Genomic DNA, 52,609 nt, shown 5'->3' with positions numbered 1-52,609 from the left:
CAGGGACATTGGATGCACATTGTACATTCACCGCTGCCGGGTTACTGGCCGTTGGGGACGTAGTATCACCTATGGTGATGGTCTGGGTGACATCCGTGCTGTTCCCAGCTTCGTCGGTTACCCTATAAGTCCGTGTAATAGTTTCCGGGTTGCTTTTACCATCACTTACATCGCTGACAAAGGTGACCGTTGGGTTTACGGTACAGTTGTCAGCCGCATCGGTTACCACCGAAATGTCAACAGCAGGGATATCTGATGTACATTGTACGCCTACCGCCGTTGGATTACTGGCTGTTGGAGCCGTAGTATCGCCTATGGTGATGGTCTGGGTGACATCGGTACTGTTCCCGGCTTCGTCAGTTACCCTATAGGTCCGGATTACGGTTCCAGGGTTGCTGGTGTTGTCTCCCACATAGGTAACCGTCGGAGTTACCGTACAGTTATCCGACTCATCAGTCACTACGGTGATGTCCACAGCAGGGACATCGGATGAACATTGTACGCTTACCGCTGTTGGACTACTGGCCGTTGGGGCCGTGGTATCCTCTACGGTGATGGTCTGGGTCACATCGGTACTGTTGCCGGCTTCGTCAGTTACCCTATAGGTCCGGATTACGGTTCCAGGGTTGCTGGTGTTGTCTCCCACATAGGTAACCGTCGGAGTTACCGTACAGTTATCCGACTCATCAGTCACTACGGAGATGTCCACAACAGGGACATCGGATGTACATTGTACGCTCACTGTTGTTGGGTTACTGGCCGTTGGGGCCGTGGTATCCTCTACGGTGATGGTCTGGGTGACATCGGTACTGTTGCCGGCTTCGTCAGTTACCCTATAGGTCCGGATTACGGTTCCAGGGTTGCTGGTGTTGTCTCCCACATAGGTAACCGTCGGAGTTACCGTACAGTTATCCGACTCATCGGTCACCACAGTGATGTCCACAACAGGGACATCGGATGTACATTGTACACTCACTGCTACCGGGTTGCTGGCCGTAGGGGCCGTGGTATCGTTTACTGTGATGGTTTGAGTGACATCCGTACTGTTCCCTGCCCCATCGGTTACCCTATAGGTCCGGGTAATGGTTTCCGGATTGCTATTGCCATCACTGACATCACTTACAAAGGTCACTGTTGGATTTGCGGTACAATTATCGGCCTCATCGGTAACCACGGTGATGTCTGATGCCGGAGCGCTACATTGTACGCTGATGGCTACAGGATTGCTAGCCGTCGGAGCGGTAGTATCCTCTACCGTGATGGTCTGGGTGACATCTGTGCTGTTCCCAGCTTCGTCGGTCACCCTGTAGGTCCGGATTATGGTTCCCGGGTTGCTAGAGTCGTCTCCCACATGGGTAACCGTTGGAGTCACCGTACAATTATCGGCCTCATCGGTCACCACGGTAATGTCCACAGCGGGGATATTGGAAGAGCATTGTACACTCACTGCTGCCGGATTACTAGCTGTTGGAGCGGTGGTATCCTCTATGGTGATGGTCTGGGTGACATCGGTGCTGTTTCCTGCTCCATCAGTTACCCTATAAGTTCTGGTAATGGTTCCCGGGTTGCTGGTGTCGTCTCCCATATGGGTAACCGTCGGATTTGCGGTACAGTTGTCCGCCTCATCGGTCACTACGGTAATGTCCACGGCTGGGACGTTAGACGCACACTGTACGCTCACCGCAGCCGGGTTACTGGCCGTTGGAGCGGAGGTATCTTCTACGGTGATGGTCTGGGTAACATCGGTGCCGTTCCCTGCCCCATCGGTTACCCTATAGGTGCGGGTAATGGTTTCCGGGTTGCTGTTGCCATCACTGACATCGCTTACAAAGGTCACAGTTGGTGTGCCACAGTTATCCGCTGCATCGGTCACTACGGTGATATCTGATGCCGGAGCACTGCACTGGGCAGTTATGGCTGCCGGATTACTGGCCGTTGGGGCCGTAGTATCCTCTACGGTGATAGTCTGGGTAACATCGGTGCTGTTCCCTGCATCGTCCGTTACCCTATAGGTCCGGGTGATGGTTTCGGGATTGCTGTTGCCATCACTCACATCACTGACAAAAGTAACTGTTGGATCTGCGGTACAATTATCAGCCTCATCGGTCACTACGGTGATGTCTACCGCAGGAATATTGGATACACATTGTACACTCACTGCTGCGGGATTGCTGGCCGTAGGAGCCGTGGTATCGTCTACAGTGATGGTCTGAGTAACATCGGTACTGTTCCCGGCCTCATCAGTTACCCTATAGGTCCGGATGACTGTTCCCGGGTTGCTGGTGTCGTCTTCCACATAGGTAACCGTCGGAGTCACCGTACAGTTATCCGCTTCGTCAGTTACCACCGAAATATCTGCAGCAGGGACACACTGAGCACTGATGGCAGCCGGATTGCTGGCCGTTGGGGCCGTAGTATCCTCTATTGTGATGGTCTGGGTGACATCGGTGCTGTTCCCGGATTCATCGGTTATCCTGTAGGTCCTTGTAATTATCTCAGGGTTGCTGTTGCCATCACTAACATCACTGACAAAGGTCACTGTGGGTGTGCCGCAGTTATCTGCTTCGTCGGTCACTATGGTAATGTCCACGGCGGGGACATTGGAAGAGCATTGTACACTCACCGCTGCCGGGTTGCTAGCTGTAGGAGCAGTGGTATCCTCTACAGTAATAGTCTGGGTGACATCTGTACTGTTTCCGGCTCCATCGGTTACCCTATAGGTCCGCGTAATAGTTTCCGGGTTGCTATTGCCATCGCTCACATCACTTACAAAAGTGACTGTTGGGTTCGCGGTACAATTGTCCGCTGCATCGGTCACTACGGTGATATCTGATGCCGGGGCGCTGCATTGTACGCTGATAGATGCCGGATTACTGGCCGTCGGAGCGGTGGTATCCTCTACGGTAATGGTCTGGGTAACATCCGTACTGTTCCCTGCCCCATCGGTTACCCTATAGGTCCGGGTAATAGTTTCCGGGTTGCTATTACCATCACTCACATCACTGACAAAGGTGACCGTTGGGTTCGCGGTACAATTGTCTGCTGCATCGGTCACTACGGTGATATCTGATGCCGGAGCGCTACACTGGGCGCTAATGGCTGCTGGGTTGCTGGCCGTTGGAGCGGTGGTATCCTCTACGGTGATGGTCTGGGCGACATCGGTGCTGTTTCCGGCCCCATCCGTTACCCTATAGGTTCGGGTGATGGTTTCAGGATTGCTGTTGCCATCACTCACATCGCTGACAAAAGTAACTGTGGGTGTGCCACAGTTGTCAGCTTCGTCGGTAACTACGGCAATATCCGCAGCAGGGACATTGGAAGAGCATTGTACACTCACCGCTGCCGGGTTGCTGGCTGTAGGGGCCGTAGTATCATTTATCGTAATAGTTTGGGTAACATCGGTGCTGTTCCCTGCCCCATCGGTTACCCTATAAGTGCGGGTAATGGTTTCCGGATTGCTGTTTCCATCGCTCACATCGCTGACAAAAGTGACTGTTGGGTTTGCGGTACAGTTATCCGCCTCATCGGTCACTACGGTGATGTCTGATGCCGGAGCGCTACATTGTACGCTGATGGCTGCGGGATTACTCGCCGTTGGGGCCGTGGTATCATTTATCGTAATAGTTTGGGTAACATCGGTACTGTTTCCGGCACCATCGGTTATCCTGTAAGTCCTTGTGATTACTTCAGGATTGCTGTTGCCATCGCTCACATCGCTAACAAAGGTGACTGTTGGGTTCGCGGTACAGTTGTCCGCCTCATCGGTCACTACAGTGATGTCCGATGCCGGGGCACTACACTGGGCACTGATTGCTGTAGGATTACTGGCCGTAGGAGCGGTAGTATCGTCCACCGTGATGGTTTGGGTGACATCGGTGCTGTTCCCGGCTCCATCCGTTACCCTATAGGTCCGGGTAATGGTTTCTGGATTGCTGTTGCCATCACTGACATCACTGACAAAAGTGACTGTAAGGTTCGCGGTACAGTTGTCCGCCGCATCGGTCACTACAGTAATATCCGATGCAGGAGCGCTACATTGTACGCTGATGGCTGCCGGGTTACTGGCCGTTGGGGACGTGGTATCGTTTACCGTGATCGTCTGGGTAACATCGGTACTGTTCCCGGCCCCATCGGTAACCCTATAGGTCCGGGTAATGGTTTCCGGATTGCTCTTCCCATCACTCACATCGCTTACAAAGGTGACTGTTGGATTTGCGGTACAGTTGTCCGCCTCATCGGTCACTACAGTGATGTCTGATGCCGGGGCGCTACACTGGGCGCTGATGGCTGCTGGGTTGCTGGCTGTAGGAGCGGTGGTATCGTTTATGGTGATGCTTTGGGTGACATCGGTGCTGTTCCCGGCTCCGTCAGTCACCCTGTAGGTCCGGGTGATGGTTTCAGGATTGCTCTTCCCATCACTGACATCATTTACAAAGGTGACTGTTGGGTTTGCGGTACAGTTGTCCGCCTCATCGGTCACTACGCTGATATCTGATGCCGGGGCGCTACATTGTACGCTGATGGCTGCGGGATTACTGGCCGTTGGGGCCGTGGTATCGTCCACCGTGATGGTCTGGGTGACATCTTTGATGTTCCCCGCAGTGTCCGTTACCCTATAGGTTCGGGTAATGGTTTCCGGGTTGCTTTTACCATCACTAACATCACTGACAAAAGTGACTGTAGGTATGCCACAGTTGTCCGCCTCATCGGTCACTACGGTAATGTCTGATGCCGGGATATTGGAGGAGCATTGTACACTTACCGCTGTGGGGCTACTGGCCGTAGGGGCTATCTTATCCTCCACCGTTACCGTGGCAGTGCAACTGTCAGTGTTATTACTGCCATCGCTTACCGTAAGGGTTACCGTATTCGCCCCTGCATCCAAACAGTCAAAACTCGTTTGGTCCAGAGACAGCGATACAGTACCTCCACTGTTGTCGGACGAGCCGTCGTCGATGTCCGATGTGCTGATCGTTGCGCTGCCCGATGCGTTCAGCTGTACAGTAATGTCCTTGCAGACAGGTGTGGGGACCGTATTGTCCACCACGGTCACGTCTTCCGAACAGCTAGCCTCGTTCCCGTTGGGGTCAGTTACTGTTAGAGTAACTGTGTTTGTCCCAAGATCATCGGCCGTAAAGCTGGTCTTGGATAGACCCAAGGTTACACTTCCACATGCATCGCTGGAGCCATCGTTTATAAGGTCCGTCGTAAGGCTGGCCTTGCCATCAGTGCCAAGGTAAATTGTTGTCGATGTCTTACACTTTGCCGTCGGCTTGATAGTTTCCACGGCATCGCCGGTAATACCTAGGGTCAGCGCGGCGCGTTCGACTGCAGCTATGCAGTAAACGAGTCCGGAAGCGCCAATGGTAACGGTGTTCGTAAAGCCCTGGCCATGCCAGCCAATAATGGTGGCGTCCCAATTCTCCATGGAAAGCCCACTATTGCTAAGCATATCGATACCATTGGCCAACACCCCCAGGTCCCAATCTCCGAGGTCCTGATCAAAGGTAGTTGCATTCTGGAACATCCACTGTTTATTCGTAACGCTGCCTGTATCCCAGAAACCAATGTCCTGATTAAAGACGCTTGCGCTCCGGAACATTGAAAACATATTAGTGACCTTGCTTGTGTTCCAGGAACTAATGTCCTTGTCAAAAGCACTTGCAAACCGAAACATCGAATTCATATTGCTGACCTTGCTTGTATTCCAGGAACCGACGTCCGCATTAAATAGTGTTGCACCATTGAACACAGACCCCATATCAGTCACACCGGACGTATTCCAATCAGAAAAGCTCGAATTGCCCTTAAGTGTCGTACACCCCTGAAACATGGACTTAATATTGGTTACTTTACTCAGGTCGGGAGCGTCTGTAGCTTTAACATCCAGATTGGTACAGCCAAGAAATGCTGATGCCATTGTACTCCAGGCGATATCACTGCCCCATTGGTCTACAGAGAGTAGCTTTTTATTATCTCCCAGCCCCATCATGAATGGATCGAAACTTATCCCATTTAAGGTCCCGTTCCCGGAAGCGGCATTACGAAGAGCTATCTGTATCTCCCCGGCGGTATGGCCATAGGTAGTAATATTTATAGTAATTTTCCCGGTTTGATCCAGAAGTTCGTAGGTACCGTCATTGCCCAGATCCACATCATAAGTCCCAGTTACAGGGATAATGAAGGAGTTGCCATTGGAAGTACCAGGCCTGGTAGTGTCCCAGGTAGTCACAAACACACTTTTGGGGTCCGTAAATACCGGTACTGTGACTGTGGTCGTACAGGTTTTCGTGCTGCTACCATCGCTCACCGTTAGGGTCACTGTATTATCACCAATGTGGTTGGTCGTAAAGTCTGTTTGGGACAGACTCAGTGATATCCCGCAGCCATCGCTTCCGTCATCAACAAGATCGGATGTCAGGCTGGCCGTACCGCTGGCTCCTAGTCGGAGGGTTACCGTCTGTTGACACTTGGCAGTAGGCTGGGTAGTTGCCTTGCTATCCCCGGTAAAGGTAAAGGTCGTCATCGCGGCACGCTGGGTGCGGGCCCTGCAGTAGACAAGGCCCAGGGCGCCAACAGTCACCGTGTTGCTAAAGCCCTGGCTGTGCCAGCCGATCAGCGTGGCGTCCCAGTTATCATTAGAGAGCCCAGTACCATTGAGCATATTGGTACCATCGGTCAACTTCCCAAGGTCCCAGTCTTCCAAGTTCTGGTCAAAGGCGCTCGCGTTTTGAAACATGTTGCTCATACTGGTCACATCGCTGGTATCCCAGGAACCGAGGTCCTGGTTGAAGGCAGTCGCGCCATTGAACATGTTGCCCATATCGGTCACACTGCCAGTGTTCCAGGAACTGATATCCTGGTCAAAGACGCTCGCATCAGAAAACAGGTAGCGCATATTGGTTACCTTAGCGGTGTTCCAGGAACTTATGTCCTGATCAAAGGCGCTTGCACCATAAAACATTCCGTCCAGCTTAGTCACACTGCTGGTGTCCCAGGAACCAATGTCCTGATTAAAGGCACTTGCACCAGAGAACATGGAGTTCATATCGGTTACACTGCTGGTGTTCCAGGAACTTATGTCCTGGTTAAAGGCGGTTGCATTGGTAAACACACCACTCATATCAGTTACGCCGCTGGTATTCCAGGAACCTATGTCCGCATTAAAGTTGCTTGCATTCCAAAACATATAAGACATACTGGTCACCTTATCCAGGTCGGGGGAGTCACTCGCCGTTACATCCAGGTTAGTACAGCCAGAAAATGCCCTGTTCATTGTGCTCCAGGCTATGCTGCTACCCCATTGATCGACAGATAGCAGTTTATTCCGGTCACCCATACCGTTGAAATGTATCCTGGTCAGGTCACCGCTGCCGGAGACTGCATTCCTTAGACTAACTTGTATCTCCCCGGCGGTATGATTGTAAGTGGTCACATCAACAGTAATGGTCCCGGTTTGATCCAGCAGTTCGTAGGTACCGTCATTGCCCAGGTCCACGTCATAGGTTCCTGTGGCAGGTATGGTGATAGAATTGCTATTGGAAGTTCCAGATTTGCTCGTGTCCCAGGTGGTCACAAATAGGCTTGCTGTATCCTCCACGGTCACTGTTGTCGTACAGGTTTTCGTATTGCTGCCGTCGGTCACCGTTAGGGTCACTGTATTATCACCAAGTTGGGCAGTCGTAAAGCTGGTTCGGGACAGGCTCAGGGAAATCCCACAACCGTCGCTACCGTTGTCTACAAGGTCGGATGTCAGGGTAGCCGTACCATTGGTACCCAGTCGGAGTGTTGCCGCCTTGCACCGAGCCGTCGGCTGAGTAGTACCCTTGCTGTCCCCGACAAAACTGAAGTTTGTCATCGCGGCACGTTCGAGAGCAGCCCTGCAATAGACCAGGCCAGAGGCCCCAATGGTCACCGTGTTGGTGAATCCTTGTTCATGCCAACCAATTAATGTAGCATCCCAGTTAGCTACCGAAAGGCTACTGTTATTGAGCATTTTATCTCCATCCGTTATTTGCCCAATATCCCATTCACCCAGATCCTGGTCAAAGTCGAATGCACTCCAGAACATCTCGCGCATATTGGTCACCTTGCTGGTATTCCAATCACCGATGTCCTGGTTAAAGGCCCATGCGGCGGTGAACATATTGCGCATACTTTGAACCTGACTTGTGTCCCAGGAACCGATGTTAGCATTAAAGTCGTTCGCGTTATTGAACATGTCGTCCATATGGGTGACACTACTGGTGTTCCATGAACTGATGTCCTTGTCGAAATCCTGAGCATGATAGAACATGCTGTTCATATTGGTAACATTGCTCACATCCCAGGCACTGATGTCCTGATTGAAGTATTCGGCAAAGTAGAACATAGCATTCATATTGGTCACCCCGCTGGTGTTCCAACCGCTAAGGTCCTTATCAAAACGCCAGGCGTTGGAAAACATTTCACTCATGTCTGTGACACTGCCCACGTCCCAACCGCCAATACCCTTGTTGAAGGATTCGGCATCCTGAAACATGCTGTTCATATTAGTAACCTTGCTTACATTCCAACTGCCAATTTCCTGGTTAAAAGCTTCGGCCCCTTCAAACATACCCTCCATATTAGTTACGCTGCTGGTATTCCAACCGTTAAGGTTCCGGTTAAAGGAGAATGCAACGAAAAACATCCACTTCATATTGACTACTTTTCCAGTGTCCCAGGAACCTATGTCCTGGTCAAAGGTAGCGGCCGACCGAAACATTGAGTACATATCAGTCACGCTGCTGGTGTTCCAATCGTCAAGTTCCTGGTTAAAGTTGCCTGCATTCCGGAACATGGAGTTCATATTGGAAACCTTGCCGGTGTCCCAGGAACCTATGTCCCCATTAAAGGCTCCTGCACCAGAAAACATGGAGGCCATATTGGTCACCTGACTTGTGTTCCAGGAACCGATGTCCCCGTTAAAGGCTCCCGCACCAGAAAACATATTGCTCATATCGGTCACACTGCTCAGGTCAGGAGCGTCTGTCGCCAGCACATCCATATTGGTGCAGCCATGAAATGCCCCCGCCATGGTACTCCAGGGGATATCGCTGCCCCATTGATCCACGGAAAGCAGCTTCTGTCTATCGCCTCCATTGTTGAAATGTATCCGGGTCAGGTTCCCATTATCAGACGCGGCATTTCGTAGGGCCACCTCTATTTCCCCTGCCGTATGGCTATAATTGGTCACATTTATGGTAATGGTCCCGGTCTGGTCCAGTAACTCGTAGGTGCCATCACTACCCAGATCCACATCGTAGGTCCCTGTGGCAGGAATAGTAATGGAGTTGCTGTCGGAGGTTCCGGGTTTGGTAGTGTCCCAGGTGGTCACAAATAAACTTGAGTCATACTCAATGATCACCGTGGCCGTACAGGTGTCTGTGTTTCCATTAGGGTCTGTTACTGTGAGGGTCACAGTATTCTCCCCAAGATGCGAGCTCGTAAAGTTACTCATGGACAGGGCGAGGGAGACCTTGCCACAGGTATCACTGGAACTGTTGTCGATAAGGGAGGCGTCCAGGGTTACCTTGCCAGTTGGGTCCAGTTGGAGTGTGGTCGCCTTGCACTGAGCATCTGGTTTGGTGGTTTCAGCGCTGTCGCCCGTGAAGCTATAAGTCGTCATCGCAGTACGTTCGGCTTTGGCCTTGCAGTACACCAATCCGGAGGCGCCAATGGTAACTGTGTTTGTAAAGCCCTGGCCATGCCAGCCAATGAGAGTGGCATCCCAGTTGGTAATTGAGAGCCCGCTATTGTCAAGCATTCCGATACCATCACTCAGCTTTCCAAGGTCCCAATCCCCCAGATCCTGGTCAAAGGCGCTTGCACCGGATAAAATGTAGCCCATATCGGTCACACTGCTAGTGTTCCAGGAGCCGATGTCCTGGTTAAAGGCAGTTGCACCACTGAACATGCTGCTCATATCGGTCACCTTGCTGGTGTTCCAGGAACCGATATCCTGGTCTAAGGCCTTGGCATCGGTGAACATACTGCCCATAATGGATACTCTGGAGGTGTTCCAGGCACTAATGTCCGCATTGAAGGCAGTTGCGCCTTTGAACATGGTTTGCATATTAGTGACACTAGATACATCCCATGAACTGATGTCACCGTTAAAGGCGGAGGCTTGCCAAAACATGGCCTGCATACTGGTCACGTTGCTGGTGTTCCAGGTGTTGAAATAGTCTGTCCCCGTAAGCGCTGTACACGCGGCGAACATTTGGAACATATTGGTCAACTTGCTCAGGTTCGGGGCATCGGTGGCCTTAACCTGCAGATTGTTACAGACGGCAAATGCACTCTCCATGGTGCTCCAGTAGATGGAGCTGCCCCATTGGTCCACCGAGAGCAACTTCTGCCTGTCGCTCGTCTGGTATAGTGGGAAATTTATCCGGGTGAGGTCTCCGTTACCGGAGACTGCATCACGAAGACCTAGCTGAATCTCACCAGAGGTATAATTACTACTGGTATCAGGGTTGGTATAGGCAGTCACGTCTACAGTAATAGTCCCCGTCTGGTCGAACAGGTCATAGGTGCCGTCGTTACCTACATCTACATCGTAGGTCCCTGTGACCGGTATGGTGATGGAGTTGCTGCTGGAGGAACCAGATTTGGTCGTATCCCAGGTGGTCACGAAAACGTTCTTAGGATCTAGCTCCACGGTCACTGTGGCATCGCAGGTATCTGTATTCCCATTGGGGTCGGTTACCGTAAGGGTCACTGTATTCGCACCGATATCGTCGATGGTGTAGCTGGTTTGTGGAATGCTCAGGGAGACGGACCCGCAGGCATCGTAGGAACCGTTGTCCACAAGGCCCGCTGTAAGGTCAGCCCCCAGGGCAAGAGTCACCGCCTTGCATTGTGCTGTCGGACTGCCGGTTTCCGCACTGTCACCGGTGATTTTGAGGCTATTACTTATCAAATCGGCACGTTCTGTACCGGCCTTGCAGTATTCCAGTCCGGAGGCTCCGACAGTAGGGGTGTTTGTGAATTCCTGCTCATGCCAACCGATCAGTGTGGCATCCCAGTTGTCCATGGAGAGCCCACTATTGTTAAGCATACCGGTGCCATTGGTCACCTTTCCCATGTCCCAATCCCCCAAATCCTGATCAAAGGAACTTGCGCCATTAAACATGTAGCTTATATTGATCACATTGCTGGTACTCCAGGAACCGATGTCCCGGTCAAAGGCGATTGCCTCGTAAAACATGCCGTCCATCCGGGTAACGCTAACCACGTTCCACGAACCGATTTCCTGGTCAAAGGCACTTGCGCCATAGAACATACCCCGCATATTATTTACACTACTGGTGTTCCAGGAGCTGATAGCCTGGTCAAAAGCCGTGGCGTTCCAGAACATGAATTCCATATCTGTTACTTTGGACACATTCCAGGAACCGATGTTAGCATTAAAGGCGCTTGCTCCATTGAACATATTGCTCATAACGGTTACGTTGCTGGTGTCCCAGGTACTGATATTCTGGTCAAAAGCCGTTGCAAAGGCAAACATATAGCTCATATCGGTCACGCCAGAGGTGTTCCAGGAGCTTATGTCCTGATCAAAGAGGCTTGCCCGGGCAAACATGCCTAACATATCTGTAACACCGCTTGTGTTCCAGTTGGAGAAGTTGTTGGTCGTGGTCCCTTTAAGTGCTGCGCACTCGTAAAACATCTGGCTCAAATCAGTCACATTGCTCAGGTCGGGAACATCGGTTGCCAGCACATCCAGATTGGAACATCCGGCAAAAGCCTCCTCCATGGTAGTCCAGGAGATGCTGCCACCCCATTGGTCCACTGAAAGCAGCTTCAGCTTATCGTCTGTACCGTTAATCAAGAAACGTATTCCAGTCAGGTCTCCCGAATCGGAGGCGGCATTCCTGAGGGCCACTTGTATTTCTCCGGCGGTATGGCTATAACTGGTAACATCTACGGTTATGGTTCCGGTCTGGTCCAGCAGTTCATAGGAGCCGTCATTGCCAAGGTCCACATCATATGTCCCCAGGGCGGGAAGGGTGATAGAGTTTCCGTTAGAGGAGCCGGATTTGCTCGTGTCCCAGGTCGTTACAAATACACTTGCGGGATCGTCCAGCATTATATTCACCTTGCTCTGACATGTACTTGTATTGCCCTGGCCATCAGCCACTGTAAGGGTGACCGTATTCGCACCCAGGTCGGAGGTGGTGAAACTGCTTTGTGACAGGCTCAGAGAGGCGATTCCGCAGGCATCTTCAGGACCGTTGTATACGAGGTCGGTAGTCAGGGTGGCCGTACCATCCGTGCCCAGTTGTAAGGTGACCTCTTGCTCGCACAGGGCTATCGGCAGAGGAGTTCCCGCACGGTCACCGCTTATGTCGAATGTCAGCGCAGCACGCTCGGTACCGGACTTGCAATAGGTTAAGCCTGAGGCCCCGACAGGAGGGGTATTGGTAAAGCCCTGATTGTGCCAACCTTTGAGTGTGGCATCCCAATTGTCTGTGGAGAGTCCGCTATTCCCTAGCATGGCGGTGCCATCGGTTAACTGCCCGAGGCCCCAATCGCCCAAGTCCTGGTCAAAGGCAGTTGCATTCTGAAACATGCCCCCCATATTGGTCACACTGCTGGTGTTCCACGAACCGATGTCTCCATTAAAGGCGCTTGCCTGAAAGAACATGCCGGCCATAGTGGTAACATTACTTGTATTCCACGAACCAATGTCCCCGTCAAAGGCACCTGCCAGATAAAACATGCCCGAAATATCCATGACACTGCCCATATCCCAGGAATCGAGGTCCTGATTAAAGGCGGTCGTACCGGCAAACATATAGCTCATATTGGTCACTTTGCTCGTGTTCCAGGAACCGAGGTCCTGGTCAAATGCAGCTGTGCTGGCGAACATATAAACCATGTTTGTCACGTTTTCTGTGTTCCAGGATCCGAGGTCCTGGTCAAATACGGTTGCACCGCTGAACATACCGCTCATATTGGTTGCGCTGCTGGTATTCCAGGAACTGATGTCCTGGTCAAAGGAGGACGCGTTCCGGAACATGTCTCCCATAAGGGTCACCTTGTCTACATTCCAGGAACCGATATCCTGGTTAAAGGTGCTTGCACCAGAAAACAAGGAGCCCATATTGGTCACAGTGCTGGTGTTCCAAGCAGAGAAGTTGTTTGTTGCCGTTCCTTTGAGTGAAGTGCAGCCAAAAAACATATAAACCATATTGGTTACGTTGCTCAGGTCCGGGACATCGGATGCCAGTACATCCAGATTGGTACACTGGCTAAATGCATTACTCATGGAACTCCAGGAGATACTGCTACCCCATTGGTCCACCGAGAGCAGCTTCTCCCGGTCGTCTGTTTGATTTAGAGGGAAACGTATCGCGGTCAGGTCCCCGTTCCCGGAGATGGCATTACGGACGGCCACTTGTATCTCCCCGGCGGTATAGTTATATTCAGTGACATCCACGCTAAGGGTACCGTTCTGATCCAGCAGTTCATAGCTGCCATCATTACCCAGATCCACATCGTAGGTCCCTGACAAAGGAATATTGAGGGAGTTGCCATTGGATACACCGGATTTGGTGGTGTCCCAGGTCGTCACAAATGTGCTTGCGGCATCCTCTACGGTTACCGTTGCCGTGCAGGTATTGGTCTTATTATTGCCACCGGTCACCGTCAGGGTGACTGTGTTCGTCCCGAGGTTGCCAGTCGTGAAGTTGCTCTTGGACAAGCTTAGCGCGGTGCCCCCGCAACCCACGCTACCGTCGTCCACAAGAGCGGGGTCCAGGGTGGCTGTACCGTCGGAGCCCAATCGGAGCGTCACTGCTTCCTTACATGTCGCTTCTGGATCGGCATCTGACAGGACGTCACCGGAAATGTTGAGGGTCAGCGCGTCACGTTCTGCGTGGGCCTTGCAGTAGATCAGCCCTAAAGTGTTAATGGTGGGTGTGTTGGTGAAGCCCTGGCTGTGCCAGCCGATCAGCGTTTTGTCCCAGTTCTCCACTGAGAGCCCACTGTTGTTGAGCATGCCAATACCTCTGGTTAGCTGCCCCAGGTCCCATGCCCCCAGGTTCTGGTCAAAGGCGGCGGTGCCCACAAGCATGCCGGACATATCGGTAACGCTGCTCGTATTCCAGGAACTGATGTCCCCATTAAAGGCGATCGCACTGCCAAACAGGCTGGTCATATCGGTCACCCTGGATGTGTTCCAGGTGGAGAAGCCCGTCTCAGCCCTGAGTGCCATACATCCAGCAAACATTAAGGACATACTGGTCACACTGCTTAGGTCGGGGGCATCAGTCGCCAGCACATCCAGATTGGTACAGCCGAAAAATGCATCCTCCATGGTGCTCCAGGGGATATTGCCCCATTGGTCCACGGAGAGGAGCTTCTCCCGGTCACCCAAATTGTTGAAATGTATTCTGGTCAGGTTTCCGGAACTGGTATTGCGAAGAGCCACCTGTATCTCCCCTGCCACGTAGTTGTTACCGTCGGGATCACTATAGTTGGTGATATTCACAGTAGTTTCATCGGTCTGATCGAACAGATCATAGATACCATCATTGCCCACGTCCACATCGTAGGTCCCCGTGGCGGGGATGGTGATGGAGTTGCCGTTGGATGAGCGGGCACTGGTTTTGGACGTATCCCAGGTGGTGATGAAGGTGGAGGAAGCATAACTCTCCACGGTCAAGGTGGTGGTACAGGTATCCGTATTCCCGTTGGGGTCTGTTGCAGTAAGGGTCACCGTTTTTGTGCCGAGGTCCGCGGTCGTGAAATTGCTCTGGGACAGGCTCAGCGAAACAGGTCCGCAGGCAGTCTTGTTCGAACCATTGTCCACTAGGTCGGTCGTCAGGGTGGCGGTGGCGCTGGCGTCCAGGTCCAGTTGCAGTGTCAGTTGCGGATGGCACTCGGCATTTGGCTGGATTTCCGGGCTGTCCTTGATAAAGTTGAAGGGCAGCGCGGCACGCTCGGCATAGGCCCCGCAGTAGACCAGTCCTTCGGCACCGATGCTGGGCGTGTTGGTAAAGCCCTGCTTGTGCCAGCCTTTTAGCGTGGCATCCCAGTTGGCGACCGAGAGCCCACTACCATCAAGCATACGAAGGCCTTCGACCAATGCCCCCAGGTTCCAATCCCCCAGGCTCTGATCAAAGGCGGTCGCGTAATTCAATATGTTGGCCATCTTGGTCACCTTGGTCACATTCCAGGAACCGATGTCCTGGTTAAAGCCGGTCGCGGTGGAAAACATGCCGGTCATGTCAGTTACGCTTTCTGTGTTCCAGGAACTAATGTCCTGGTTAAAAGCCTTTGTGCCATTAAACATCCACCTCATACTGGTCACCTTGCTCACATCCCAGGAACTGATGTCCCGGTCAAAGACTGTTGCGCCATTGAACATGCCAGCCATATTAGTCACCTTACCGGTGTCCCAGTTGGAAAAGTCCGTTGCTGTTCCAGTAAATGCGCTACAGCCGGCGAACATATGGCTCATATTGGTCACATTGCTGGTGTCCCAGTTGGAGAGGCTCGCCTTTGTCAGGTTCGCATTCCCGATAAATGAGGTACACCCGCGGAACATGCTTTCCATACTGGTCACATTGCTAAGGTCCGGGGCATCCGTGGCCTTGACCACCATATTGGTACAGCCATGAAATGCTGTCTCCATGGAGGTCCAGGCAATACTACTGCCCCATTGGTCCACGGAGAGGAGCTTATTCTTGTCGTCTGTATTGTTGAAATGTATCGCGGTCAGGGTTTTCCCGGAAGTGGTATTGCGGAGGGCCACCTGTATTTCCCCAGGGGTATATTTATTACCAGTAGCAGGGTTGGTATATTTGGTAATATCTACGGTTATAGGTTTGCCACCTCCAATGGTTCCGGTCTGGTCCAGTAGCTCAAAGGTACCATCATTGCCCAGGTCAACATGGAAGGTCCCAATGGCGGAGATGGTGATGGAGTTGCTGTCGGACGAGCCGTCGCTGGTTTTGGTGGTGTCCCAGGTGGTGACAAATACGCTTTTGGGATCATCGAACATTACATTTACGGTGGCCCGGCAGGTATCCGTGTGGCCGGAGGCAGATCTCACCGTAAGGGTCACGGTATTTGGGCCGAGGTCGGAGGTCGTAAAGATATTTGGAGACACCGAATAGGACAAGGACTCAACCCCACAGGGAGTGCTGGATCCGTTATCCACAAGTAAGGGTGCCAGTGTGACCGTGCCATTGGTACCCAGTTGGATTGATGCCTTCTTGCAATACGCTACCGGTCGGGAAACCTTTGGGGTGTCGCCGATAAAGTTGAAGTCAGACCCTAATTCTTGACGTTGTCCATATGAAATGCAATAAACTAGTCCGAGGGCGCCGATATTAACTTTATTGGTCTTGCTCAAGTTCTGGCTGCGCCAACCGATCAGCGTGGCGTCCCAGTTGTCAAAAGAAAGTGCCGTATTATCTAGCATATTAGCGCCATAGGTCAACCCTTTCAGGCTCCAATTGCCCAGGCTTTGGTCAAAGGCGCTTGCACCATTGAACGCGGAAACCATATTGGTCACCCTGGCCGTGTTCCAGGAACCGATGTCCTGGTTAAAGCTGGTTGCACCGCTAAACATTCCACCCATATGATATAAGCTGGATGTGTTCCAGGAACCAAGGTCCTGGTCAAAGGCGGTCGCGCCATTGAACATAGAACTCATGGTTTCCACCTTGCCCGTATCCCAGGAACCGATGTCCTGGTTAAAGCTGGTTGCATCTTTGAACATATTGCCCATACTCGTCACGCTACCCACATTCCAGGAACCTATGTCCTGGTTAAAGGCGCTCGCACCATTAAACATGTTACGCATATTGGTTACATTACTGGTGTCCCAGTTGGAGAAGCTCGCATTCCCCTTAAGTGAGGTGCAGCCGTCAAACATGCTTGATATACTGGTCACGCTACCCAGGTCGGGTGTGTCAGTTGCTTTAATATCCAAATTGGAACAGTCGCTAAACGCAGTTCTCATGGTGCTCCAGTTAATACTACTACCCCATTGGTCCACGGAAAGTATCTTATCCCTGTCGGCCTCGTAATTATAGGTCCAAAAGCTTATCCTCTCCAGGGTCCCGTTACCGGAGGTTGCGTTGCGGAGGGCCACCTGTATTTCCCCGGCGGGGTACCCATAGGTAGTGACATTTATCTCGGTTATGTCGGTCTGGTCCAGCAGTTCAAAGGAGCCATCATTGCCTAAGTCCACATCATAGGTCCCGGTGGCGGGGATGGTGATGGAGTTATCGTCTGACCTGCCAAAGTTTGTCGTATTCCAGGTTGTTACAAATACGCTTGATGGATCATCCGCCATTACGTTAACCGTGGCCTGGCAGGTGTTTGTGTTACCATTACCATCGGTAACAGTAAGAGTAACTGCATTAGGGCCGAGGTCGGAGGTAGTAAAACTACTTGGGGAAACGCCCAGTGAGACACTTGCACAAGTGTCGCTGGAACCGTCATCCAAAAGGGAAGCGTCCAGGGTAGCCGAGCCATTGGTACCCAGTGCGAGTGCCACTACTGACTTACATCGGGCCGTTGGATCGGTGTCCTCCGGGCTGTCGTCGGTGATGTTGAAGGTCAGTGCGTCCCGCTCGGTGTAGGCTTTGCAGTAGACCAGTCCGGAAGCCCCAATAGTAGGTGTGTTAGTGAAAGTCTGCCCATGCCAACCGATGAGGGTGTTGTCCCAGTTGTCCACAGAGAGCGCAGTACCATTGAGCATAGAGGCGCCAAGGCTTAGTTGCCCCAGGTTCCAGCCCCCAAGGTTCTGGTCAAAGGCGCTTGCGCCATCGAGCATGGAAACCATATTGGTTGCGCTGGCCACATTCCAGGAACCAATGTTCTGGTTGAAGGCGGTTGCGCCCTGAAACATATAGCTCATATTTTCCACCTTGGCTGTATTCCAGGAACTGATGTCATGGTTAAATTTAATTGCGCCATTAAGCATAAAGTTCATCGCAGTCACCTTCGCAACATTCCAGGACCCAATGTTTTGGTCAAAGGCAGTCGCGCGATAAAACATATGGCCCATATTGGCTACGTTGGCCACATCCCAGGAACTGATATTCTGATCAAAGGCGCTTGCCTCCCGGAACATGGAGCCCATATGGGTCACCTTGGCTACGTTCCACAAACCGATGTCCGCATTAAAAGCAGTTGCCTTATAGAACATCTGATCCATGGTGGTCACATTTGTGGTGTTCCAGGAACCGATGTTCTTGTCAAAGACAGTTGCTTCCCTAAACATCCCCGACATATTGGTCACGCTGGCCGTGTTCCAGGAACCGATGTCCTGGTCAAACGTTCTTGCATTAAAGAACACATAGGACATATCTGTCACACTGCCGGTCTTCCACGAACCGATATCCTGGTTGAAGGCAGTTGCACCATTGAACATATAGGACATATCGATCACTTTGGCCACATTCCAGGCACCGATGTCCTGGTTAAATTTGCCTGCACTCAGAAACATACCGGCCATATCGGTCACCTCGCTTGTGTTCCAGGAACCAATGTCCTGGTCAAAGGCGTTTGCGACAGCAAACATATGGCCCATATCAGTCACCTTGCTTGTGTTCCACGAACCGATGTTCCCATCAAAGGCGATTGCGCTGGCAAACATACCTGACATAGTGGTCACACCGCCGGTGTTCCAGGTGGAGAGGCCCGTGGTCCCTATAAGTGTTATACAACCGGCAAACATCTCGCTCATATCGGTTACACTGCCCAGATTAGGGGCATCAAGTGCCCTGACCTTCAGATTGGAACAGCCATGGAATGCTGCTTCCATGGTACTCCAGGCTATTGCACTGCCCCATTGGTCCACGGAGAGCAGCTTCCGTTTGTCTCCGGTGTTGTTGAACCAGATCCTGGTCAGGTTTCCGGAGCCTGAAGCAGCATTGTTAAGGGCCAGCTGTATTTTTCCGGGCGTGTAGTCATAAGCGGTAACATCCACAGTAATGGTTCCTGTCTGATTTAAAAGTTCATAGCTACCATCATTGCCCAGGTCAACATCATAGGTCCCACTGGCGGGAATGGTGATAGAATTTCCGTTTGAGGTGCCGGGTTTGGTGGTGTCCCAGGTGGTGACAAACAGATTTGTAGGAAGGGCCTCCACAATCACTGTGGACTGGCAGGTATCCGTGTTTCCGCTGATATCAGTTACTGTAAGGGTCACGGTGTTATTACCAATATTTGTGGAATTGAAGCTGGTCTTGGACAGTTCCATTGAAATCCCGCATCCATCGCTACCGTTGTCTACAAGGGAGGGATCCAGACTGGCCGTACGGTTGATGTCCAGTCGAATTGCCGTCGTCGTCTGGCACTCCGCCGTTGGCTGGGTGTTTGCCAGGCTGTCGTCGGATATTTTGAGGCTATTTTGTATCAAATCGGCACGCTCTATAGCGGCCCTACAGTAGACCAGCCCTTCAGCGCCAACGTTAGGGGTATTGGTAAAGCCCTGGTCGTACCAACCGATCAGGGTGTTATCCCAATTATCCGTGGAGAGCCCACTGCGGTCGAGCATATCGGTGCCATTGCTTAACTTCCCGAGGTTCCATTTGCCAAGATCCTGATCGAAGGCAGTTGCGTCCGCAAACATGCCGGTCATATCGGTCACGCTACTTGTGTTCCAGGCACCAATATTCTGGTTAAAGGCACTTGCCTGCCGGAACATCGCGCGCATACTGGTCACGCTACCCACATCCCAGGAGCCGATGTCCTGGTTAAAGGCGCTTGCCCTCCAAAACATGCCGGCCATATTGGTCACCTTGCCCGTGCTCCAAGAACTGATGTCCTGGTCAAAGGCGCTTGCATCGACAAACATGTCGGCCATATCGATTACGCTGGCCGTGTTCCAGGAACTGATGTCCCCGTTGAAGGCGCTTGCTTTCTGGAACATGAGGCCCATATCGGTCACGCTACCAGTGTTCCAATCAAGATCCTGATCGAAGGTACTTGCCCTGAAGAACATCCGCTCCATAGTGGTCACCTTGCCCGTGTTCCAGGAACCGATATCAGCGTTAAAACTACTTGCTCCGGAGAACATGTAACTCATATTGGTCACTTTGTCCGTATTCCAGGAACCTACATCACCGTTGAATTTGATTGCCCCGGAGAACATATAGCTCATATTGGTCACATTGCTGGTGTTCCAGTTGGAGAAGCCCGTGTTCCCCGTAAGTGAACCACATCCGTCGAACATCGACCTCATATTGGTCACACCACTCATGTCAGGAAGGTCTGTAGCTTTGATTTCCAGGTTGCTACAACCATGGAATGCGCTAGCCATGGCATTCCAGGGGACACCGCTGCCCCATTGGTCCAAAGAGAGTAACTTCTGCCTGTCACCCGTATTGTTAAACCGTATCCCGGTCAGGTTCCCGGTAAGGGCATTGCGGAGGGCCACCTGTATTTCCCCGGCGGTATGGCCGTGAGTGGTAACATCTATTGTAATGGTTCCGGTCTGGTTGCGTAGTTCATAGGCACCGTCGTTGCCCAGGTCCACATCATAAGTCCCTGAGGCGGGGATGGTAATGGAGTTCCCATTGGAAGTCCCGGGGTTAGTTGTATTCCAGGTCGTAATGAAAGTGTTCGTGGTTTTCTCCTCTACGGTCACTGTGGCCTGGCAAGTGTCTTTATTGCCATTGGAGTCGGTTACTGTGAGGGTGACCGTGTTCGTGCCAATATCGTCAGTAGTAAAGATTCTCTCAGCAACAGTAATTCCACTGGCATCGGACACGCCCAAGGAAGAAATCCCACAGGCATCACTTGAATCGTCATCCACAAGGTCAGGTGTCAGGGTGGCCTTACCAGTAGGATCCAGCTGGATTGTTGCAGCCTTGCAACGGGCTTCCGGAAGGGTGGTTTCCGCACTGTCATCGACAATGTTAAGAGTTATTGCAGCACGCTCGGCGAAGGCGGTGCAGTAGACGAGGCCATCAGCGCCAATAGTGACATTGTTGCTAAATTCCTGCTCGTGCCATCCCTTGATCGTGGCGTCCCAGCTGTCCAGGGAGAGCCCACTGTTATCGAGCATATCAATACCATCAGTCAATTGCTCCAGGTCCCACGAGCCAAGGTCCTGATCAAAGGTAGTTGCATTATAGAACATCTCACCCATATCGGTCACCTTACTTGTATTCCAGGAACTGATGTTCCTATTAAAAGCGCTGGCTTCCCGGAACATGAAGCCCATATTGGTCACCTCGCCTACATCCCACAAACTGATGTCCCCATCAAAGGCGGTCGCGACCTGGAACATGCGGGTCATAGTGGTCACTTTGCTCGTGTTCCACGAACTAATGTCGCCATTAAAGGCCACTGTTCCACCGAACATCCCTGACATATCAGTCACACTGCCGGTATCCCAGGAATTCAAATCCTGGTCAAAAGCGCTTGCATTCAAAAACATCCACTTCATAGTGGTCACGCTGCTGGTATTCCAGGAACCGATGTCCTGGTCAAAAATGCTGGCACTTTCAAACATGTTTTGCATATTGGTTACCTTACCCACATCCCAGGATCCGATGTCCTGATTGAAGGTCAAAGTACCTTTGAACATGTTGCCCATATCTGTTACGCTGCTTGTGTTCCAGTTTGTGAAGCTCGAAGTCCCCTCGAGTGACGTACACCAGGCAAACATTGAATTCATAGCAGTTACATTGCTCAGGTCAGGAAGGTCGGTTGCCAGAACGTTCAGATTGGTACAGCCAAAAAATGCCTGTTCCATGGAGGTCCAGGAGATACTGCTACCCCACTGGTCCACGGAGAGCAGCTTCCGCCGGTCACCCCCATTATTGAAATGTATCCTTGCCAGGGTCCCGTTCCCGGAGATGGCATTGCGGAGGGCCACTTGTATCTCCCCGGCTTGATAGCCATAGGCGGTGACATCCATCTCAACGGTCTGGGTCTGGTCCAGCAGTTCATATGTACCGTCATTGCCCAGATCTACATCATAGGTTCCAGATGCCGGGATAGTGATGGAGTTCCCATTGGACGAGCCAGATTTAGTCGTGTCCCAGGTGGTGATAAAGAGGTTTGTGGGAGGATTCTCCACCGTTACTGTGCTTGTGCAGGTATCCGTCTTGTTGTTGCCACCTTCCACCGTCAGGGTTACTGTGTGCACGCCGATGTCTGAAGTGGTGAAGTTGCTCTTGGACAAGCTTAGGGTGGCGCCCCCACAGCCCACGCTTCCGCCGTCCACACGGTTGGCATCCAGCGTTGCCGTACCGTCCAGGCCCAATCGGAGTGTCACTGCCGTCTTGCATGTAGCCTCTGTGACTTCTGACAGGTTATCGCCGGAAATGTTGAAAGTCAGCGCCTCTCGCTCTGCATAAGCCTCGCAGTAGATCAGCCCTAAAGTGTTAATGGTGGGCGTATTGGTGAAACCCTGACTGTGCCAACCGATCAATGTGTTGTCCCAGTTCTCCACTGAGAGCCCGCTGTTGTTAAGCATGCCGATACCTCTGGTTAGCTGCCCCAGGTCCCATGCCCCCAGGTTCTGGTCAAAGGCGGCGGTGCCCAAAAGCATGCCGGACATATCGGTAACGCTGCTCGTATTCCAGGAACTGATGTCCCCGTTAAAGGCGATCGCACTGCCAAACATGCTGGTCATATCGGTCACCCTGGATGTGTTCCAGGTGGAGAAGCCCGTCTCAGCCCTGAGTACCAGACATCCAGCAAACATTAAGGACATACTGGTCACACTGCTTAGATCAGGGGCATCGGTCGCCAGCACATCCAGATTGGTACAGCCGAAAAATGCATCCTCCATGGTACTCCAGGGGATATTGCCCCATTGGTCCACGGAGAGGAGCTTCTCCCGGTCACCCAAATTGTTGAAATGTATTCTGGTCAGGTTTCCGGAACTGGTATTGCGAAGAGCCACCTGTATCTCACCTGCCGTGTAGTTGTTACCGTCGGGATCACTATAGTTGGTGATATTCACAGTAGTTTCATCGGTCTGATCGAACAGGTCATAGATACCATCATTGCCCACGTCCACATCGTAGGTCCCCGTGGCGGGGATGGTGATGGAGTTACTGCTTGACGAACCGGTACGGGTTTTGGCCGTGTCCCAGGTGGTGACGAACAGGTTTGTGGGAAAGGGTAGCACGTTCACTGTGGCCTGGCAGGTGTCCGTGTTCCCGCTGACGTCAGTCACCGTAAGGGTAACCACATTCGCACCAATATCGTCGGTCGTAAAGCTACTCTTGGACAGGTTTAGAGAGGCAATCCCGCAACCATCGCTATCGTTGTCCACCAGGGAGAGGTCCAGGGTAACCGAGCCGTCGAAGTTCAGTTGGATTGTCGCCTCCCGGCACTGCGCCTTAGGAAGTGTATTTGCCAGGTTGTCTCCGGTAATATTGAGGGTCAGCGCTGTACGCTCTGTTACTGCCCTGCAATAGACCAGTCCCTGTGCGCCAATGTTGGCCGTGTTGGTAAGGCCCTGGTCGTGCCAACCAAACAGTGTGGCATCCCAGTTGTCCACAGAAAGTCCACTGTTCTTGAGCATGACGTCACCATCGGACAATTGTCCCAGGTCCCAGCCCCCAAGGTCCTGGTCAAAGGCACTTGCACCAGAGAACATGGATTGCATAGTGGTCACTTTGGCTACATTCCAGGAACCAATGTCCTGATTAAAAGTGCCTGCATTCATGAACATGTAATCCATATCGGTCACACTGCTCGTGTTCCAATTGGAGAAGCTAGAGGTTCCCTTAAGCGAGGTACAGGCCCGAAACATCCGGGTCATATCAGTTACATTGCCCAGGTCAGGAACATCGGTCGCCTTAATGTCCAGATTGCTACAGCCACTAAAGGCATCCTCCATAGTACTCCAGGCTATGCTGCTGCCCCATTGGTCTACGGAGAGCAACTTCTGACGGTCAGGTGTTGAGTTGAAACCTATCCCTGTCAGGCTGCCGGAGATCGCATTGCGAAGGGCCACTTGTATTTCCCCTGCCGTCTGGCCATATTCCGTGACATCTATGGTTAGGGTCCCGCTCTGGTCCAAAAGTTCATAGCTGCCATCATTGCCCAGATCCACATCGTAGGTCCCTGTCGCAGGGATGGTAATGGAGTTCGCATCAGACGTGCCAGTACCGGTCTTGGATGTGTCCCAGGTGGTCATAAATACGCTTGAGCGGGGCTCCACATTCACAGTAGTCGTGCAGGTCGATCCATTTCTAAGGTTGTCGAACACAAACAAGGAGACCGTATTTGCACCAAGGTCACTAGTCGTGAAGCTGCTTTTGGACAGGCCCAGCGAGTAAATTCCACAGGTATCATAGGAACCATTATCTACAAGGTCAGCAGTTAGCGTGGCTGTACCGTTACTGTCCAGTTGGAGTGTTACCTCCTTGCACCGGGCTTTCGGATTGCCAATTTTCTGTTTGTCGCCGACAAATTTGAAGGTCATGGCCGAACGGAAGGATGCTGCCTGGCAGAAGACCAGTCCTTCAGCACCGATAGTAGGGCTATTGGTAAAGCCCTGGGTGTACCAACCCATAATGGTGGCATCCCAGTTTTCACCGGAGAGCCCACTATTGTCAAACATACCGGTACCATTTTGATGTGGGCCTTCGCCTGTATATGCATCATAAAGACCCCCGAGGTACCAACTGCCCAGGTTCTGATTAAAGGAGCTCGCGCCGCTGAACATATGTATCATACCGACAGCACTGCTTGTATTCCAGGAACTGATATCCTGGTTAAAGGCTGTTGCACGCTGAAACATCTGGCCCATTTGGGTGACCTTGGCCACATTCCAGGAACCGATGTAGGCGTTAAAAGAACTTGCCTCGAAAAACATCCATCGCATATTCCGCACATTGCTCACATCCCAGGTGTCGAAACTTGCGTTCCCCTTAAGCGAGGTACATTCTCCAAACATGCCTTCCATACTGGTTACCTGGCTTACATTAGGGGTGTCAGTCGCCAGAACGTCCAAATTGCTACAGCCCCAAAATGCACCATAAATATTGCCGCTCCAAGATGTGCTGGTTCCCCACTGGTCCACGGAAAGTATCTTCAGCTTGTCGTGTACATTGACAAACATTATCCCGCCAAGGGTTCCGGACCCGGATACAGCACTGCGAAGGGCCACTTGCAATTGCCCGGCGGCATAGCCATAGCTTGTTACATCCACGGTAGTTGCACCTTCCTGATCCAGAAGTTCATAGGTACCATCATTGCCCAGGTCCACATCGTAGACTCCTCTGGCAGGGATACGGATGGAGTTGGCGTCAGACGAACCGGGTCTGGTCGTATCCCATGTAGTGATGAATTCACTCTGGGCAAAAAGGCCTGAAGAAATCCATAGACATATAATAAAGGGAAGCAAGGACCCTTTTAAGCCCATAGGGTAGTTTGTTTTCATAAGATATCAGGGTATTTGTATGAAACGATCGACCTTAAATCGATCTTCATTGCAGCATGGAAAGGGGACACCCCCTGATCCTGTTCCAAGTGCCATGACATAGATTATAGGGCCGGAAATGGGGACAACAGGAATCCTTTGGTGTTCTGGAAGCTCCAAACACCTTATCCAAAACAATATATTAAATATTGATTTTCTCTTATTTTCCAATACAGTCGACCCCTTATAATCTAATAAATCTAAATCCTCCACTCCCGCCTTAAGCACTTATTTTTCAGGACTTTAAGCGTCCTAAGATGTACCAGGCAGGAAGACTGCGAGGGAATATTCCCATTCAACACGATTATATCATTTTAAGTAAAGTTATCCCGTTGGGTCCAAGACTTTAAAACCAATGTAACAAGCGTATCCTTTTAATGTAACAAGTGCAATTAATTGGTGATAATTGGGAGTTTTTAAAGATGATGACAAACAAACAGAATTTGGGAATAAGGATTTGAGATTACTTGATGTCTATGTCATGGAAACACTAGACGGCAATCTTGCCCCATTTCCGCAGCATCCGTTTGTCCAATCATGAACCCCAAACTTCTTTTCTGCCTAATGCTTAAGCTTTAGGACAACTAGTGTCCTGTAGATCATTCTTCAATGGTCTTGTCCAATAGGTTCAGATGTAGTCAAAGCTCCATCGGCCCCATAAACCTGCTTCATTAAGGTATATGGAGCCAATGCCTGGAGCTCTACTTGTTATTCAGCTATCTGTTGAAACATGTTTCATCATTTTTCGCTTTTTATCGGTTCAGATAGACTACCCCCTGAACAGCTGGTGTAGTTCCGTCCCCAAAGTCTATGGTGTAGTAATAGATCCCGTTAGGTAGTTTGCCATCACCAAGTACAACGCCACGGTCCGCGCTACCGTCCCAGTCCGGTGTACTGATATTCCCTTCGTACACCAGGGAGCCGTTGCGATCGTAAACTGACATGCTGTAGTTAGGGTAATCGTTCCTTAACCAGGAAATAGAGAACGTATCATTGACTCCGTCACCGTTGGGGGAAAACCCACGTTTGTCCGCTTCGGGCAGTTCATCGCAGTCTCTCATTGTGATCCTTACTACGACTTCAATCCGCTCTGATATACATCCATTATCATCCTCTAAAGCCCCGTAGTACAAGCTGCCGTCTACAAGTAGCATATCGCTTGCCAGTTCCGTGCTGCTGTTCTCATCCTCATACCAGCGTATGGTACCGTTACCTGAGGCCACCAAATCCGATACCGTAGGGTTTTGTAAAATACAGAACTCCTGTTCGCCCGTCGCTTCCAGTACAGGGGCCTCCAAAAGAAAGGCCGTGGTGGTGCCTGTTACGGTACAGCCATTTGCCAGGGTGACGGTTACAAAGAATTCCTCTCCGTCCGAGACCTGGGTAGCCTCAGGATTTTGTATGTCAGGGTCGTTAAAAACAGCATCTCCATCGCTGCTCCAGGACCATGAGGTACCAAGTCCGCTGATCTCGTTCAATTGCAAAGCAGATCCCTGACAGATCGGTCCGTTGTTGGTAGCAAGTGCCAAAGGTGCGGACACGTCCAGAACTGTTACCGTAGCCGTACAACTGGCTGTGTTCCCGCCCTCATCCGTAACGGTGAGGATAACAGGGTTCTCTCCTACATCGGAGCAGCCAAAATCTACCCTGTCCAGGGCGAGTGACACTGTACCGCCATTGCTATCAAACGAGCCATTGTTTATATCCGTTGCCGCGATGGTTGCACTGCCTGTGCTGTCCAGCTCCACAGTGATGTCCTTACAAAGGGCCGTAGGGGCCGTATCGTCCACCACAGTAACTGTGGTCTGACAGTTTGCAATATTGCCGTTACTGTCGGTAACTGTCAAGGTCACCCTGTTCGGGCCCAGATCGGAGATCGTAAAACCGCTAGGGGATACCTCCAGACTTACACTTCCGCAGGCATCACTGGAACCATTGTCCACAAGCTCAGCCGTAATGTTGGCTTCCCCGTTGGCGTCCAGTTCAATTGTTACCTCCTGGCAAAGGGCCGTTGGGGCCGTGGTATCGTTTATCGTGATCGTCTGGGTAACATCAGTACTGTTCCCCGCTTCATCGGTAACCCTATAGGTCCTCGTGATTACTTCGGGCTTGCTGTTCCCATCGCTCACATCACTAACAAAGGTAACCGTAGGGTTAAGTGTACAATTATCGGTTTCGTCGATCACTAGCCCGATGTCTGGTGCCGGAGCACTACACTGAACATTGATCGGTACGAGGTTGCTCGCCGTAGGAGCGGTAATATCGTTTATCGTTATCGTTTGGGTAACATCAGTACTGTTCCCCGCCCTATCGGTAACCCTATAGGTCCTGGTGATCACCTCAGGGTTACTATTACCATCACTTACATCGCTAACAAAAGTCACCGTTGGGTTAAGCGTACAGTCATCCGCCTCATCGGTCACCACCGAGATGTCCGGAACCGGGACGTCGGATGCACACTGTACACTCACCGGTGGTGGATTGCTGGCCGTAGGCGCATTTGTATCGCTTAGCGTTATCGTTTGGGTTACGTCAGTACTGTTCCCCGCTTCATCGGTAACCCTATAGGTCCTTGTAATAGTTTCCGGATTGCTATTGCCATCACTAACGTCACTCACAAAGGTCACTGTTGGATTCGTCGTGCAGTTATCCGCCTCATCGGTCACAACGGTAATGTCAGTTGGCGGGATACACTCTGCGCTAATCGGTGCCGGATTGCTCGCTGTTGGGGCGGTCGTATCCTCTACCGTTATGGTCTGGGTTACGTCAGTACTGTTCCCAGCTTCGTCTGTAATCCTATAGGTCCTCGTGACAACTTCAGGGTTGCTGTTGCCGTCACTTACATCACTTACGAAGGTCACCGTGGGGCTTGCTGTACAATCGTCCGCCTCATCCGTTACTACGTTAATATCCGCAGCAGGAATATCGGACGAACATTGTACGCTCACCGCTGCCGGATTGCTCGCCGTAGGAGCCGTAGTATCATTTACGGTGATGGTTTGGGTTACCGTTGAGCTATTGCCGGCTTCGTCGGTAATCCTATAAGTACGGGTGATCTCCTCAGGGTTGCTATTCCCGTCGCTTACATCACTTACGAAGGTCACCGTTGGATTTATGGTACAGTTATCCGCTGCATCGGTCACTACAGTGATGTCCGCGGCAGGGACATTGGATGGGCATTGTACGCTTATCGCTGCCGGGTTGCTTGCCGTAGGAGCAGTGGTATCATGAACTGTGATTGTTTGGGTTACTGTGATGCTGTTCCCAGCTTCGTCAGTAATCCTATAGGTCCGGGTAATCACCTCAGGATTACTGTTCCCATTACTAACATCACTAACAAAGGTCACCGTTGGGTTTGCTGTACAGTTGTCCGCCTCATCGGTTACTACAGTGATGTCCGAAGCAGGAATATCAGATGAACACTGTACACTCACTGGCGCCGGATTGCTCGCCGTAGGGGCGGTGGTTTCGCCTACAGTTACCGTGGAGGTGCAGGTGGCAACGTGTGCTTTGGTATCAGTCACCGTTAGGGTCACGGTGTTCGGTCCCAAATTGAAGCAGTCGAAGGTGTCCTTGTCCAGGGCAAAGGACGCAATACCATCCGCATCGGATGAGCCGTCATCTACATCTGTGGCTGCAATTGTCGCGCTGCCCGAAGCATCCAGTTGTACAGTAATATCTTTACAGATCGCTATAGGTGCTGAGAAAGACAACACAGTTACAGTAGTCTCACAGGTGGCGATGTTGCCGCTGTTATCCTCCGCCGTAAGGGTAACTGTTTTCGCGCCGATGTCATCAGTCGTAAAGCTGCTCGGGGCCACACGCAAGGAAAGCCCACAGGCATCGCTGGATCCGGCGTCCACAACTGAGGCATTCAAGGTCCCGTTACCAATGGCGTCCAGTCGGATCGTAGCTTGCTGGCACAAGGCAACAGGGGCAGTCTTATCCTGTACGGTTACCGTGGCTGTACAACTGTCTGTACTCCCGACGGCGTCAGTTGCGGTAAGCGTTACTGTCGGTGACCCTATATCGGAACAGCCGAAGCTGATCCTGTCCAGGGAAAGGAATACCGTGCCACCGTTGTCTGAAGAGCCATCGTCCACATCATCCGGGTCGATGCCTATATTGCCTGTAGCGTCTAATTCCACGGTGATGTCCTTACATCGGGCTGTGGGTACCACGTTCTCTAACACCGTCACTGTGGCTTCGCAGGCATCTGTGTTGCCGTTGGGGTCTGTCACGGTCAAGGTGACGGTGTTATCACCGAGGTCGGAGGTTGTAAAACTGCTGTTGGATAGGCCCAAAGAGACGTCTCCACAAGCATCGTTGGAACCATTGTCTACAAGAGAGGCTTCCAGGGTCGCTGCTCCAAGAGCGTCCAGCTCAATGGTCGCCTGCTGGCAAAGGGCAGTGGGCGGGGTAGTTTCCGCACTGTCGCCTGTGACTTTGAAGGGGCCGTTGTTTAGCTCAGTACGCTGAGCTCCGGCTGTACAGTAAACCAGGTTGCCGGCGTCAATAGTGACATTATTCGTAAAGCCCTGGGCGTGCCAACCGATAAGCGTGGCGTCCCAGTTTTCTATGGAGAGCCCACTGCTACCGAGCATATATTCGGCATCGGTCAAACGGCTCAGGTCCCAATTCCCAAGATCCTGGTTAAAGGCTCTTGCCCTATGAAACATATAGTCTATATCGCTTACATTGCTTGTGTTCCAGGAACTGATATCCTGGTTAAAGGCGGGTGCCTCCCGAAACATACCGCTCATGCGGGTCACCTTGCTCGTGTCCCAGGCACCGATATCCTGATCAAAGGCGGTTGCATTCCAGAACATATTGAACATACTGGTCACATTGCTTGTATTCCAGGAACTGATGTCCCCGTTAAAGGAAGACGCAAAAGCAAACATATAGGTCATTTGGGTTATGGTGCTTGTATCCCAGGAACTAAAGTCCGCGTTAAGGGAAGCTGCACCATGAAACATACTGGTCAAATTTGTTATATTGCTCAGATCCGGTGCGTCGGTCGCCAGAACGTTCATATTGGTACAGTCCCAAAATGCAGCCGCTAAGTTAGTCCAGGATATAGAGCTGCCCCATTGATCCACCGAAAGTAGCTTATCGTGGTCCCCACCGTGGAGCCTACTGTTGAACTGTATCCCCCGCAGCCTCATGTTTGAGGGGGCTGAAGCATCGCGCATGGCCACCTGTATCACCCCCGCGGTATAGCCATGAGAGGTCACGTTTACGGTAATTTCGTCCCTCACGCCCTGTAATTCGTAACTGCCATCGGCACCCAGATCTATATCGTATGTCCCGAAGGCGGGGATGGTAAAGGAGTTCGCATTGGAAGTGACATTGTCCGTGGTCTTGGTAGTGTCCCAGGTGGTGACGAAAGTTAAGTTATCCAGCACGGTCACTATGCTCTCACAGGTTGATGAATTGCCGTTGGAATCAGTTACCGTAAGGGTAACCGTGTTTGGGCCGACATCGGAGATCGTAAAGCTGCTTTTGGATACCTCAAAGGAGAGGTCCCCGCAGACGTCGCTGGAACCGTTGTCCAGGGAAGCTGCCTCCAGGGTAGCTGTATCCGGTTGAAGTGTCACAGTTAAAGGTTTACACTGGGCATCAGGAGGGTCTGATTCCACACTGTCACCGGTAATCTTAACGCCAAAGGCGTTACGCTCAGTGATGGCCTTACAGTATTCCAGTCCTGAGGCGCCTATAGTAGTTGTAAGTGTATTGTGGAAGCCCTGGTTGTACCAGCCAATCAGCGTAGCGTCCCAATTGTCCTGGGAGAGTCTACTGTTGTTGAGCATAGCAGCTCCATCTGTTAGCTGCCCCAGATCCCAGTTGCCCAGGTCCTGATCAAAGGCGCTTGCACCATTAAACATGCTGGCCATATTGGTCACTGTACTGGTGTTCCAGGAACCGATGTCTGAATTAAAGCTGCTTGCGCCGGCTAACATAAAGCTCATATTTGTAACATTGGCCAGGTTGGGCAGGTCCGATGCCAGTAATTCAAGATTGGAACAACCATAAAATGCGCTCGCCATGGTACTCCATGATATAGAACTACCCCATTGGTCTACAGACAGGAGCTTCTCTTTATCGTCCGCATTATTGAACCGGATTCCAGTCAGGGTTCCGGTCCCGCTTGAAGTCATGGCATCGCGAAGGGCCAGCTGTATTTGCCCGGCCGTATAACTATAAGTAGTAACATCTACGGTAATGGTCCCTGTTTGGTTCAATAGCTCATAACTGCCATCATTGCCAAGGTCTACATCGTAGGTCCCTATGGCTGGGATGGTGATGGAGTTCCCGTCTGATGTGCCAGAATTTCCTGTGTTCCAGGTAGTAACAAATACACTTTCGGGGTCTTCCACAATTACTGTGGTCTCACAGCTCGCTGTGTTGGAGTTGGAGTCGGTAACCGTAAGGGTCACCGTATTCGAACCGGTTTCGGCGGCTGTAAAGTTGCTCTTCGATATTTCCAGGGTTACGGCTCCACAGGCATCGTTGGATCCATCATCTACAAGGGTGGCTTCCAGGGTGGCCGTACCACTGGTTCCCAGTCGAATCGTCGTTTCCCTGCACTGTGCCGTCGGCGGAGTAGTTTCCACGCTATCGCCTATAAAGCTGAAGGTCGTCATTGCTGCCCGCTCTACTGCTGCCGTGCAGTAGACCAATCCTGAGGCTCCGATGGTTACGCTGTTGGTAAAGCCCTGGGCCTCCCAACCGATCAATGTGGCGTCCCAACTAGCCATGGAAAGCGCGCTGTTGTCGAGCATAGCGGTACCATTGGTCAGCAGTCCCAGGTCCCAGCTGCCCAGGTCCAGGTCAAAATTGCTTGCCCCGTTGAACATACCGGACATATTGGTTACACCAGTGGTGTTCCAGGAGGATAGACTTGTTGTACCAATAAGTGAGGTACATCCGTTAAACATATTGGCCATACTGATCACGCCACTCAGGTTGGGGGTATCGGTCGCCTTGACATCCAGATTCGAACATCCGTAAAATGCTCCGGACAAGCTGCTCCAGGCTATGCTGCTGCCCCACTGGTCTACGGAAAGAAGCTTTAGCTTATCTCCGGTGTTGTTAAACTGTATCCCTGTCAGGGCTCCTATACCGCTCACGGTAATGGCATTGCGAAGGGCCACTTGTATTTCCCCTGCGTTATAGCCATAATTGGTCACATCCACTGTAATAGGGCCAGTTTGGTTCAATAACTCATAGCTGCCATCATTGCCGAGGTCCAGGTCATAGGATCCTGTCAAAGGAAGGGTAATGGAGTTCCCATCAGAGGTGCCGGAATTTCCGGTGTTCCATGTGGTCAAAAACAGGCTCTCGAAATCTACCACAGTCACCGTGGTCTGGCAGGTGGCTGTGTTGCCATTGGGGTCGGTCACTGTAAGCGTTACGGTGTTATCACCAAGGTCGGCGATCGTAAAGCTGCTTTTGGACAGGCCAAAAGAGACGTTCCCACAGGTATCGCTTGAACCGTTGTCCACAAGGGCGGTGGTAAGGGTGGCTGTATTGTTGGCATCCAGTTGCAGCGTTACCTCTTGGCACGCTGCTGTTGGCGGAAGGATCTCTGCGCTGTCGCCAGTTATGTTGAAGCTCAGTGCATCACGTTGCGTACCGGCCGTACAATAGATCAGTCCGGTGGCGCCGATGGTAGGCGTGTTGGTAAAGCCCTGGTTGTGCCAGCCGATCAGCGTATTGTCCCAGTTCTCCTCTGAGAGCCCCGTATTGTTCAGCATAGCAACGCCATTGGTCAACTGCCCAAGGTCCCAGGCTCCCAGGTCCATGTTAAGCAAACTACATCCGGAAAACATACTAGACATATTAGTGACGCCGCTCAGGTCTGGCGTGTCTGTCGCCAAAACTTCCAGATTACTACATCCCCAAAACGCCTTTTCCATTGTAGTCCAGGATATGCTACTTCCCCATTGGTCCACAGAAATTATTTTCTGTTTATCGCCCACATTGTTGAATTGTATAGCGCTCAGGGTTCCGGCCCCGGATACCGCATTGCTAAGGGCAACTTGAATTTCCCCGGCGGAATAGCCGTAGTCGGTAACATTTATGATGGTAATGCCTGTTTGATCCAACAATTCGTAGGTGCCATCATTGCCCAGGTCCACATCGTAGGTGCCGGTCAAAGGGAGGGTGATAGAGTTCCCATCGGACGAGCCGGAATTACCGGAATCCCAGGTGGTGATAAATAAACTTTCTGGATCTTCTACGATCACCGAGGCCTCACAGCTGTTTGTATTGTCATTAGGGTCAGTCACTGTAAGGGTAACCGTGTTCACACCGATGTCGGCAGATGTAAAGTCACTTTTAGATAACTCGAGGGTAACGTCCCCGCAGGCATCGTTAGAACCGTTGTCCACCGAAGCTGTATCCAGGGTCGCTGTACCGTCCGAACCCAGTCGGATCATGGTTGACTTACACAGGGGTGTAGGAGCGGTGGTTTCGGCGCTGTCACCCGTAATACTGAGTGAAAGCGCGGTACGTTGTGTACCGGCTGTACAATAGACGAGTCCGGAAGCACCGATAATCGGGGTATTTGTAAAACCCTGGGCATGCCAGCCGATCAGTGTGGCATCCCAGTTGGCAACAGAGAGCCCGCTACCATTGAGCATATCAACGCCAGTGGTTAGCTGCCCGAGGTCCCACTCGCCCAAATCCTGGTCAAAGGCGCTTGCGGCGTTGAACATATTTGACATATCGGTTACCTGGCTTGTATTCCAGGAACCAATGTCCTGGTTCAAGGTACTCGCTCCTGCAAACATGTAACTCATATCGGTTACGCTGCCGAGGTTTGGGACGTCGCTCGCCTTTAACTGCAGATTGGTACAGCCGTAAAATGCTTTTTCCATACTGCTCCAGGCTATACCGCTACCCCATTGGTCCACGGAAAGCAGTTTTTGGCTGTCGCCGGTATTGTTAAACTGTATTCCGGTCAGGGACCCGGTACCAGATGCGGCGCTACGAAGGGCCACTTGTATTTCTCCGGCTGTATAGCTATAGGCAGTGACATCCACAACCAGTGTTCCGGTTTGGTCCAAAAGTTCATAGGTGCCATCATTACCCAGGTCCACGTCGTAGGTCCCTATGGCAGGAATAGTGATGGAGTTCCCGTCGGAAGTGCCGGTGTTGCTCGTCTCCCAGGTGGTTATAAATACTCCCGTTGCAATATCCACCACAGTTACTGTGGCGGTACAGCTGTTTGTGTTGCTGTTGGGATCGGTCACCGTAAGGGTTACCGTGTTCACACCCAGGTCGGTGGTCTCAAAGCTGCTTTTTGATAACTCCAGGGTAACGTCTCCGCAGGCATCGCTGGAGCCGTTGTCCACAAGACTTGTCGTTAGGGTGGCAGTACCATTAGCGTCCAGTATGAGGACCGCGGGCTTGCACTCTGCCGTCGGGGCAGTGGTTTCCGCGCTGTCTCCGGTAATGTTAAGGGTCAGTGCGGCGCGCTCGGTCGTGGCCGTGCAGTAGACCAGGCCGGAGGCACCGATTGTGACTGTGTTGGTAAAGCCCTGGCCATGCCAGCCAATAAGCGTGTTGTCCCAGTTGGCAATAGACAGCCCACTGTTTGCGAGCATATCGGTACCATTGCTTAACTGCCCCAGGTCCCAGGTCCCAAGGTCCTGGTCAAAGGCGCCCGCACCGTTAAACATATTGGACATATTAGTCACATTGCCAGTGTCCCAAGAACCGATATCCTGGTTAAAACCCTGTGCATTATTAAACATTTCGCTCATATTTTTCACGCCGCTTGTGTTCCAAGCGCTTATGTCCTGGTTAAAGGCCCTTGTCTGTTTGAACATATTGAACATGTTCCCTACCTTGCTGGTATTCCAACTACCGATGTCCTGGTTAAAGGCCCATGCTCCATTGAACATGTTGGCCATAGTGGTCACATTGGATGTTTCCCATGAGCTTAGGTCCTGATTAAACAAGAGTGCATTTAGAAACATACCTGCCATGTTTGCCACCTTTTCCGTATTCCATGAGCTTATGTCCGCGTTAAAGGCCCGTGCCTCCCAAAAAATCCCGTTCATACCGGTCACATTGCTGGTGTTCCAGTAACTGATATCCCCGTTAAAGGCCCTTGCTTTATAAAATACCCAGGCCATATTCGTCACATTAGCCGTGTTCCAGTTGGAGAAGCCCTTGGTCCCTGTAAGTGAGATACATTCGGAAAACATATCGACCATATTGGTAACGCTTCCCAGGTTGGGAGCGTCAGTCGCATTGACTTCTAAATTAGTACAACCCCAGAATGCTCCCTGCATGGAGCTCCAGGCTATGGCGCTACCCCATTGGTCTATGGACAGAAGCTTCTGCCTGTCGCCTCCATTGTTGAATAGTATCCTGGTCAGGCCCCCGGCATCGGAGATGGCGTTGCGAAGAGCAACCCGTATCTCCCCGGCGGTATAGCCATAGGTAGTGACATCCACAGTTAAGGTTCCAGTCTGGTCCAGCAGTTCAAAGGTTCCATCATCACCCAGGTCCACATCGTAGGTACCTGTGGCAGGGATGGAAATGGAGTTTGCATCTGAGCTGCCTGATTTGCTGGTATCCCAGGTGGTGACAAATGTGCTTGTCAGATAGGGTTCCACGGTCACTGAGGCTTCGCAAGTCCCTGTATTGCCATTGACGTCGGTTACGGTCAGGGTGGTCGTGTTTACCCCTGCGGTATCAAAAGTAGCCGGAGATACGCTCAAGGAGAAGGATCCGCAGGAATGGGTGGAACCATCGTCCACGAGGTCGGCGATTAAGGTCGCCGTACCGTTGTGACCCATTGGGATCGTTGCCGTTTTGCACTTCGCCGTCGGCAAACTTGTCGGGGTATCGCCTACAAAATTGAAGCTCATCGCGGCCCGTTTATCTGCGACCGCGCAATATTTCAGACCTCCTGCGCCGATGGTGGGCCCGTTAGTAAACCCCTGATCGTACCAACCGCTGATTGTGTTTTCCCAGTTCTCTATGGAGAGTGCGGTACCGTTGAACATGACCGCGCCAATGCCCACACTACTCATATCCCATGCACCCAAATTCTGATTAAAGGCACTTGCACCGTAAAAAATGCCTTCCATATCGTATACTTTGGCCACATTCCAGGAACTGATGTCCTGGTTAAAAGCAGTGGCATTATAGAACATGTTCCACATAGTTGTTACACTACTTGTGTCCCAACCGCTGAGGTCCCCGTTAAAGGCGGTGGCATTCTGGAACATGTATTCCATACTACTCACATTTCCCGTATCGCTCCAGTTCAGGTCCTGATTAAAGGCGGTAGCGCCATAGAACATATAATCCATCGCGGTTACACTGGCTGTATTCCAGGAGCTGATGTCCTGGTCAAAAGCGGTCGCATTTATGAACATGGCTTCCATATTTTTTACACTGGCTGTATTCCAGGAATCGATATCCTGGTTAAAGGAAGTTGCCCCATCGAACATGGCGCTCATAGTGGTCACACTGCCCGTATCCCAGGAACCAATGTTCCCATTAAAGGAAGTTGCTCCATCGAACACCCCTACCATGTCTGTCACCTGGGAGGTGTTCCAGGTGGTGGTGAAGCCTGTTGTCCCTGTAAGCGAAGTACAGGCCGCGAACATGAATCGCATACTAGTCACATTTTCCAGGTTGGGAGCGTCAACAGCCTTAATCTCAAGATTGCCACAAGCTCTAAATGCATCCTCCATGGTACTCCAGGAGATGGCGCTACCCCATTGGTCCACTGAAAGTAGCTTGGCACCTCCACCCTTAAATCTACTCAGGGTTCCGTTACCCGAGCTGGCATTGCGCAGGGCTATTTGTATTTCCCCGGCAGCATAGCCATAGGTGGCGATATCCAGAGTAATAGACCCCGTTTGGTCTGACAACTCATAGGTTCCGTCATTACCAAGGTCAACATCGTAAGTCCCCGTAGCGGGAATGGTGATAGAGGTGTCCGTGGACGAACCTGATTTGGTGGTGTCCCAGGTTGTTACAAAAACACTGGCGGATGGCGTAGTTGCCAACACTGTCACCGTGGTTGTACAGGTTGACGTCTGTGTATTCCCAGCAGTTACTGTAAGGGTCACCGTATTGTCACCGATGTCGGAATTCGTGAAATTACTCTTTGACAACTCCAATGAAACGCCCCCGCAGCCATCACTGCCGTCATCCACAAGGTCGGTTGTTAAAGTGGCCGCATCGTTTGTCAGCCGGAGTGACACAGATTGCTGACACAGCGCTGTAGGCGTGGCATCTGACAAGGTATCACTGCTAACGTTAAAAGATCCGGAGTTCAGGCTGGTACGCTCGGCAACGGCCTTGCAATATTCTAAGCCTGAGGCACCAATGGTTACAGTATTCGAAAAGCCCTGGTCCTGCCAACCTATCAAGGTGGCATCCCAATTGCTTATGGAGAGACCACTATTGTTGAGCATAGTTACACCGCTGGTCAACTGTCCCATATCCCAGTTACCCAGGTCCTGATCAAAGGCGCTTGCACCGTTAAATGTACTGCTCATATCGGTCACGCTGCTGGTGTCCCATTCGCCGATATCACCATTAAAAGAGGTAGCACCGGAAAACATACCCGCCATATCAGTCACGCTGGCCGTGTTCCAGATAGAAAAGCCCATTGAACCGGTAAGTGAGGTACAACCGTTAAACATATCGGCCATACTGGTCAAACTGCCCAGGTTAGGAGCATCATCCGTTTTGACCTCCAGATTGGTACAGCCCAAAAACGCATCCTCCATGGTACTCCAGGCTATCCCGGTACTCCATTGGTCTACAGAAAGCAGCTTATCCTTATCACCCCCATTGTTAAAATGAATCCTGGTCAGACTTCCATTCCCAGTGGCCGCATTGCTCAGGGCTACCTGTATTTCCCCGGCCGTATAGTTACTACTGGTAGTAGGGTTAGTATAATTGGTCACATTAACAGTTATAGTCCCGGACTGATCAAACAAGTCGTAGGTACCGTCATTGCCCACATCCACGTCATAGGTCCCAGTGGCAGGAATGGTAATGGAGTTATTATCGGACGTACCGGAATTAGTTGTGTTCCAGGTTGTAATGAAAGCACTAGTTGGATAGGCAACTACTGTAACTGTAGCCGTACAACTGCTTTCGTTCCCATTGGGGTCAGTCACTGTTAGGGTAACGGTCTCCTCACCGATATCTGAGGTCACAAAGTCAACCTTTGATAAGGCCAGGACAACATCCCCGCAAGGGTCATTTGAGCCATTATCCACGGAAGCCGTATCCAGGGTTGCCGTACCATCGGCAGCCAGCTGGAGTATCGTAGCCTGGCACTCAGCAGTAGGTGGTGTAGTCTCCTTAGCGTCATTAATAATGTTCAGGGTCAGCGCGGCACGCTCGGTGCCAGCCGTACAATATTCCAATCCATTGGCCCAGATAGTCACGGTGTTGGTCAGGCCCTGGGCGTGCCAGCCGATGATTGTGGCGTCCCAGCTCGCAGCGGAGAGCCCTGCCAAATAGAGCATTTCCCTGCCTTGAGTCACATTACTCATGTCCCATGCACCCAGGTCCTGGTCAAAGGCTTCCGCGAACTGAAACAGATAGTTCATATTGGTAACGCTGCTGGTGTTCCAGCCACTGATGTCCCCATTAAAGGATTTCGCAGCGGCAAACATGCTGCTCATGGTAGTCACGCTGCTGGTGTTCCACATACCGATCTGCCCGTTAAAACCGCTTGCGCTAAACATTCCACTCATGTCAAGCACGCTACTGGTGTCCCAGGAATTGAGATCCTGGCTAAAGACGCTCGCAAGGGCAAACATGTAACTCATATTGGTTACACTACTGGTATTCCAGCCACTGAGGTCCCCATCAAAGGCAGATGCGCTCCTAAACATTTCTTCCATATTGGTAACATTGCTTGTATCCCAATGGGAGAAGCCTTTCGCTCCTGTAAGGGAAATGCAATCCCGGAACATGTAACTCATATTGGTTACATTGCTTAGATTCGGAGCATCTGTGGCATTGATCTGCAAATTGATACAGCCGTAAAACGCACGCTCCATAGTACTCCAGGAGATGCTGCTTCCCCAATTGTCTACTGAAAACAGCTTCCGCTTGTCGCCTCTATTATTGAAAGCTATACCGCTGAGGTTCCCGGCTCCCGAAGCCGCATTGCGAAGGGCCACTTGTATTTGCCCTGCCGTATAGCCATAGGTTGTTACATCTATGGTAATGGACCCGCTTTGGTCCAGCAACTCGTAGCTGCCATCATTACCCAGATCCACATCGTAAGTTCCTGAGGCGGGAATGCTAATAGAGTTCGAATCAGATGGACCAGTGGTGGAGGTGTTCCAGGTAGTAACAAAAGTCCCAGGATTCACAACGGTAACGGTGGTCTGACAGCTGCTCGTACTGCTACCGTTGGTCACGGATAGAGTGACCGTATTGGCACCGATGTCTTCTGTAGTAAAGCTGCTCTTGGAAAGGCTCAGCGAAATTCCACAGCCATCGCTACCGTCATCTACAAGGGAAACATCCAAAGTGACTGTGCCCCCGCTACCCAGTTGCAAAACTGCAGGCTTGCACGCGGCCGTTGGCTGGAGAGTTCCCATACTGTCACCGGTAAAGCTGATGGTCGTCATCGCGGTACGCTCGGTAACGGACCTGCAGTAGACCAGCCCTGTGGCACCGATTGTGACCGTATTGGTAAAACCCTGGTTATGCCAACCGATTAGGGTCTCGTCCCAGTTCTCCATAGAAAGCCCGCTGCCATTGAGCATCCCGGTGCCATTGGTCAACTGCCCGATATCCCAATTACCCAGATCCTGGTTAAAAGAGCTTGCGCCGTTGAACATATTGGACATATCGGTCACATTACTCAGGTCGGGAACATCACTGGCCTTTCCTTCCAGGTTGGCACAGCCATGGAATGCACCTGACAAGGTACTCCAGGCTATGGCGCTACCCCATTGGTCTATGGAAAGCAGCTTCAGCTTGTCACCCGTATTGTTAAACTGTATCCCATTCAGGGTTCCGGTCCCGTTCACCGTGATGGCATTGCGAAGGGCCACTTGTATTTGACCGGCCGTATAGCCATAAGCGGTCACATCCACAGTAATGGAGCCCGTTTGATCTAATAGCTCATAACTGCCATCATTGCCCAGGTCCACATCGTAGGTCCCCAGGGCGGGTATAGTGATGGAATTGCCATCGGAGGTGCCGGTGTTGCTGGTGTTCCAGGTAGTCACAAAAAGGCTTGTGGAATCCACCACGGTAACCGTAGTCTCACAGCTGTCTGTTTTGCTGTCTTTGTCGGAGGTTACCGTAAGGGTTACTGTATTGGCCCCAAGGTCGGCGGTGGTAAAGCTGCTTTTTGATACTTCCAGGGAGACATCCCCACAGGCATCGCTGGAACCGTCATCCACAAGAGCCGTATCCAGGGTGGCCGTACCGCCAGTACCCAGTTGCAAGGTCGCTTCCCGACATACCGCTGTAGGAGGGTCTGCTTCCAGGCTGTCACCGGCGAAGTTGAAGTTCGTCATCGCGGCACGCTCTGTAGCGGCCTCGCAGTAGACCAGGCCGGAGGCCCAGATGTCGACGCTGTTGGTAAAGCCCTGACTATGCCAACCGATAAGGGTTGCGTCCCAATTGGCTATGGAGAGCCCAGTACCGTTTAACATAGCGAAGCCATCGGACAACTGCCCCAAATCCCATTGCCCGAGGTTCTGATCAAGGGCGGTTGTATTCTGTAACATCTCACGCATGCTGCTCACCTTGCTGGTGTTCCAGGAACCGATTTCCTGGTCAAAGGCATTTGCTCCATTGAACAGACCTTGCATATTGGCAACCTCAGCCGTGTTCCAGGAACTGATGTCCCCGTTAAACTTGCTTGCACGGTCAAACATGAAGTACATGCTGGTCACCTTAGATGTATTCCAGTTGGAGAAGCCTGTCATTCCAGTAAGTGATGTACACCAGCGGAACATATTGCCTAAATCGGTCACACCACTTAGATCAGGAGCGTCGCTCGCTTTGATATCCAGATTGGTACAGCCGTAAAATGCTCCCGACATAGAGGTCCAGGCAATGCTGCTGCCCCATTGGTCCACCGAAAGCAGCTTCTGTTTGTCGCCCGTATTGTTGAAATATATCCTGGACAGTGTTCCTGTTCCGGAGACAGCATTACGAACTGCAATCTGTATCTCCCCGGCCGTATAATTATTTCGGGTGTTGGGGTCGGTGTAGGTGGTAATATCAATGGTAATGGTCCCTGTCTGGCTCAGCAGTTCATAGGTGCCATCGGCACCTAGATCCACATCGTAGGTTCCGATTAATGGCAGGGTAATAGAATTCCCATCGGATGTACCAGGATTGGTTGTATCCCAGGTGGTGATAAATTGGCTTTGGGCAAACAGGCCCCCGGTCACACAAAGGCAGGTGAAAAAGGTAAGTGCAAGCCACTTCAGGCCCGTAAAGTACATTGTTCTCATAATAGATCAGGGTATTTGTATAAAACGATCGATCTTAAATCGACCATCATTGAATAATGGGAAGAGTGTATCCCAAATCCCGCTTCAGGGATCCTGGCACTCATGCTAAGATTGGAGATCACAAATGGGTATGGATAGTACGCAGGGTGCTCTGGAATTTCCAAACACCTCAGACCGCGCAACATCCTGCACATTGTTTTTCTATAATCTTCCAAAACGGTCGGTCCCTTATAGTCCAATCTTTCCAAAGCATATAACCGGGTGAACCCGTTATTTTTGGCTGGAAGCGTACCTAAGTCCGCTAAGTTGGAAGGTTCCATGGGGGGGTTCCTCTTCAAACGATTATGACACTTTTAAAGTAAAGGTACCCCCTAGGGGCCAACCCCTTAACCATAAAGTAATACACGTTCCTTCCTTACGTAACAACCGACATTATTTGGAAATAAGTGGAAAATCTCAGATATCTTATTTACAAGCTTTGGCGAAGATGCAGTGGTGATAGTGCCGAGGTACGACAATTTTGGTAGTGGTTAATTCCTGGTGGTGGTCTACCGACGACACCCGATATCTACCTATATCCATATTCCATTAGGTGTATGCGCAATCGGATGGGGTCGAGGATTGCATAAGATCCGGGTCGCAGCCTTCCTAAACCAATTTCAGGGCTACAGCGGAAAATCGGACAATGGGCTATTTTAGTTTTAGGAATCTGCTGAGAGCGTTTAACTTTCTTTTGGCCACGGGTATGGATTCCCCCATTTTCAATTGCAAATAAATTCCGTCTGCTTTATTGATGTTTTGGACCTGAGCCAGATTGACGATGAAAGAATGGTGGGTTCTAAAAAATGTTTTGGAATCCAAGAGCTTTTCAAACTCTCCCAGGTTTCTACTTGCTAATTTAGTTTTTCCGGTGCTCAACATGAACCGCGTATAACGCCCTTCTGCCTTCAGATAAACAATCTGACTTTTTTCAATTAGCTCAATTTTATCCATTGAGGGAAGTGCCAATACGTTTATATCTCCTTCTTCACGGACTTTACTGTTCTTTAGAAATTGTTTCTCTTGCGCAAGCCTAACTTTAAGTTTTGCCTTGTCAACTGCCAATATCAGATCATCCAAATTCAAAGGTTTTAACAAATACGCCATAACATCAAAGGATATGGCTTTCAGAGCGTGGTTATCAACATTGGATGTTATCACAAAATTGGACTTTTTCCATAGGTTTTCAATAATCTGAAACCCACAGCCGTTATTCAACTCAGTCTCCAAAAAAACAATATCCGGTTCATGGGTATAGATCATATCCGTAGCTTTTTCAATGTCTTCAGTAAATCCAAGTAGTTTGATTTCAGGAAAGTATTTTTTAAGTACAAATTCCAATCCTCCGTAAGAAACCTCATTTTCAACTACAAATGCCTTTAATTCTGGTGTCATCATTACAATTTATTTAATTGAACAATTCTTTCATGAAGACCTCAGGCCTGGCAAAAAAGATCTAATACTTTTTGCCAATTGCCTCGAAAACCGTTGCTGGTTCATAGCAAAGCAAGTACTTACCGATACCTGTGTCTTTAAAGTTTGGATTATTATTAAATGAGTGTCTGCCAACAGGGCCGGAATAAGCCGGCACTGGAAATAAGTGGTAAAATTTGATGATATGTGATTTTTTGCTTCACGGTTAAAAAAAGAGTTCTTTTTAACGTTTATCATAAATTGCTCCCCGGTCACGGTCGCTTTAAGTCCACTTATACAACTATTCATTTGAATAAAGAGTATAGAATTCTAGTTCGTTATTGAAATGCAAGTTACCTTCAAACCACTTATTCACGAAATAAGAAAAGTCACGTAAAAACTACGTGTTATTACGTATTAAATGGTAAGCTGTATTATTTTGTTAAAAACGGGGAGTTCTGAAGCTCCTGTATGACCTTTTGGTTGGTAATGGCCCAATTCGTCAAGATATTGGTTCCGTTTTTCAGTGCCAGTTTTGCAATGATATTACTTCTGTGTTTTTCTACTGTACGTACAGAAATACAAAGGTGATCAGCGATATCAATATTTGTGACCTGCCTGGCAACTAGCTTCAGGATCGTAAGTTCTGAAGCAGTTAGCAGTGTGAGCTTTTTTAATTCATCGCTAGCACTGTGCAATGTGAGCAAATCCAAGGAGGGACTAAAATAGGTTTGATCTTGCGCTACAGCTTCGATACATCGTTCGATTTCAAAAAATGAATCTTCCTTGAGCAGGTATCCGTTTATCTGAAGTGCTTTCGCCTGACACAGGTAACTCACCTCCTTATGGAAGGAGAGCACAATAAAATTAGTGGAGACCCCTTTTTCCCTGGCCATTTTTACTACTTCAAAGCCCGTTAAAAAAGGCATATCAATATCTATCAATGCTATGGTTGGCCTATATTGTATGATAAGTTTAAAGGCATTCATGCCATCGGAAGCCTGTCCGACCACATTGTAGTGATTGGCAATCAGTTCTTCATAAAGTCCTTTTAACAGTAAAGGATGATCATCGGCAATTACGATGGAAACGTTATTCATTCTAATCCTTTATGTGGGCATTACCAGTGATATTTTCGTCCCTAATGAGCTTCCGCTTTCCACATGGAATTTGACGCCGGCTATTTTGGCCCGTTCCAGTAGCGTACGCATTCCGAGACTGGATCTGTCACGGAGTTTTTCCTTGAAACTAAACCCTTTCCCGTTGTCTTTCACCACCATTTCGATGTCACCGGCCCTTTGTTCTATATGTACTGATACCGACTTGGCCTCAGAATGCTTAACGATATTATTGAGTATTTCCTGTACCATACGGTAGAGGTGAAGGGAACCTTGTTCGCAAAGCAAGTGGTCCACATCTTCGATATGGTGGGTGAAAAAGATGGTTGTGTTGGCATCCACCTCATCGATAATCGCCCTTACCGCAGCAGAAAACCCTAACTTCTCCAGGGTGGCCGGATGCAGGTCGCGGGAAACGCTACGCAGTTCCTCCAGGGTACCCATGGCCAGGGATTCCATCTCCGGGTCCCCGGTCAGTTTTGTCCTTTTGGCCAACAGCATCAGCTTTTGCCCTACCCCATCGTGCAGTTCCCTGGCGACACGAGTTCGCTCCTCCTCCTGGCCTTTGATCAGGTTCCTGGAGAACCGGGCATGCATCTGTTGCTTTTTTTTGACGAAATACTGAAGACGTATCAAGTAGAAAATGGCAATCAGGGCGAGTATTGCCAATCCGCCAAAAAGAATCCACACGTTCTTCGCCCGGTTCTTCGCGTTCAATAGCGCGATCTCCGATCTCTGAGTGGCAATCTCCGAATCCTTCTTCTCTGCCTCATAAAGCGCCTGGTAATAAGAAAAACCGTTCGCCTTCTGGACAGTCTCTATGGAGTCCTTTATTTTATGATGTGCTCTTAGATGCTCATGTGCCCTGGATAAATTCCCCAAACTGTCGTACACTTTGGCCAAAAAGCCATGTGCCATATAGATCCCCTCGTAGAACTGGGAACTCTTTAGCTTGTCATATTCTCTTTCTCCCAGAAGGGCCGCTCTTTGGTAATTGCCTATCGCAAATTCATAATGGGCCATGGCCAAGTGGTACTCATCCACTTCAAAGAAGCCCTCGTCCCTACTCCACCTATCCAGCTCTTGCTTTACTGCTTCAGCCTTTTCCAGCATCCCGTTTTCAGCATAAGCACTCAGTTGACCCACCAATATCTGTAGTTCGTGGAATCTGTAATCCGTTTTGAAAGCGTACACCCTGGTGGAATCGAGGAATCTGATCCGTTCCTCCTGGCTACCATTCAACATCTCGTCAAAGGCCTGGTTATAAAATGTACCATTTAGCACTTCATTTTTGTTCCTTTCGCTTTTATATCCCCTGGCCTCTTCTATGATTTCCAAGCGCATTTTTTTTGCCTCCTTATGCAGCCCGTTCTGAGAGTAGAGGATCGCCAGGCTTCCCTTTGGCCGCCAGGCGATTTCAAGATCGCTCTTGGATAAAATATCATAGGATTCCTGCAGTGCTGCCGCCGCCCGCTGGAAATCTCCCATTACAGACAGCACCTGTCCTATGGCATTTTTAATAATGCCCATTTGGTCCTGATCATTGACCTCTATGGCATAGGTATAGGCCTGTTCAAAACTTTCCAGAGCCTTATCCGGTCGGTTGAGCATGATATAGTTACGACCTGCCTCTCTGTACATGCCGCTCAATTCAGCAAAATTCCTGTCGTCAGGAACCTGCTCCATTATCTTGTTGAAAAATTCCAAGGAGCGTTCCGGGTCTCTCAGTTCCTGCCAGGAAGATATAATCAGGGAGTATGCGTGTTCCAGGGCCAGGCGAGTGGAGTCTAGCTCCAGGGCATAAGCAATAGTGCTCCTGGCGATGGAATCGTAGCCGAATTCCGTTCGGTTATCGATCAATCTGGACAGACTATCCATCCACATCAGCCGTTCACCGGCTTCGGAATTATTGATCTTTAGCTTTAGGGATTGGACAGTGCTTGTCAGATCCACCTCCTGGGCAGATAACGATAAGTTGGATAGGCATAAAATTAAGCAGCAGATTCTTTTCATGACCCGGGGAAGGTTGAATTAATCAAAATATAGATTAAACGTTTTGGGAAATTCGAAAAAACCATTAATCGCCATTTTTTAACAGTTGATATTCAACACAATGTGCGACGCATACGGGGACTGCACCTGTGCTGGTGAGATTTATTGGTCTGCCTATAACTGATCGCATTAGCGGCAGATACCGCATCAGCGCAAAAAGCCATCGACAGTTACGGCCAAAAAACAAGAATATTTTCAGAACATAGCGAAAGACTTGTCTTTCTGAGGTAATTTAACCAAAATGCTGTCTATTGAGCCTGGAATCTGATCTTAAATTCCCTTAATCAAACTCCAACACTAGCTTTCAGCCCATTCGAACTAAAGATTTGGCATATCACCGTTACTAAGAATTAATGAGGAAACAGTTTTACTCACCTACAGGCTGCGCGCTTATCACAAAGAAGACAAATAGGCAAATCTCCTCATGGTTTATATTGTTTTTGATTCAGTATAGCATCAATTATTGCGATTTGCACGATGTTATCGCTAATTGTGGTGCTATTTTATCTGCAGTAAAATTATGCTGATATGTGCTCCATCGGAAAAGAAAATGCATAAGCGTGGTTATATCGGAATAAGTGGAAGTAGTACGCTCACAGTATGTCGCTAAAACGATAAGATCCTAAAATGATATTATGCTCATAGCAAGCCTAACTTCATTGGTCAAAGCGATATAATCAACTACGGACAGAATATCTTATCAAGTGCCCTATAGAAGGTGAAAAGCCCGGAGATTGTCTTTCAAAATAAGAATTCGCGAGACATCGTCATGTTCACATTCAATTAGGTCATTTATTTTGCCTATTTATGGACCCTATTTAATCGTATATAGCCATTGCACCAACTTTAGGACTTCTAGTTTTAGCTCCCAAGAAAGATATCCTGCTTATGCATTAGATGTTTTTCAGCGAAACTTCATATGAACAGGCTTTGGAATTATCGAATGTCTTATCTTCCAAAACCCGTTAACGGAGAAATTCAATCTGCCATTTTGTGGATAGGTACTTCCACGTAGTGGACTGAACCAAAACAGCTCGCCCTGTGCCCGAATACTAATAATTCAATGTCTCATCAATTGCGGGATCCGGATCGGAGTTACCCTTAAAAATATCGGCATTTACTAACAGGAAGACCTCGTGTGAGCTAGAACCAAATCCTCCAAGGTTGTTCACTGTATGATCATGGGCGTAGCCGATTCTAAGCCCAGGGGTTAACCTAAAATTGAACATGGAGAGGAAGGATTCGCTGGTTCGGTAACCCATCCCAATCTCAAAACGGTCATAAAACAACAGGTTGATGTTCAGGTCCAGGATCATTGGTGCTCCACGGACGCCCCTGGCCAATATTGAGGGCCTCATGGAGAAGATGTCTGGCAGTACCTGAAATGTATATCCCGATGTCAGGTAATAGTGTACTTCCTCCCGGCCCCTGTTGATCACGCCGTCGGACTGGTCCAAATGCCTTGCGTTCAAAAGATTCAATGCGGATATCCCGGCATAAAAGTTCTTGTTCAAATAATAGGCTCCTGCGCCAATGTTTGGGAATACCTCACTGGTTGGCTCCAAAAAAGCAGGGTCTATCATATTGTCATTGAACCCAAACCCTTCAAAATCCGAATTGAAGAAAGTGAAACCCGCCTTTAAGCCAAGTGAAAGTGAACTTTCCCTACCTAATTGTAATATGTAGGCATAATCCGCATATACATTGTCTTCCAACAATGCTCCCGAACCGATGTCGTCACGAACAAGTGATAGCCCCAACTGCATTTTGTCGTTCAAACGAAACTGCCCAAAGGCATTAAGGATACGGGGCGAGCCCTCAACTCCAACCCATTGAGCCCTGTAGAGCAGCCCAGCGTTTAGGCGCCCTCCCTCCCCGATAATGAATGCCGGGTTAACGATACTATGGTTATAGAGGTACTGGGTGTACTGGGGATCCTGCTGGCCCCTTGCTTGCTGTATGAAAAGGCCTATGGTTGCCAGGGCCAAGATCAATCTGTTTATTTTTGCTTTCATGTTTTAGACTTTTAGATTATGTTTTGTTCTAATTTGTTTTCTATTGGTCCAGATAGACTATCCCCTGAAAGGACGGGGTGCTGCCGTCCCCAAAATCTATGGTGTAGTAGTATACCCCGCTAGGTAGTTTTGCATCCCCCAGGGTAACTCCATGTCCTGCACTTCCATCCCAATCCGGTGTATCCACATCTCCCTTATACACCAGGGAACCGTTACGGTCATAAACCGTTATGATAAAATTGGGGTAATCCTTTTTTACCCAGGAAATGGAAAATGTATCATTGATCCCGTCACCATTGGGCGAGAATCCCCGTTTTACGAGGTCTTGTAAACTGCCGCAATTATCCAGGGCAAGGCTTACGGAAACAGCGACCCGTTCGGAAAAACATCCGTTCCCGTCCTCCAGCGATCCGTAATAGACCGCCCCATCTGAGAGGGGAAAATCGCTTTCAAACTCCATATTGCTGTTCTCGCCGGGGTACCATCGTATGGTGCCATTACCTGAGGCCACCAGATCGGATACCGTAAAATTTCCGGAAGGACAAAACCCTTGTTGGTTTTCAGCCTCCAGGACCGGGACCTCCAAAACCGAGGCTACTGCAGTACCAATACCCGGACAGCCATCGGCCAGAGTGATGGTAACTGAAAACACTTCCCCGTTAGTGACATTGCTTACTTCCGGATTTTGCAGCCCAGGGTCGTTGAATACCGCATCCCCGTCACTACTCCAGGACCATGAGATCGCCAGTCCGCTGGTTTCGTTCAACTGCATGACGGAGCCCTGACAAATTGGTCCGTTGTTGGTAACCACGGCTATAGATGCCGGGGTCACGGTCACTGTAGCGCTGCAGGTAGACGTATTGTTACTGCCATCTGACGCGGTAAGGATCACAGTGTTCTGCCCGAGATCGGAACAACCGAAGCTGGTCGTGTCCAGGTTAAGCACCACTGTGGCACCGCTGTTATCTGAAGATCCGTTGTCTACATTTGTTGTGCCTATCACTACAGTGCCAGAGGCATCCAGTTCAACTGTTATGTCCTGGCAAATGGCCGTAGGGGCTATGTTATCGACCACAGTTACTATGGTCTCGCAAGTGCTGGTGTTACCTCCTTCGTCTGTCACCGTTAGGATGATATCATTGGCGCCAAGATCGGCGACAGTAAAGGTCTCCGAGAATGTGCTGAGGGAAATCCCGCAATTATCGGTGGAACCATTGTTAATCAGGGTGGCATCCAGAATAGCTGTACCGTCAAGACCCAATTCAAGCGTTGTCTCCTGGCATAGGGCTATAGGCGCGATCAGGTCCCGAACTGTTACCACAGAGGTACATGTTGCCGTGTTGTTGCTGCCATCGGTCACCGTCAAGGTCACGGTATTTGGCCCCAAATCAGAACATTCAAAGCTTGTCTTGTCCAGGGAAAAGAATACAGTCCCACTGTTGTCCGTAGAGCCATTGTCCACCTCGGCTGTGGTGATCGTCGCGCCGCCTGTTGTATCTAATTGCACGGAGAGGTCCTGGCAAACCGCTATCGGAGCCGTAGTTTCTACCACAGTTAAGGTGGTCTCGCAAGTTGATACATTGCCATGGTTGTCGGTCACTGTAAGGGTTACAGCGTTATCGCCAAGGTCGGAGATTGAAAAGCTACTTGGAGAAACTTCTAATGAGACGTTTCCGCAGGCAGTACTAGAACCATTGTCCACAAGGGAGGGATCCAAAGTGGTGGACGTACCGTCTGCAAGCAGGGTGAGGGTTGCCGGGCGACATAATGCTACCGGCGCGATATTATCCTCTACGGTTATCGTAGCCGTGCAAGTCGCTGAATTATTGCTTTCATCGGACACAGTAAGTGTCACGTTGTTCTGCCCCACATCGGAACATCTAAAAGTGCCCTCGTCCAGGGAAAAGAACATAACGTCACTGTTATCGGACGAGTCGTTGTCTACCTCCGCGGGGGTGACCGTTACGCTGTCCGTCAACGCATCCAATTCCACGGTAATATCCTTGCATCTGGCTGTAGGGGCGATGTTGTCCACCACGGTCACTATGGCCTCGCAAGTATCTGCGTTACCACTTTCATCATACACTGTAAGGGTCACAGTGTTCTCACCGAGGTCTTCGCCCGTAAATAGTCTTTGAAAAAAGTCTACTTCCACGGTGACGTTTCCGCCGCAGCCATCGCTGGAACCGTTGTCCAGGGAGCTTGCCGCCAGATTGGCAGAACCTAATTGATTCAGTTCAAGGGTAACCGCCTGGCATACGGCCGTCGGAGCGGTAACGTCCTTAACGGTAACCATAGAGGTACAGGTAGCGGTGTTTCCGCTTCCGTCTTCCACTGTGAGGGTTACGGAGTTCTGCCCTACATCGGAACAGTTGAAGGTATCCTCTTCCAGGGAAAGCAATACGGCGGTACCACTATTGTCTGACGAGCCGTTGTTGGCATCCGAGGCAATAATCTTAGCACTGCCGGATGCTTCCAATTCAAGGGTGATGTCCTTGCAGATAGCTGTGGGAGCAATATTATCCTCAACAGTCACCGTGGTTTCACAATTATCCGTGTTACCGCTGTTATCGGTTACCGTTAGAGTCACCGTGTTAGCACCCAGGTCTGAGGCGGTAAAGTTGCTCCTGGACACGCCCAGAGTAGAGATCGTACCGCAGGCATCACTGGAACTGCCGTTTATAAGATCCCCTGTTAGGGTGGCGGCTCCGTTAGCGTCCAGTTCAATAGTCGCTTGCTGGCATACGGCTGTTGGTGGAACAATATCCTCGACTGTTACAGTAGCGGTGCAGGTAGCCGTGTTATTGCTGTCATCGGTAACCGTCAAGGTCACCGTGTTCTGCCCTGAATCGGAACAGCTAAAGATTGTCTTGTTCAGGGAAAACGTCAAAAAATTGTCAACGTTGTCAGATGAACCGTCATTAACTGCCGCCGGGAAGATTTCCACGAAGTCCGAATTACTTAGCAACTGTACAGTAGTATCCTTGCAGGAGGCCGTGGGGGCCGTATCATCTACCACGGTCACGGTGGTATTACAGGTTTTTGTGTTGCCACTGGGGTCGGTCGCTGTAAGGGTGACCGTTTGGTCGCCGAGATCGGAGCCTGTAAAACTGCTCCGGGACACTTCTAAGGAGGCTATTCCACAATTATCGGCAGAACTGTTGTCCACCAGGTCGGTTGTCAGGGTAGCTGTGCCATTGTTACCCAGTGGAAGCGTTACCAGCTTACACGATGCAGTTGGATCGGTTGTGTCCTGAACTGTTACTGTAGCTGTGCAGGTATCCGTGTTTCCAGCATCGTCTTCCGCCGTAAGGGTTACCGTATTCTGCCCTGTATCAGAACAGCCGAAATCCGTCTTATCCAGTGAGAGGGAGATACTGCCACTGTTGTCAGAAGAGCTGTTATCAATATCCGATGTGGCAATTGTTATGCTACCCGTCGCATCCAGTTGTACGGTTAAATCCTTGCAGGCGGCAACGGGATTAGTATTGTCCTCCACAGTAACCGCGGTAGTACAGGTTGAAGTCTTGCTAGTATTGTCGGTCACGGTAAGGGTGATGGTGTTATCACCAAGGTCTAAGACTGTAAAGCTGCTTTGCGACAAACTCAAAGAAACACTACCGCAGGCATCCTTAGAGCCGTTGTCCACAAGGTCCGTTGTCAGTGCGGCCTGTCCGTTAGCGTCCAGCACCAGTGTCAACTGCTGCTGGCACAGAGCAGTTGGTGGGTCTGTATCCTGACTATCTTTATCAACTTTGAAACTTCCACTGTTCAGATCATTTCGCTCCTGTGCATCACAATATTTCAATCCATCAGCTCCGATAGTTACATTATTGGTGAAGTTTTGGGCATTCCAACCTTTAATCGTGGCATCCCAGTTGGCAGGAGAAATCCCACTGAATTCAAACATCTCGGTAGCGGAAGTTAATTTCCGAAGATCCCAACTCCCAAGGTCCTGGTCAAAGGCGGTTTTGATCGGCCCATTTGGACCTGAAACCCTACTCTGAAACATATAGTTTGTATTCTCCACATTGCTCATGT

The 52,609-nt window shown here is 50.4% G+C and carries 7 protein-coding genes (1 of these 7 running past the window's edge); all 7 read right to left on the bottom strand.

Going from position 1 to position 52,609, the window contains the following annotated elements:
• Positions 1-25,405 (bottom strand): BspA family leucine-rich repeat surface protein (locus tag GTQ38_RS12810; protein ID WP_161435917.1); only part of this gene is annotated, 25,405 nt, incomplete at its 3' end.
• Between the two features lie 791 nt (positions 25,406-26,196).
• Positions 26,197-41,931: a BspA family leucine-rich repeat surface protein gene (locus GTQ38_RS12805; RefSeq protein WP_161435916.1), complete on the bottom strand. Its 15,735-nt coding sequence runs from the start codon at positions 41,929-41,931 to the stop codon at positions 26,197-26,199.
• 690 nt (positions 41,932-42,621) lie between these two features.
• Positions 42,622-43,368, bottom strand: coding sequence for a LytR/AlgR family response regulator transcription factor (locus GTQ38_RS12800; RefSeq protein WP_161435915.1), 747 nt, complete (start codon positions 43,366-43,368; stop codon positions 42,622-42,624).
• A gap of 449 nt (positions 43,369-43,817) precedes the next feature.
• Complete coding sequence (locus tag GTQ38_RS12795; RefSeq protein ID WP_161435914.1) at positions 43,818-44,483, bottom strand: response regulator; 666 nt, start codon at positions 44,481-44,483, stop codon at positions 43,818-43,820.
• Between the two features lie 9 nt (positions 44,484-44,492).
• Positions 44,493-46,514, bottom strand: coding sequence for a tetratricopeptide repeat-containing sensor histidine kinase (locus tag GTQ38_RS12790; RefSeq protein WP_161435913.1), 2,022 nt, complete (start codon positions 46,512-46,514; stop codon positions 44,493-44,495).
• 1,091 nt (positions 46,515-47,605) lie between these two features.
• Complete coding sequence (locus GTQ38_RS12785) at positions 47,606-48,568, bottom strand: PorP/SprF family type IX secretion system membrane protein (RefSeq protein ID WP_161435912.1); 963 nt, start codon at positions 48,566-48,568, stop codon at positions 47,606-47,608.
• 40 nt (positions 48,569-48,608) lie between these two features.
• Positions 48,609-52,609: the 3' portion of a BspA family leucine-rich repeat surface protein gene (locus GTQ38_RS12780; RefSeq protein ID WP_161435911.1), read on the bottom strand. The gene runs 787 nt beyond the window's last position; the window shows 4,001 of its 4,788 coding nt (coding positions 788-4,788); the start codon falls outside the window, past its right edge — the gene reads right to left on this strand; the stop codon is at positions 48,609-48,611.

Origin of the sequence: Poritiphilus flavus (assembly GCF_009901585.1) — a bacterium.
GTDB classification, from domain to species: domain Bacteria; phylum Bacteroidota; class Bacteroidia; order Flavobacteriales; family Flavobacteriaceae; genus Poritiphilus; species Poritiphilus flavus.
Note: the sequence above shows the minus strand (reverse complement) of the source record. Positions and strands in the feature narration are given on the sequence as shown.

Excerpts from the sequence above, each read along its gene's own strand:
- GTQ38_RS12800 (WP_161435915.1), bottom strand. The coding sequence starts at position 43,368 with ATGATGACACCAGAATTAAAGGCATTTGTAGTTGAAAATGAGGTTTCT.
- GTQ38_RS12795 (WP_161435914.1), bottom strand. The coding sequence starts at position 44,483 with ATGAATAACGTTTCCATCGTAATTGCCGATGATCATCCTTTACTGTTA.
- GTQ38_RS12805 (WP_161435916.1), bottom strand. The coding sequence starts at position 41,931 with ATGAGAACAATGTACTTTACGGGCCTGAAGTGGCTTGCACTTACCTTT.
- GTQ38_RS12790 (WP_161435913.1), bottom strand. The coding sequence starts at position 46,514 with ATGAAAAGAATCTGCTGCTTAATTTTATGCCTATCCAACTTATCGTTA.
- GTQ38_RS12785 (WP_161435912.1), bottom strand. The coding sequence starts at position 48,568 with ATGAAAGCAAAAATAAACAGATTGATCTTGGCCCTGGCAACCATAGGC.